Annotated in this window: 28 protein-coding genes and 2 pseudogenes; 15 read left to right on the forward strand and 15 right to left on the reverse strand. The window is 41.4% G+C overall.

Features of this window, described 5'->3' with window-relative positions; translation table 11 throughout:
• Positions 1-88: 88 nt before the first annotated feature.
• The gene (locus Q4533_RS17180) at positions 89-1,249 is read right to left on the reverse strand and encodes a TonB-dependent receptor (protein ID WP_303503494.1); all 1,161 of its coding nucleotides are present in this window, start codon (positions 1,247-1,249) and stop codon (positions 89-91) included.
• Between the two features lie 1,244 nt (positions 1,250-2,493).
• Here Q4533_RS17180 and katG point away from each other — a divergent pair.
• The gene (gene katG / locus Q4533_RS17185; RefSeq protein WP_303503495.1) at positions 2,494-4,668 is read left to right on the forward strand and encodes a catalase/peroxidase HPI; all 2,175 of its coding nucleotides are present in this window, start codon (positions 2,494-2,496) and stop codon (positions 4,666-4,668) included.
• Between the two features lie 166 nt (positions 4,669-4,834).
• Here katG and Q4533_RS17190 read toward each other — a convergent pair whose 3' ends face one another.
• Positions 4,835-5,083, reverse strand: a complete 249-nt coding sequence (locus Q4533_RS17190; RefSeq protein ID WP_076539562.1) for a DUF3297 family protein — start codon at positions 5,081-5,083, stop codon at positions 4,835-4,837.
• Between the two features lie 458 nt (positions 5,084-5,541).
• Here Q4533_RS17190 and Q4533_RS17195 point away from each other — a divergent pair, with 458 nt between their 5' ends.
• Positions 5,542-6,897, forward strand: a complete 1,356-nt coding sequence (locus Q4533_RS17195) for an NCS2 family permease (protein WP_303503497.1) — start codon at positions 5,542-5,544, stop codon at positions 6,895-6,897.
• A gap of 383 nt (positions 6,898-7,280) precedes the next feature.
• Here Q4533_RS17195 and Q4533_RS17200 read toward each other — a convergent pair whose 3' ends face one another.
• Positions 7,281-7,742: a hypothetical protein gene (locus Q4533_RS17200; RefSeq protein WP_102436795.1), complete on the reverse strand. Its 462-nt coding sequence runs from the start codon at positions 7,740-7,742 to the stop codon at positions 7,281-7,283.
• A gap of 9 nt (positions 7,743-7,751) precedes the next feature.
• Positions 7,752-8,669, reverse strand: a complete 918-nt coding sequence (locus tag Q4533_RS17205) for a C-GCAxxG-C-C family (seleno)protein (protein WP_102436797.1) — start codon at positions 8,667-8,669, stop codon at positions 7,752-7,754.
• Positions 8,670-9,370: 701 nt separating this feature from the next.
• On the opposite strand from Q4533_RS17205, the pseudogene Q4533_RS17210 reads away from it, so the two are divergent.
• The 4 genes and pseudogenes from Q4533_RS17210 to Q4533_RS17225 form a co-directional block, all read left to right on the forward strand.
• Positions 9,371-10,006: pseudogene (locus Q4533_RS17210) on the forward strand (solute carrier family 23 protein); the annotation flags it as partial.
• A gap of 392 nt (positions 10,007-10,398) precedes the next feature.
• Positions 10,399-10,875: a cytochrome b/b6 domain-containing protein gene (locus tag Q4533_RS17215; RefSeq protein WP_303503501.1), complete on the forward strand. Its 477-nt coding sequence runs from the start codon at positions 10,399-10,401 to the stop codon at positions 10,873-10,875.
• 772 nt (positions 10,876-11,647) lie between these two features.
• Entirely contained in the window at positions 11,648-13,021 is a 1,374-nt protein-coding gene (locus Q4533_RS17220) for an MATE family efflux transporter (protein WP_303503503.1), read from the forward strand.
• A gap of 199 nt (positions 13,022-13,220) precedes the next feature.
• Positions 13,221-14,366, forward strand: coding sequence for a cupin domain-containing protein (locus tag Q4533_RS17225; RefSeq protein WP_102520876.1), 1,146 nt, complete (start codon positions 13,221-13,223; stop codon positions 14,364-14,366).
• A 204-nt stretch (positions 14,367-14,570) separates the two neighbouring features.
• Here the strand turns inward: Q4533_RS17225 and Q4533_RS19705 are convergent, their stop codons facing one another.
• Together Q4533_RS19705 and Q4533_RS17230 are read right to left on the reverse strand one after the other, a co-directional pair.
• A complete protein-coding gene (locus tag Q4533_RS19705) occupies positions 14,571-14,786 on the reverse strand; it encodes an Lrp/AsnC ligand binding domain-containing protein (RefSeq protein ID WP_368389905.1) in 216 nt (71 codons plus the stop codon).
• A 20-nt stretch (positions 14,787-14,806) separates the two neighbouring features.
• On the reverse strand, positions 14,807-14,968 hold the full coding sequence (locus Q4533_RS17230; RefSeq protein ID WP_303503507.1) for an Lrp/AsnC family transcriptional regulator: 162 nt from the start codon (positions 14,966-14,968) through the stop codon (positions 14,807-14,809).
• Between the two features lie 228 nt (positions 14,969-15,196).
• Between Q4533_RS17230 and Q4533_RS17235 the strand changes: the two genes are divergently transcribed.
• Positions 15,197-15,889, forward strand: a complete 693-nt coding sequence (locus Q4533_RS17235) for a PilZ domain-containing protein (RefSeq protein WP_303503509.1) — start codon at positions 15,197-15,199, stop codon at positions 15,887-15,889.
• A 260-nt stretch (positions 15,890-16,149) separates the two neighbouring features.
• Positions 16,150-18,057, forward strand: a complete 1,908-nt coding sequence (locus Q4533_RS17240) for a methyl-accepting chemotaxis protein (RefSeq protein ID WP_303503512.1) — start codon at positions 16,150-16,152, stop codon at positions 18,055-18,057.
• A 148-nt stretch (positions 18,058-18,205) separates the two neighbouring features.
• Here the strand turns inward: Q4533_RS17240 and Q4533_RS17245 are convergent, their stop codons facing one another.
• The 3 genes from Q4533_RS17245 to Q4533_RS17255 all read right to left on the reverse strand — a co-directional run bounded on the left by Q4533_RS17245 (position 18,206) and on the right by Q4533_RS17255 (position 21,214).
• Positions 18,206-19,318 (reverse strand): NADH:flavin oxidoreductase, encoded by a 1,113-nt coding sequence (locus Q4533_RS17245; protein ID WP_303503514.1) that lies wholly within the window; start codon positions 19,316-19,318, stop codon positions 18,206-18,208.
• A gap of 379 nt (positions 19,319-19,697) precedes the next feature.
• Complete coding sequence (locus tag Q4533_RS17250; protein WP_102435664.1) at positions 19,698-20,738, reverse strand: porin; 1,041 nt, start codon at positions 20,736-20,738, stop codon at positions 19,698-19,700.
• Between the two features lie 2 nt (positions 20,739-20,740).
• A complete protein-coding gene (locus Q4533_RS17255; protein WP_241901131.1) occupies positions 20,741-21,214 on the reverse strand; it encodes a hypothetical protein in 474 nt (157 codons plus the stop codon).
• Between the two features lie 195 nt (positions 21,215-21,409).
• Between Q4533_RS17255 and Q4533_RS17260 the strand changes: the two genes are divergently transcribed.
• Positions 21,410-24,082 (forward strand): ATP-binding protein, encoded by a 2,673-nt coding sequence (locus Q4533_RS17260; RefSeq protein WP_303503516.1) that lies wholly within the window; start codon positions 21,410-21,412, stop codon positions 24,080-24,082.
• Between the two features lie 389 nt (positions 24,083-24,471).
• Here the strand turns inward: Q4533_RS17260 and Q4533_RS17265 are convergent, their stop codons facing one another.
• From Q4533_RS17265 to Q4533_RS17280, 4 genes are all read right to left on the reverse strand, one after another.
• Positions 24,472-27,615: an efflux RND transporter permease subunit gene (locus Q4533_RS17265; RefSeq protein ID WP_303410722.1), complete on the reverse strand. Its 3,144-nt coding sequence runs from the start codon at positions 27,613-27,615 to the stop codon at positions 24,472-24,474.
• The gene (locus tag Q4533_RS17270; protein WP_102435672.1) at positions 27,612-28,874 is read right to left on the reverse strand and encodes an efflux RND transporter periplasmic adaptor subunit; all 1,263 of its coding nucleotides are present in this window, start codon (positions 28,872-28,874) and stop codon (positions 27,612-27,614) included. The genes Q4533_RS17265 and Q4533_RS17270 overlap by 4 nt, the downstream gene beginning before the upstream one ends.
• Entirely contained in the window at positions 28,864-30,258 is a 1,395-nt protein-coding gene (locus Q4533_RS17275; RefSeq protein ID WP_241901130.1) for an efflux transporter outer membrane subunit, read from the reverse strand. The genes Q4533_RS17270 and Q4533_RS17275 overlap by 11 nt, the downstream gene beginning before the upstream one ends.
• 267 nt (positions 30,259-30,525) lie before the next feature.
• Positions 30,526-32,559 (reverse strand): TonB-dependent copper receptor, encoded by a 2,034-nt coding sequence (locus Q4533_RS17280; protein ID WP_303445499.1) that lies wholly within the window; start codon positions 32,557-32,559, stop codon positions 30,526-30,528.
• Positions 32,560-32,797: 238 nt separating this feature from the next.
• Here Q4533_RS17280 and Q4533_RS17285 point away from each other — a divergent pair.
• The 4 genes and pseudogenes from Q4533_RS17285 to Q4533_RS17300 all read left to right on the forward strand — a co-directional run.
• Positions 32,798-32,935: pseudogene (locus Q4533_RS17285) on the forward strand (type IV pilin protein); the annotation flags it as partial.
• Positions 32,936-33,175: 240 nt separating this feature from the next.
• The gene (locus Q4533_RS17290) at positions 33,176-34,150 is read left to right on the forward strand and encodes a methylenetetrahydrofolate reductase (protein ID WP_102520870.1); all 975 of its coding nucleotides are present in this window, start codon (positions 33,176-33,178) and stop codon (positions 34,148-34,150) included.
• Positions 34,151-34,624: 474 nt separating this feature from the next.
• Positions 34,625-35,692: a B12-binding domain-containing protein gene (locus tag Q4533_RS17295; protein WP_303503518.1), complete on the forward strand. Its 1,068-nt coding sequence runs from the start codon at positions 34,625-34,627 to the stop codon at positions 35,690-35,692.
• Positions 35,692-36,618: a GGDEF domain-containing protein gene (locus Q4533_RS17300; protein ID WP_303503520.1), complete on the forward strand. Its 927-nt coding sequence runs from the start codon at positions 35,692-35,694 to the stop codon at positions 36,616-36,618. Before Q4533_RS17295 ends, Q4533_RS17300 begins: the two co-directional genes overlap by 1 nt.
• Before the next feature lie 148 nt (positions 36,619-36,766).
• Here Q4533_RS17300 and Q4533_RS17305 read toward each other — a convergent pair whose 3' ends face one another.
• The gene (locus Q4533_RS17305; RefSeq protein WP_102476664.1) at positions 36,767-38,347 is read right to left on the reverse strand and encodes an isocitrate lyase; all 1,581 of its coding nucleotides are present in this window, start codon (positions 38,345-38,347) and stop codon (positions 36,767-36,769) included.
• A gap of 110 nt (positions 38,348-38,457) precedes the next feature.
• Between Q4533_RS17305 and Q4533_RS17310 the strand changes: the two genes are divergently transcribed.
• Both Q4533_RS17310 and Q4533_RS17315 read left to right on the forward strand, forming a co-directional pair.
• A complete protein-coding gene (locus Q4533_RS17310) occupies positions 38,458-39,408 on the forward strand; it encodes a LysR family transcriptional regulator (RefSeq protein WP_102435682.1) in 951 nt (316 codons plus the stop codon).
• A gap of 217 nt (positions 39,409-39,625) precedes the next feature.
• On the forward strand, positions 39,626-41,815 hold the full coding sequence (locus Q4533_RS17315) for a malate synthase G (RefSeq protein WP_303503524.1): 2,190 nt from the start codon (positions 39,626-39,628) through the stop codon (positions 41,813-41,815).
• 772 nt (positions 41,816-42,587) lie between these two features.
• On the opposite strand, the gene Q4533_RS17320 is transcribed toward Q4533_RS17315, so the two are convergent.
• Positions 42,588-45,320: a hypothetical protein gene (locus Q4533_RS17320; protein ID WP_303503526.1), complete on the reverse strand. Its 2,733-nt coding sequence runs from the start codon at positions 45,318-45,320 to the stop codon at positions 42,588-42,590.
• Between the last annotated feature and the right edge of the window lie 216 nt (positions 45,321-45,536).

Here is a 45,536-nt window from a genome sequence, read left to right on the forward strand (position 1 = left end):
TCATGAGTATCTGCCTATCCTTGACTCTCTATAGAGTACGTGTTGATAAGCAGTTACACAAAATTAGTTACAGTCTCCATATCATCGTTTAACTGCCAGTTATCTTCGATATACCAAGCTGTATTTTCAACGCCGAAAGTTGCTGTTTGAGTTTCATGCAAGCGTACACGAACGGCTTCAGTACCTTCAGGAAGTACAACACCATTGATCGTGTTGTTGTTACCCGCATAAGCTGTTGCATAGCGATAGTAATAAACCAATCTAATTTAGCTAAATAGTTGGGCGTTGTATTACTGTATTCGTAGCTACTATCTTTACTATAATTATCACGCTGTTTATTTTTCCCTTCGATATTAGCAAAGAAGAAAAGTGAGTCTTCAATAATCGCGCCACCACCAAACACGTTATATGCGATTTCATCCAATGAGTCATACTGATTCGATGTATCTAAAGTGTCGTATACATCTCCATTTGCATCGATATCTAATAATCTAACATCTTTGCCTGAAGCTCTAAGGGCGTCTGGAGTGTAGTAAGCTGAACCACCAAACTCCCAGTCGTTATTACCAGACTTTGTCACCACATTTATGACACCACCAAGCGAACGACCATACTCAGCACTGTAACCGCCAGTTTTTACCTGAGTTTGTGCAATAGCATCCTGCGGAACAGAGGCAAAACTTAACATTGTACGTAAATTGGTCACATCCATACCATCAATATAGTAACCATTCTCAGCAATAGAAGAGCCACCAAATGAAGGCAGGTTTCTATCAAAGGCATCCCCTCCCTGAATTGCACCAGGTGCAAGTAACGCAACAGCTACCGAGTTTCTTGCCATCGGCAATTTCGCGATTTCTTCTGAGGTAAATACCGCTGAAGACTCTACACTTGATGTATCAATAGATGTGATACGAGAACCGACAACACTCAATCTCTCTGGAGCATCAGCAAGTGATACAAAGGCACCTGTACCAATCACGACTGTGACTTCCTGCTTATTACCAAGGTTATCACTAACGACATAAGTACCAGGTGCAATACTATTCATATTGAATCGACCAGTATCATTAACTGTGATTGTGCGTGAAACACCTGTTTTAGTATTTTTATAGGTAATTTCAGTACCCGTTGTCGCTTTACCATAAATTGAACCCGCCGCACTATTTGCTGATGCAGGTGAACTTAAAGCCAATAACGCTGTTACTGAAGCAGCAACTAACGAGCGTCTAAACATCTTATCTTTCACCTTCCAATCCCTTTGATGCGCTAATTATCATTGTTAAAAAATACCCCTTTAGTAATACAAATGTATCACTAAGCAACAACTTTTTAATATCCCGCTATCATATTCGTCAACACAAAAAGTAAGGAATAATTTATAAGCAACCTATTTATAATCAAAGACATAGTTAAGTTATTTACAGAAAAAAAGCCTTGTTAAGATAACTCTGCTGTAAAGGGGGGTTAATACAGTCTTTACGCTACAAATAACTGGGGAATGCCGCTTTCACAGAATAAGATAAGGCTTTATTTTAAGAGTTTAACCCTGATTTTTTTTGCAAAAAAAGTGAATAAAAAAACATTTATCAAAATTTTTTGCTTACCTAGATAAACAAGAAAATTAAGTGGGCGAGATTTGAACCAATGATAATGCTCGAATAATATTAAATACGGTATTTTCTATATGGGAAACATTCGTTTTTCATAGAATTATGACCAATATTTGGAGTAAATGCGTCCCTTAATAGCCTAAGGCTCTCGTAGCTCATTCCATCAGGGATATAATGCTAATTAAGATAAGAAACAAAGCAGTAAAGCTTATACTGGCCAATAATCACCCCTAAGCCAATAATAAAAACGCCAGTAATGACTGGCGTTTTGTGGGGGCTATTGGCTAAAATCAGTTTTCATTCAACTTGCGTGTCAATATGGGTTAATAGCAGAGAGTGAGCCATTGCTTTACTTTAATAAACTTTGCTTAAAATTCTCCACCATAGCCATGAGCAAATCACCAAATTAATGTGCCGCCAACGGATGGCAAGGCTTCACCTCAAAGCTTAGCTGTTTTTCAGCAAACCAAGAGGTGCAAATACCTCATAATGGTGAATCCCACCAATTGGACTCACTATCAGTTTATTCGTCTAACCATCCGCAATGACACGAGCAAAGACTAAACCGAACAACAAACTGTAGATGCCCTAAAAATTGGCAACACAAAAGATAGCCATGTTTTGTTTATCCCCATTCAGATAAAAACCATCAAAACGATTGAGCTTAAAAGCGCCAAAGTCTGACTTTATGAACTAACTTGATAGATAGTCATATCGAAAAGCAGTGACTATCGCTTTCATCATACGCCAATTGTGGGAGGTAAAAAGTGGGTAGTCATTCAACCTGAACACCTAATGTACTGCGCCTTATAGCAATCATATTGTGCAAGCTATGCTGCTAAAAGCGGCTTGGGGTTCTACATACTAAGGAAGTTAAGCTATGAATAAAAACACCACAAATACTGGTGGCAAATGTCCAGTAATGCACGGTGCTACGACCGACAACAGCATGCCAAATACCAAGTGGTGGCCTAAAGCGCTTAATCTGGATATTTTGCATCAACATGATGCTAAGACCAACCCCATGGGCGATCGCTTCAATTATCAAGAGGAAATTAAAAAGCTTAATGTGGCCGAGTTAAAACTAGATATGCATGCACTGATGACAGATAGTCAGCCATGGTGGCCTGCTGACTGGGGGCACTACGGCGGCTTAATGATCCGCATGTCTTGGCATGCGGCGGGCACTTACCGCACTGCTGACGGCCGCGGCGGTGCTGGCACAGGTAATCAGCGCTTTGCCCCGCTTAACTCCTGGCCTGACAACGTCAACCTCGATAAAGCCCGTCGGCTACTGTGGCCAATTAAGAAAAAGTACGGCAACAAGCTCAGTTGGGCAGATTTAATTGCCTACGCAGGCACCATAGCCTATGAATCCATGGGGCTTAAAACCTTCGGTTTCGGCTTTGGCCGTGAAGATATATGGCATCCTGAAAAAGACATTTATTGGGGAGCTGAAAAAGATTGGCTGGCTCCAAGTGGCAGTGAAGGCAGTCGCTACTCAGGTGAGCGTAATCTCGAAAACCCACTAGCGGCAGTGATGATGGGGTTAATTTACGTCAACCCAGAAGGCGTTGATGGTAACCCTGACCCACTAAAAACCGCCCATGATATACGGGTGACCTTTAAACGTATGGCCATGGACGATGAAGAAACAGTGGCCCTTACCGCTGGCGGCCATACCGTGGGTAAAGCCCATGGTAACGGAGACGCAAGTCTACTGGGCCCAGAGCCAGAAGCCGCTGACATTGAACAACAAGGCATGGGCTGGAATAACCAAGCGAACCGCGGTATTGGTCGTGATACGGTTTCCAGTGGTATAGAAGGCGCATGGACGACTCACCCAACCCAGTGGGATAATGGCTACTTTCAACTGTTACTTAACTACGATTGGGAGCTCACAAAAAGCCCAGCAGGTGCTTGGCAGTGGCAGCCCATCAATATTAAAGAACAAGATAAACCTGTTGATGTTGAAGACCCAAGCAAACGTTACAACCCCATGATGACTGATGCTGATATGGCGATGAAAATGGATCCTGAATACCGAAAAATCTCCGAGCGTTTCTATCATAATCCTGATGAGTTTTCTGATGCTTTTGCCAGAGCTTGGTTCAAGCTGACTCACAGAGACATGGGGCCTAAAACCCGTTATGTCGGCCCTGATGTGCCAGATGAGGAGTTGATTTGGCAAGATCCTATTCCCGCAGGAAACCGCCACTACGATATTCAATTGGTAAAAGAGCAAATCAGCGCCAGCGGGTTAAGTGTTAGCGAAATGGTAACAACAGCATGGGACAGCGCCAGAACCTTTAGAGGCTCAGATATGCGCGGCGGAGCCAATGGTGCCCGTATTCGTTTAGCACCACAAAATATGTGGCAAGGCAATGAGCCGACACGCCTGTGTAAGGTATTAACTATACTTGCCCAAATCGCGACAGATACCGGCGCCAGTATCGCCGATGTGATTGTTCTAGCAGGTAATGTCGGGGTTGAACAAGCTGCCAAAGCGGCAGGTTATGAGATGATAGTGCCGTTTTTTCGCGGCCGTGGTGATGCAAGCCAAGCGATGACCGATATTGACTCCTTTGCCGATTTGGAGCCGCTTCATGATGCATTTCGTAACTGGTTAAAGAATGATTATATTGTCAGCGCCGAAGAGTTAATGCTTGATCGCAGTCAACTGATGGGGCTCACTGCCCCTGAAATGACGGTACTTGTGGGCGGTATGCGGGTGCTTGGCACTAACTACGGCAATACATTACATGGGGTATTTACCGATAATGTTGGCGTGCTCAGTAATGACTTTTTTGTCAACCTCACCGACATGAATTATAGCTGGCAACCAAAATCAGATAATCTGTTCGATATTTGTGAACGTCAAACAGGCAAACTCAAGTGGACGGCAACACGGGTAGATTTGATTTTTGGCTCAAACTCACAGCTGCGTGCCTATGCTGAAATGTATGCCCAAGATGACAATAAAAAACGATTCGTTCGCGACTTTATTACAGCGTGGGCAAAGGTGATGAACGCCGATCGTTTTGATTTAATCTAAGTCGTAAACAGGCATGAACGCAATTTAAGTCTAATGCTAACAAAGCGTCGAGATTAAAAAAACAAAAAAGCGAATCAATCGATTCGCTTTTTTATGCTTTAAGTTAACAACTCAAACTAATGCTTTTTGATCTTAACTCAAGCTACTGATTTAAAGATTAATCAGCTTACTTGTAAAAGGCTTCAATAGTGCCTTTAACTGTCATCATTAACGGTTGACCGCGACGGTCTAACGCTTTGTGAGACGGTACTTTAACCCAACCTTCACTGATGCAATATTCTTCAACGTCAAAACGCTCTTTACCGTTAACGGTAATACCAATGTCGTGATCGAAAATGGCAGCCACATGATGTGGGCTACGTGGGTTAACGGAAAGGCGATCAGGTAAAGCGAGTTTCTCAGTTGAGTCAGTCATGGTCTGCTATCTGTAGTAATAAATATATCCGCTATTGTAGGCAATAGCGCCGTTTTGCTCAAGCGCAGCAGTCATAAATATCAACTAACTAAATAGCATAGACTTTCAAATCAAAAGATTTGTTTAACTATCGATATCGCTTAGGTCAAATCATTCACGTAACTTTCACACTTGTTGCGTAAAACTGTTAGCTGTTTCAAATTTCGCTATTGGTTAATCCTGTAAACTTCGCGCCAACAAAAGCTATGTTGGTAAGAGTAAATTTTACCAGATAATGTGTATAACAAATTTGTTTACTACATTTGTTTACTACAATAATCGCAGGTCACTAACGCTTATAGCGCTAAGTGGATCTCTCACCCAATACCATAAGGTTTTGGGGCTCTACCTGCCGTAGCTATGTAGCCAATGAATACTCATTGGTTAACTGATATTTAAGAGATCAAAGGTTATCTACTATGACGTCTAAACAGACCACCAAGGCTACTGCAGCCTCTGCTCCATTTATCGATCGCTATTTCAACATTTCTGCTCGTGGAAGTACCTTAAAACAAGAAATCATTGCTGGTTTAACAACTTTTTTAGCCATGGTGTACTCGGTTATTGTGGTGCCAAATATGCTTAGCACAGCAGGCTTCGACCCTGAGGCAGTATTTATCTCCACTTGCTTAATTGCCGCTTTTGGTTCTTTACTCATGGGGTTATGGGCTAATTTACCCATGGCCATTGGTTGTGCTATCTCACTCACAGCATTTACGGCATTCAGTATGGTACTGGGTCAGGGGATATCAATTCCGGTGACATTGGGCGCTATTTTTCTTATGGGTCTCATATTTACTTTTGTGAGTGTTACAGGGATCCGTCAGTGGGTACTGACTAATTTACCTAAAGGTATTGCTCACGGTACAGGTATTGGTATTGGTTTGTTCTTACTTTTGATTGCCACCAATAGCGTGCAATTAATCGTCTCTAACAATGCTGGCTTACCGGTAAAATTAGGTGACATCAATAGCCTGCCCGTTATTGCTACCATTATTGGACTTGCGGCCACCATTGGCCTTGAACGACGCGGGATACCAGGCGGTATTTTACTGGTGATCATTGGCTTATCGCTATTTGGGTTATTGTTTGATCCCAACGTGACCTATCAAGGCTTGTTTGCCTTACCTGATTTAATGTCTGATAAATCATTAATTGGTCAGCTCGATATTATGGGCGCATTAAACCCTGTAGTACTACCCATTGTCTTGGCTTTGGTGATGACCGCTATTTTTGATGCCACAGGTACCATACGTGCCGTTGCAGGCCAAGCAGAATTACTTGATGACAAAGGTAATATTATTAGTGGAGGTAAGGCACTTACCTCAGATTCTGTAAGCAGTATTTTTGCAGGCGCCGTCGGTGGCGCCCCCGCTGCAGTGTATATTGAATCAGCTGCAGGTACAGCGGCAGGGGGTAAAACAGGACTAACCGCAACCATCGTTGGTGTATTATTTTTACTGATGATGTTTTTGGCGCCATTAAGCTATTTAGTGCCCGCTTATGCCACCGCCCCCGCGCTAATGTATGTTGGTTTGTTGATGTTAAGCAATGTCAGTAAGCTTGATTTTGACGATAAAGTTGATGCGATGGCAGGGCTAACTTGCGCGATATTTATTATTTTAAGTAGTAATATTGTCACCGGAATTATGCTTGGGTTTGTTACCTTAGTCATTGGCCGAATATGCAGCGGTGAGTGGCGTAAGCTTCGAGTGGGCGTTATCGCCATTACCCTTGGTTTAGTTATTTTCTACATGGGTGGTTGGGCTATTTAGCTACCCTTGCACTAAATAAAAAACAAAAAAGCCAAGATATTATCTTGGCTTTTTTAGTGGAGAATGTCCCGTCCAGAGATAAGTTGACACTTTGGAGACTTATTTATGAAACCTTCAAGTTCAATCAACTGTAAACGTACACAACGTGACTAAGGATACTGGACAAAACTGTAGCTTTATTTCGCCACGCAATAACCTTAATGGCCACTGTTGACTCATTTGCAAAGCCGGTTTGGCATCGTACGCTAAGGGAGCTTTCGCGCGGATTTAGCCGATTCAATAAGGTGAACCAGAAGAGTCACAACCACATCACTGTTGGCTGTGACTCTATGACTCAATGACTCAATGACTCAATGACTCAATCAAGCACTTTTAAACCCAGCTTAATATAGTCTAGGTTTTGTTTGCGATAATAAGCCGACAATAGACACAGAGACTCTGATCCTGGCATTTTTCCCATCAAACTCTGGTAGCGTTACCGTGTCAAAAGTATAATGCCCGGCAGATATTTCTTTCAGCTCACCTCGACACTCGTGCTCAGGCACTACTCCACATTGGTATAATTCAGCATAATGCCAAGGGATATCAAAAGCACTCGCGCCTGAAGTCGTCCCATCACCTAAGATCATGACTTTATAATCTCTAGCTCCAGTGACCATCTCACCCTCTTCATTTTCAAGCTGAAAAGTCGAAGTGTAATCCTGCGAGCTAAACTTAAAGTTAGTCATCTTGATGCTCGTGGCCTTATCGACATCAATACCACCAACGATCCCTTTATCACCATTGTCACTATTACAAGCCATTAAAAATAGCGACATTGCAAATACTGTCAGTCGTTTCTTCATGTTAACTCCTTAATCGTGGCAGTCTGAACAACTTAACTCTTCATGCACTGGCACTCCGCCTTTCATGTCGTGAGCAGTATGGCAAGTTTGGCATTCTAATGTTGAGTTAACATCAGTACCTAAGTAGGCATCAGGCTCGCGAGTTGTAGAGCTATGACAACCTGAACACTCAGCATTAGAAGGGGCAACCGTTTCCGCTTCTAAATTACCGTCAATAGAATCATTAAGGAAGGTCACTGTCATAAAGGCAATTTCAGCGGTAACTTGGGCGCATCGCTCAAGTTTAGCTTGATGGCTAGAGCCAAATGATGACGCTTTTGACCACAGGCTCACTGAGGTATGACACAGAATTGAACTAGCAATGGATTGACCAATATAGTCAGGATTTAAAGCTTCTCCAGCATCGTTGGTACGCGTAGGAGCGCCGATCCCTTCAAGGAACTCTTGAGTACCACGTGGCATACTGGTTTTTTCGTAATAGCGGAACACAGCTCTAATCACCGCGTTATTATTCAGATTATCCGCTTTTAATAAGTTAACTGTCATTGCTGTAGCATTAAGGCAACCACACAGAGAACCGATACCGGCAATCCCGCCGCCGCCATATGCTGCAATATTAGTTGGAATAGCACCAAAATTTTTAGCATCTTCATGACCTTGGGCAGCAAGCTCTTTAATGATGGCATCAAACACGCCGTACATACAGCCACCATGACCATAGCCAGCATACGCGCGCTTAGCTACCGCCATAGGCTCAACTTTGACATAGCTTAGACGATTTTCAGCTAAATCTGCATTGCCACCACTGCCAATACCAATGGGATCGTCACAGGTTTCTTGCGCCATAACTGACGGCATATAAGTCGCCCCAAAACCAACGGCTGACAATGTACACATTTTTTTTAAAGCACTGCGTCTATCTAACATGTTATTCCTCTCAAAGGATTTAATTCAACCCAAAATTTTCAAAGGCATGATAGGTGCTTTTAAATTTGAAATAGTCGAGCCAATCGACATATCTCTAAATAAGTAGCTTTAAAATTATAAATATTAGAAATAAATCATATAAAAAAGAAAAATACCTTGTGAGTATACTTTCCTAAATAAATGGGACTGACGCGTAAAAAATGCGGTGAAAAACTTTACCTCACAGCGATAATGCAATAGGCGTGTATCACTACGCTATCGCCAATGAAACAACTGTTAGATTAATGCACCGCAAAAGTTTCCAACCATAACTTCATGCTATAGCAAGCGTTTACAACCGACAAACTCGCAACCTCTACACTACAGTCTTCAAACATAAATCAGTAAGGTGTAAATGATAACGCCATTCATTTTTATTTAATTTATAACTCGGCGATGCTTTCATAATGTAAATTAATCGTATTTAACCAGTTAAGTAATTGCTTGGTTTAATGCAGATCTATTTTATCTCGGTCACTATCATGTCCTTAACCACATCGAAAGAACGCGACTTTGGAACGATAAATATAACCATCACGCTAAAGTAAGAGTCATTATTAGCGCCACAAGTTGTTTAGTCGCGCCAATAAAACGATAGTGGTTTGCTGCATTATAAACACCAGAAAACGCTATTGATCCCATTTTGCCGTCGTTATTTAATGTCTGATAAATCATTAATTGGTCAGCTCGATATTATGGGCGCATTAAACCCTGTAGTACTACCCATTGTCTTGGCTTTGGTGATGACCGCTATTTTTGATGCCACAGGTACCATACGTGCCGTTGCAGGCCAAGCAGAATTACTTGATGACAAAGGTAATATTATTAGTGGAGGTAAGGCACTTACCTCAGATTCTGTAAGCAGTATTTTTGCAGGCGCTGTTGGCGGCGCACCTGCAGCTGTTTATATTGAGTCTGCCGCGGGCACAGCTGCAGGAGGCAAAACAGGCCTAACCGCAACTATCGTTGGTTTATTATTTTTACTGATGATGTTTTTAGCCCCTTTAAGCTATTTAGTACCTGCATATGCCACCGCGCCCGCGCTGATGTATGTTGGCCTGTTGATGTTAAGTAATGTCAGTAAGCTTGATTTTGACGATAAAGTCGATGCTATGGCAGGGCTAACTTGCGCAATCTTTATTATTTTAAGTTGCAATATCGTCACCGGAATTATGCTGGGGTTTGTCACCTTAGTCATTGGCCGAATATGCAGCGGTGAGTGGCGTAAACTTCGAGTGGGCGTGGTAGCCATCACTCTTGGATTAGTTGTTTTCTACATGGGTGGCAGGGCGATTTAATCCCCTTGCTTACGAGTCTATTTCTTACAAAACTATTACTTACGATAGCAAGTACTTACGATAGCAAGGCCAACTATTAACGTTGGCCTTTTTTTGCTTTTTGTTAATGTTCAGCCATAAAAAAGCCTATCCACGCAAGGTGGCAGTCAATTCAATAGACCCCTCTATCACTTCTGCGCATAACATCACTGTATCACCATCAACCACAACGAAAACTCAGCTGCGAATGTAATAAACGCCAAGTGTAAACCAAAGTAAACTTAGTTGATAAAATCAATTAAATTAGGATGATTACAGAGATAGCAGCAATCTCGCTTAATGTTCGTCACTGAATATGAATTGCTAAATGGGATAATAAAATGTCATCAATGATGGTAATGGAAACTTGATAAATGAAAACTTGGAAAGACGATTTAGGTAAAACTCTCTACGTCATGGATGCACTACTGTTAATTGGATTTATATTAGTTTGCACCCCTAAAGCCACAGGGGTTTTATTGCACGAATGGTTAAGCTTATTGTTTATAGTCCCTTTGGTTATTCACCTATTACTGCACTGGGACTGGTTAAAGTCACTGCCTAAAAAGTTTGTCAGCCAATTATCTGGTGAAGCCCGTTTTAATGCTGTGTGGGATTTTATTTTCTACCTAGCAATGCTGATGGTTATTTTAAGTGGCTTTTTGGTGTCAGAAGTGATGCTACCTCAGCTAGGGATTCATTTTGACATCCTTCCGGTATGGTCAAAAATACATCACGATCTAGGCAATCTATTGATGCCAATGCTAGGGATCCACTTAGCAATGCACTGGAAATGGATTAAGGGTATGAGTAAAAAGTTTTTCAAAAAACAAACAGCAAAAAAGGCCTAAATTATGAAATACCTTAGCCACAAATGGAAAAGTCGTAGTTTTATTATTCTGTCAATTTCACTGCTATTCACCGCTTTATTGTGGACAGTATCCCTGAGTGAGTGGGCGACAACTATCAATATGGTTATTAGTGAACCCCACTCAGAACCGAATATTTCACCATTACTTATCGGTGTTATTTCACTTGTCAAAGTCACCTTGTTAACACTGATACCGGCTGTGTTGTGTTTTGGAATTATGACTTTTGTCAGTTCAATATCGCGCTTTTTAAAGTTTCGTTCCCACAACATGAAGCTAAAATCCTAAGGATTAATACCTTGCGCTGGTAATTAATTGCCACAGCCGAACTGTAACATCCTCAATCCTCAACTTACTTAAGCCATAGCTAAAGTAAGTTGTGTTGCTTTTCTCTTTATCGAATCGACCACTCAGTTACACCAGTTCCTATAACGTCCTATGCTCTTTGCTTTATCAGAGTATCAATAGCTAATCTTGTCATTTATAACCCCAAAACTAAAAGCTCCCCCATAGCAACCAAAAACGATTTAAGTTATTGTAGTACAAATAGGTATAACTCGATGATAGTCCCTGTAAACGTTAGTAGTGCAGTGTGAGCTAAGCGCCTGTCAATAAGCTTATTGGAGCGATTATTCAAGATTGAAATATGGTTATTTAGCCTATTATTCAACGTTAACGCCTTCTATAACTTGATTAAATTTACAACTTATTCTGTTTTTAACTGATTTAACTTAACCGCATTTAAGGTCTAGCCGTGCCCTCTCAGTCCTATGTAAAAAAGAACCTTTCCCTTGCTTGGCCATTAGCATTAAATGGACTGCTGATGCAGTCCATGTTGATGATAGATACCTTATTAGTATCGCCTTTAGGCGAAATCCCCTTAGCGGCTATGGGCATAGCCACTGCTATTGTTGCTGCTATTTTGGGTATTCAAATGGCATTGGCCAATGGTACCCAATTGGTGTTGAGTCGCGCCGTTGGCTCTGGCAATAAGCAAACATTATCAAAAGCATTTTGGGCTGGGATGATGATTAACTGCTCGGTGGGCTTGCTTTTTTGGATATTGCTAACCCTGTTTGATCGCCCTTTAATTGGCCTGCTGACAGACAATGTGTTGTTACAACAAGAAATTGCCAGTTACTTAGTGATTTCAAAATACATCATACTTTACACTGCACTAACCCAGGTGATGATTGCCCTGTTTAATGGCTTGGGTCGCACTAAAATTCCCTTTAAAGGGTATCTCATTGAGTTGCCCATTAACGCCGTCTTGTCCTATTTACTTATTCATGGTTATCAGTTTAGCGATACGATCGCAATTGAAGCTATGGGCGTTCAAGGCGCCGCACTAGGTAGCATTATTGCCATAAGCGTGCGGCTTATGTATCTGGGATCATATATGAAATTCAGCCCTGTAATCGAAATCACGCTGCCAGATAAAAACACCTCAATGAGCCGCAATATTCGGCTGCATTTTATTGAGATATTCCCGATTGCAGCCAACGTCACTATGCTGATGATAGGGGTGACTGTGTATCAGTTGCTGTACTCACAGCTCGACATTAATGCCTATGTCGCCATCACCTTGGTGATGCCTTGGATTAAAGCGGGAACCCAATTTATTGCGGCTTGGTCGCACTCATCAGCCATTACCATTAGCCAAGCTATTGGTTCTAATAAGATGGATGATTTGAGTAAAAACGTTGATACCAGTATCGATATTGCGGTGGTTATTTCAGTGATTTGCGCAATGCTGTTTGGTCTTATGAGCATTTTTATTGCCGATATTTACCCACATTTAGATGCAGCAACCTATCAAGCGTTAGCTGTCATTGCGCCGCTATATATCTTTTTGCCCATCGTGCGTGGTTACAACACGGTTCATGGCAATATATTACGAGCAGTGGGTAAAACTACCGCTGTATTCAAAATTAACTTTACTGGCCAATGGGTGATTTCAATCCCCTTATGTGCACTGATCATTTTAGTCTTTGATGGGTCAATTTTTTGGGCCTTTGCTATTCAGCCATTTGAAGAAGTCGTTAAAGCCCTGCCGTTTAGGCAACTCGCCAGAAAGTCGCTAAAAGAGTTCGATCATAAAAAAGCCCAAGCATTGATGTATGACTAAAACCTTTGTCTACAAAGTGCTGCTATTGTCAGTGACAAGTAGAGAATTGATACACTCAACAGGTTTAGATTTTTTCAGGCGCTATTGAGCTAGGCAGATTTATTGCCTTTACCAGCTAATCCACCATTTTATGATCTCGGCCAAATTACCAAATGCTAATACTTGCTAGTATCGCGGCAAATTTCACTGAGTAATAAATATGCAATTAGATTTAAATGGTATGACGCCACAACAGTTTCTTGAACAGTATTGGCAAAAGAAACCACTGGTGATCCGTCAAGGCTTTAAACACTTTGAAGACCTGCTTTCACCAGAAGAAATGGCAGGGCTTGCTTGCGAAGACGTGGTTGAATCGCGCCGCGTGTTTAAAGCAAACGATGAATGGCAAGCTGAGTTTGGCCCATTTGAATCCTATGAAGAGCTCGGTGAAACTGACTGGACCTTAATTGTCCAAGCCCTTAATAACTGGGTGCCAGAAGCTGAAGAACTGCTCAAATGTTTTGATTTTATCCCTCGCTGGCGCTTAGATGACGTCATGGTCAGTTATGCGACACCGGGTGGCGGAGTTGGTCCTCATATCGATCTCTATGACGTATTTATCTGCCAAGGTTCTGGCCGACGTCGTTGGAGAGTTGGCGATCTTGGGCCGCACAAAGAGTTTGCAGCTCATCCGGCATTACTGCACACCGAAGCATTCGACCCGATCATTGATGTTGAATTACTCCCTGGCGATATCTTGTATCTGCCACCAGGCTACCCTCATGATGGGGTAACCCTTGAGCCATCAATGAGCTTTTCTGTGGGTTACCGCACTGCATCGGCAAAAGATATGATCAGTTCAATGGCCGATCACATTATCGACAAAGATTTGTGCAATGAGCAAATTGCCGATCCTGACCGCGCCTTAAGCGAACACTCAGGTATTGTGAACAGCAGCGATCTTGAGCGAATTAAACAGCAACTTTTTGCCACCCTTGATGACAAGCTAGTCAGTGAATTTAGCGGTCGCTACCTGACTCAGTCTAAGTGCGAACTTGATTTACCCGAAGAGAGTTTAGGGTTTCAAAGTTTAGATGTGACTGAGCAGCTTAAGCTGCAACCTTTAGTAAAGCTTGGCGGCCTGCGCACGCTGTACTTTGAAACCAGCGTTGCTGATGGCGTGCTGTATATCAATGGCGAGCAACTGCAATTATCAGCAGATAAAGAAGCCTTAATCGCACTGCTATGTGATACCCAAGAGCTTAGTGCACAAGACCTAAGTCCATGGTTAAACGATAACGATGTGCTTGAGCAATTAACCGCTTGGGTCAATGCTGGTTACTGGTATTTTGACGACATCGACTAAATCAGATTGGCTCAGATAAGCTGCAGTTGATGACATTAAGTTAGTGATCAACTGAAGAAACAGTCTTTATCATGCAATCAACAAAAATGGTTCAGCGACATCAGTCACTGAACCATTTTTTTACTGTTAGATTTGCAATAATTTAATGCCTAGCCAAATTCAGTAACATGCTAATCGGTATTTAAGTTAATGGCGGTGGCGTTTTTACCGTACGTAATGACACGGATGTATGAAACTTGCGAATGTTAAAATCACAACGCAATGTGCTATCAATAAATTTTCATAGGCTTGTATGTCCGTAACGCAGACAATAAGCATGAAATCGTAACGGCCCGAGATTTGATAGCACTGAGTGACTTCAGGCGCTTTCATGACAGTTTGTCGAAATAATCGATAGATATCATCCCGGTCGCGATCCATTTCAATCGACACAATCAAAGTCAACTTATTGCCTGATAACTCGGGTTAATCAAACAAACATCACCAATAATGATCCCAGCCTCTCGTAAGCGTTTTATCCGCTTCAAACACGCAGGCGGCGACAGCCCCACTTCTGCAGCGAGATCGATATTCTGAATTTTATTATTCGATTGTAACTGCATCAAAATGCGCCGATCGATCCTGCTGGCTCATGGCTTACCCATAGAAGCGAGCATTGCAAAAAAGCCGGGGGTTCCCTATGGGCAACATTAGTGATCCGTATCGGTGGAAGTTTTGCCCTTGCTTGGCTATAACACCAGTTTTATCGCTATAGCGAATAGGGCCAAGAGGCTGCGGTCATTGTATGGCAACAGGAAGGTAAACAAGGTATTGGCTATCTAGCATGGTTTGTGGAGCAGCTAGAAAATCTAGCGATGACTTTTGTGGTTATCGCAGCACTCATGTTTGTGCTTAAAATATTAAAACTAACAGGTTTTGAACGCCTATTAACCATGCTTCTGAAGCCATTATTCAAATTAATCGGCATCGGCTATTTACCTCAACAATACCTGTTCATTCAATATCCTAACGCAGATAAAATCGGTAAGTTCTGTCAATTTTTTGTTAAAGATGTCCCCGTTACAGTACGAGGTTTAATCGAAGGCCATGAAGCCTCTGTGATTGCTTTTCAAGCAACCATAAAACAAACCCTCAGCACACCTGTAAAAATGTTAGTGCTGAACTTTCCTGACATTATGGTCATTCATAACCTACGTTCTGCGAAAAGAGTATTAACTGAGTTACCTTGCAAGGTTACATTTAAAGACCAACAACTTGAGGCCACCATGACTGATGTGTCGCTGTCAGACTGTCATATCAACATTATCAACGGCGGCTTAGATACATTAGCAGCATCCTCAACAATTACCGTCACAATAAATGATGACGATAATGAAGACAAAGAGGCTTGTTTAAGTGTGACTTGTAAAATTTGTAACCTAAAACCCTTTGTCAGAGGTGTTGAGTTTGGTGGGGAATTTGAAGCAGACCAAGCTTCAATCATTGAATCGATTATTCACATGGCCTTATTGTCAGAAAGATAGCTTTATAAAGGCTGACTTAACATAAATGCGCCCGCACAAAGAAAACATCTCAAGAACAACCAAGAAACAACATTACTACATGCGCGCAAATTTCGAGCAAACAAACCATTAGTCACATTAAAACAACCATTAACCTTACAGAACAACACAATAATCACTCATAATAACAACCTTCAGGCCGATATAGCTAACAATTACAATTAGGGACAACCTAAGCCACAACACGCTGTCAGTTTGCCAGGGTGTAGGAGTCAATATTCATGAGCTTTCTATCAACATTATCCATTCGCAATAAATTAATCACTGCCATGTTACTTGCGGTAATAGCATCAACCAGCATCGTGGCCTACGTCGGACAAAGCAGTGCTAAAAATGTCCTATCAACAAGGTTAGAGCAATCTGATATGCCAAACCTAGTGCAGCGTATTCGTAATGCTATTGATGGTGAAATCAACCAAATGAAGATAATGACCGAATCAATTGCGTCAAATAGCATGATAAAAATGTGGATCGATCAAGGACAAAGTGCTGAGGGTGAGCAATACCTCATCCAGTTTTTAGCACAAACTGCACGTGATAATGGCTTCAGTAAAGTCTCATTTACTGACAACAACAACCATAAACACTGGAATCAAGATGGTTTTTTACGCGAGCTAAAGCCAGATCATGATACTTGGTTTTTTAACTTCCGAGACAGTAATAAAACCGAATCCACTAGCATCTATAAAGACAGCAAGGGTTTCACTGATATCTATATCAACGCCCAACAACCTAATGGTTTTGGGGTTGCTGGAGTGTCTAAATCATTTGATGAAATGGTTGATTACCTCAACAGCTTCAAAATAGAACAATCTGGTTTTGTGTATCTCGTCGATGGTAACGGCGTCATCAAGGTGCACCCCAGCATCGATTACAAGGCTAAACAAACCATTAGTGACTTATATCCGTCAGTTAATACCCATAAGCTGATAAATAAAAGTGACTATACCTCCGTTATGGTGGATCAACAATTGATCGCATCGAGTTACATTGCCAGTTTAGACTGGTACATTGTTGCACAAGTCCCTTTAGAAGAGCTTTATGCTGGCTTAGATACGTCGCGCAATAACATTATCATCACCTTTGTCGTGATAGCCGCATTATTTACACTGATCAGTGTTTATTTAGGGAACAGCTTAGTGCGCCCGATAAATCAGCTGGCCGATACATTTAAAGAATTGGGTGAAGGCGAAGGCGACTTAACCCAACGACTTAATGAAAATGGCAACGAAGAAATGCGCCGACTAGCACAAGGCTTCAATGCTTTCATTAGTAAATTAAACAATGTTATTCAAGAGCTTGCTACCACTACTTTTGATGTTAATAGTGCATCTCAACAAGTCTATACAGATGCGCAGCACTCTAAAAAGCTCACTGATGTTCAGCGTGATGGCGCTCATCAAGTGTCGGTAGCCATTAACGAAATGGGCAGTACTATCGCAGAAATTGCCAATAATGCTTCAGTGGCCGCCCAAGCAACTACTGAAGCAACGCAAAAAGCACAACGCGCACAAACGGTAGTACAAGAGTCAAATTCAACTATTAATGACATGGCCAGCAATATGGAAGGTGTGTCGATGAGTATTGTGACTTTAGCCGAAAAAAGTAATGCCATTTCAAGCGTATTAGATGTGATCAGGGCTATTTCAGAACAAACTAACTTACTGGCCCTTAACGCAGCCATTGAGGCTGCTCGCGCAGGTGAGCAAGGTCGAGGCTTTGCGGTGGTTGCCGATGAAGTGCGTAACCTTGCTAAGCGCACTAGTGATTCTACCGATGAAATTCACCTTATGATTACTGAATTACAAAATGGCGCGAATGCTGCGGTATCATCGGTTCAAGAAGGTCGTGAGCAAGCTAAACTAGGTGTTCAAGCGTCACAAAGAACCTATCAAGCTCTTGAAGACATCGCCGAAAATGTGATGCAAATTTCAGAACTTAATATACAAATTGCCGCTGCCACAGAAGAGCAGTCTGCGGTGATCAATGAGATCAACCAGCATGTGGTAAATATTAGTGACAGCAGTGACAGCAGCGCTCAAGCCTCGAACAGTATCGAAAGCTCTAGCGAAGCATTAAAGTCAATGGCCAATGATTTAGATGGTTTGGTTAAACGCTTTAAACTTTAATCAGCAAAGATGATGGCGAGTAGTGGCAGAATGATTTAAACGCTATCACAGATAATCCTCCTAAATTTGACATTTTAAAAAGCCAAACGATTAAAAAGTTTGGCTTTTTTGTGTCAACAATATACAAGCTGTACTTAAATCAATTAAGTTAAAAACCCGCAATAGTTGCTTTTCGCTGTTTATTTACAATGCAAAAATTACCGCGCTTAGTGCGGCATTTTGAGCAGGTTTCACATAGGGCTTGAGCTCTATCACCATTTTGCCAACGCTTCACTAGATCAGGCTCTGACAATAATGGTCTTGATAGGGCAAAGTATTGAATATTGGTATTCGCGGCAATGGTTTCTATGGCATCAATGTCCGTTAGCCCGCCTACAGTAATAACTGGTATATTCACTTCACGACTTATCACATCGCCATATTGATGAAAATAACCCTGTGGCTGAATGGTATGCCCCTCAAACGACTCACCAATCATGTCATTAGCTTTACCATGAATATTGCCAGAAATGATAATGGCATCAACGCCAATGGCTGCAAGCTTTTTACAAATAACACGGGTTTCAGCAAAGGTTAAACCACCTTCAAAAAAATCACAGGCGGTTAATTTCACCAGTATCGGGTAATCATCACCCACCAGCTTTCTGGTTTCCGTATAGATTTCAACTAAAAAGCGCAGGCGGTTTTCTAGGCTGCCACCATATTGATCATCTCTTTGATTGTAATAAGGGCTTAAAAACTGATTAATTAAATAGCTGTGGGCCCCATGAATTTCAACCCCATCAAAACCTGATTGTTTTGCCCGTAAACTCGCTTTCGCAAATGCCTGCACTATGTAATCTATCTCGGCAATGGTCATGGCTTTACCTAAGGTTTTTGTGCCACGCTCGCAAACCTCACTTGGGGCAAAAATCACTCTTTCGCCCACGTTGTAAGTGGTTTTGGTGCCACCATAGGCCAGCTGCATGGCTATTTTGGCGCCATTACGGTGAACTAAATCCGTTAGCTGTTTATATTCCTCGATAAAGGAGTCGTCGTATATGCCCATCATGCCCGCATTGGGTTTTTCTTCTGCGACGATATTGGCATAACCTGTAATGATCAGGCCGACTTCACCTTGAGCAAGCTCTTTGTATATGGCGTATAACTTTTCTGTCATATGGCCATCTTCAGTTGCCATATTTTCCCAAGTCGCACTGCGGATAAAGCGGTTCTTTAACTGCATGCTGCCAATGTGGGTTTCTGTATACAAAGTGCTCAAGTTACATCCTCTAAAAAGCGTCATCGATTAAACGGCGGCATTATAAAGGGCGTTGTTCAACAATCAAACAACTACAAGTCAGAAGTTAGACCTAGCTATATAGTCCAAAAGAGGTAATTAACTAGGGCGATTGAATAAGAATATCCGCTAAGGGGGCGGCTGGTGTACTACATGAGGTTGATCTAAAGCTCTTTTTACGAAAAGCGTTATGAATGATGGCGCTTTGCCGTATTATTCAACATAGCAAACTAAATAGTCAATTAAGCCAAAGCAGCTATCTTTGCGAGCAAAACAGCTAAAAATAAGTATCGCGGTAAAGTGTTAACTATTTAAAAAGGCTAGGCAGTTAACTGCCTAGCCTCAAAACCTTTAGCTAGCATCAAAAGACAAAGTTCACCGTCAAGCTTAATAACTCAACATCGGTACTTTCACCCCAAATAATTGGTGGTGCGGCAAATTGCGCTCGGTTTATTGGATTATCCCCTAAAATGGACTGGTACTCAGCATTAAGTGAAATCGATGAAGTCACATCATAGCGAAGCCCTATAGTCACCCCTTGACTCTCTCTAAGCTCACGACTCTCGGCATAAACCACATAGGGAGTAAAATCATCGATTGCATAACCAACACTGGCGTACCAATTACTTTGCAGCTCATCATGTTCAAATTCAGCCATAAACTGCCAAGCATCTAAACTGTATTCTGCCCCCACAGTAAATACACTTAACTCATCAGCAGTAGGGGCTGGGCGTAAAGTATATTTAGACCGTAAAAATCCAGTATGGATACGATAATTAAACCCTACTAAATCGACATATATTCCGGTGGTATAGTCAGAATCAAATTGCATCAATATCGGCCCTAAATTCACCTCAGTTAAGCGGCCGAAACCATAATAAGGTGAAACGGTAAGTGATATTTCATCAGATAATTCATATTGCCAAGCCAGCGAAACACCATCGTATGAGGTGGTACCTAAAATCGAGTCGTAAATCTCACCCGGCGGCCTTGCCCACGCATAGGCTTGGCCAACAAAATAAAACTCAGAGACTAAAAACAAGGGTAAGCGCAATCGGCCAGCCCTTACTTTAAAGTCACTAAATTCATAACTTAGGTAGGCCCATTCTAACTCAGGTTCGCTCCATTTATCTTGGGTGCGCTTAACCACTTGAGCTGATGCATCAAAGCCCTCAAACACATCTAAATCAAGTTGTATTCCAAATAAAGTATCACAGTCATAACAGGTTTCATCTGTTATTTCCCGGTTAATAAATAATGGCGCTTTATTGTCTGATTTACTGATAGATGTTGAACCAAAACCACTGATGGAAAAGTTATCAGTCAGCTCTATCGCAGCTTGTGCATTGGTTGCCATGCCAAGGGTTAATAGTAAAATTATGTATTTTCGGTTTAATAACATGGCTACTCTCCTTGTGGCACTGTGATTAAGATATTAACTTCTTCAGGCACCGACTCTATCGGAGCATATGCAATACCATTAGGATTGTCGTTCAGCCATTTGAGGATCTTCTTTATATCATCACTGTCTAACTCTTCTGGTGGCGAGCCTTTGCCGGAGAAAGCCAACCCGGCCCAATAACCATTCATTTGTGAGACCGATTTACCCAGCAACATGCTATAAAACTCTTCGCGGTGCATGGAGGTTTCAGGTAGATCAACTAAGACAATTTTAAAGCTACCTCCGACTTTTTTAGACTTACCTCGATATAACATTCTCGCCTTACTTTTACTTAAAGGCGGCATGTCATCATTAAGGCTAAAAATAGCGAATTCGACCTCAGAGCTTTTGCTGGTATCAGCCTCTAAAGCCCAAGTTGATGGGGATAAAATTAATGCAGTAAGAAAGATAAGCCGCCTTGTGCACAATCTACTCAAAAAAAAATGCTTCAGGCTCAATAAAAAGGCTTTGTGGTTTAATCCATTAATCATATAAAAACCTTCATTCCTAGATAGTTTTTGTACTATGCTAAACATAGTCAGAAGTTTTACTAATCTAAACTTAGCCAAGAACCCTACGATATACAACTTTATAGCTAACTTTTTATGGCTAATTTTACTCAAGGAGCTGAGATGAATTTATTGAATCGTATTTCAATAAAAGCAAGGATGTTGGCACTAGTCTTGTTACCATTGGTTTTTGCAGGTTTTTTATCAGCGTTAGAAATCCAAAAACAAACTGATAATGTGCAAGCTTTAAACAGCCTTAACAACAAAGTGACCTTTTTAGAGTTATTTTCCCAGCTTAATCGGCAAATTACTCAAGCGCAAGACGCGCTCAGCGGCCAAGATGAGCCCTTTGTATTATCCCAATTCACATCTATTACTAAGCAACTGTCTGCGTTATTACCCACAAGCTTTAGCGCTCAACACAGTGAAGATATTCAAGCATGGTTTAACAGCACTGAAGAAGCCTTAGCTGAATCGCCAGCCCTTACCAAAGAGGATTTATTTGATTGGTCAATTTGGATGAACGAATTGCAAAACCAAGGGTTGATGACGCTAGAAAAAGATAAGCTTGATGTACCTGAAAAAATTAACCAGAACTTGACGATTTTATTTCAATTGCAATGGCTATCACTGTGGTCTGCAGAAGAAAAATGGCTAATGGATCAACTGATAACGAATCGAGGCGACGAAGATCTGCTGAGTCAATTGAATATGAGCGCTGAAAGACAACAACTGTATGTCGATCGCTTTATTAATATTAGCGCCAAGCCTGAGCAAGTAGACCTGTTATTAACTACCTTTTCAGATCAAGCATTCCAACAAAGTTATCAGCTGCGCAGCCAATTTCTGCAAGGGAATGAAATTGTTGATAATACAGATGCTAACTTGGAGGTGTTTAATCAGCGTTTGAACTTAATTCAATATGTTGTCACTACCATTTCAGAGCAATTATCCACCAATATTCACTCTGAAATAGCAAAGTCTAAGCAGCTTATTATTATGTTCTGCGTTGCATTGCTAATATCGCTCGTTACTATTGGCACCATTGGCGCAAACCTTTACCGCCGCATTCTAAAGTATCTGCATCATGTGATTAAAACCATGTCAAAAATTGAAAAAACACATGATTACTCAAATAAGATAAACGAAAGTGGTAAAGATGAATTAAGCTACTTCTCTAAAAAGCTCAATAACCTAATTCATGAACGCTTTTTAAATGATGCCAAAATCTTGCAAGCAAAATCAGATGCAGAAAGAGCTAACCAAGCCAAAAGTTCTTTTTTGGCCAATATGTCCCATGAGATTAGAACACCGTTAAATGGCATTATTGGCATGTCGGAGATAATGTCAGGCACAAGGTTAACTCCTTTGCAAAATGAGTACCTGCAAACCATAGAAACATCCTCACATACCTTATTACTATTGATTAACGATATTCTGGATCTTTCTAAAATTGAGTCGGGTAACCTGTCTATTGCTTACAACGACACCAATATTACCGAGGTCATCTATGACACCCTCACTATGGTGTTAGCTAAAGTCGTTGAAAAGCAACTCGACCTTAAAATTGAAATCCCTGAACATATGCCTCACTTAGTATCACTTGACGAACATAGAATGCGCCAAGTATTAATGAACCTTCTGTCAAATGCAGTTAAATTTACCAATAACGGCTTTATTAAAGTCGCTGTGAGCTGCGATTACGACGAAGCTAACTATGCCAATATGAAAATTAAAATATACGATAGCGGTATTGGTATTAAAGAAGAAAATCAACAACAAATCTTTTCACCTTTTATCCAAGAGGATGGCACCATCACTCGTGAATTTGGTGGTACAGGGCTTGGGCTGGCAATTTGTAAACAGCTAGTGGGGTTAATGGGCGGCGATATAAAAGTTAGCTCAGAAAAAGGTAAAGGCAGTTGTTTCAGCGTTGAACTTAAAGCCCGCATCATTACCAAAGAGCAGCCTAAAAGAGACGAGTTTAAACACCTGACTACGGCAATTATTTCCAGTAATAATGATATTATTGATGCTATTGATGCTGCCTGTAGTAAACATGAATTTAGCATAAATTACCGTTACCCATCACCGTTTGACTTGTTACAGGATAAGCAAAAGTTTGATCTGTTATTTATTGATAATGCCTCAATGAACCGAGAGGCTTTAAAAGCATTACCCGAATTACTCATGCTGCAAGATAGTTTTTCCATTGCCATTAATAGCCCTTCTGAGCAGCGAACATTAGATAACATTGACGCCTCTATCACCATACCACTGCTTGGCAGGCGCTTTAGCGATGCCATTCGTAATGGCATCGAAAGTCGTACTCTGCGCAACAAAGTCACCCCAGCTGAAAAAAAAGCCGCCAATGATGGTATTGATAAGCAAGAACAACCACGCACCATTCACGGCATGATTTTGATTGTCGAAGATAACCTCGTTAATCAAAAGGTCGCCTCAGTGCTAGTCAAGCAAGCGGGCTATAACTTCGTAATTGCTAATAATGGGCTTGAGGCGTTTGATTTTATTAGTGATGGCAAAATATTTGATGCAATCTTAATGGATTGTATGATGCCCATTATGGATGGTTTTACTGCCACCCAAAAAATCAGAGAGTGGGAGCAAATAAACCCATCTGTGCAACGGCTGCCAATCATTGCACTTACCGCCAGTGTACTGGATCAAGATATTGAGAAATGTTATGAATCAGGAATGGATGATTATTTGGCAAAACCATTTGAAAAGCATGTTCTTATCGAGAAAATAAAACAGGTCACCAAGCTTGCAGGTTAGCAGTAAGAGTATTTGCAGTAATTGAATTTAGGCTAACACCAATAAGCTGATTGTATAAATGCCTGATTGTATAAATGCCTGATTTGCTGACTGTATAAATATCTGATTATATAATTGGCTGATTACCTGATTGTATGAATGCCTGATTTGCTGATTATCTTGAGATGCAACCAAACATCGAAAAATCACTAATCGCTATCAATTACCTTCATATTAAGCGTTTCTGCTGCAATAATTTTTGTTTTTCCTTTTGTTTTTTATCTCGTGATAAATGTTTTGAACTTTTTAGGCCGACACATTTATCACGCTTAAAGCGTCGCCAGCAGGGCATTTCATTACTGGCAACGCTATATTTTGCGATTAAAATCGCAACTGAATTATAACCTGAGCTATACCTTAACCTTAGCAGCGCCAAAGCTATTTTCAAACTCTTGATCTAGACTGGCATTATCAACTTTATTGCCCTTTAAGCGCTCAACCACAAGGTAATTTACCGGAACCAAAATCAAGGTGATAAAGGTGGCAAAGATAATCCCAAAGCCCAATGATATCGCCATTGGAATTAAGAACTGCGCTTGGGTCGACTTCTCTAATAATAGCGGCATTAGGCCGATAAACGTGGTTAAACTGGTGAGCATAACCGGTCTAAAACGTTTTGCACCTGCGGTTAATACCGCCTCCGCTAATGCCATTCCATCTGCACGTTTTTTATTAATAAAGTCCACCAGCACTAAAGAGTCATTGACCACAACGCCCACTAGCGCCAACATCCCCAATATACTGAAAATGGTCAGTGGCGAGCCCATTAACCAATGACCTAGTACTGCGCCAATTAAGCCAAAGGGGATCACGCTCATCACAATTAATGGCTGAATGTAAGACTTAAACGGAATTGCGAGTAGGCTATAAATCATAAACAACACAAACACTAAGCCCCATTGCAACGACCCAAAGCTGTCTCGCTGTTCACGAGCTTCGCCTTCAAGTGAGTGCCTTACTCCAGGGTATTGCTGCACTAAACCATCAAGGTACACCTTAAGATCTGCTTGTAGCACAGTCATATTGGTATTGTCTTTATCCACGTCGGCAGTGACATTTAACACCCGATAACGATCGATGCGTTGAATACTTGATGGGCTCTTACCTGAGGTCATTTTAGCCACATGACCAAGCGGCACTTGCGCGCCCTGACTGGTGGTAATCAGGACCTTTTTAAGGTCATCTAATGACTGACGTTCATCTAGCGGCAAGCGCAGCATTACTCGCACATCATCACGGCCTCGCTGGATGCGCTGCACTTCTGAGCCAAAATAAAAGCTTCTTATTTGACTTGATACTTCCTGTCGAGTGAGCCCTAGCGCTTTACCTTGCTCGGTTAACTCAATTAGCAGCTCTTCTTTACCGTTAGATAAACTGTCGGCAATATCAAATACTGTCGGGTAAGTTTTTAAATGCTGTTTAACCTGATCGGCAATCTCACGTAAGGTATCAAGGGAGTTTGCACTGAGCTGCACATCAATAGGATCAGAGCTTCGGCCAATTTCAGCGCGGTAAGTCACTGACTCAGCCCCAGGAATTTCACCAACACTTTTACGCCATTCAGTTAATAGTTGCCTAGAGGTAATATCTGATTCACGCTTCTCTGCTGGGGTTATTTCAAAACGAACCCCACCTGCATTTGAGCTACCGCCGCGACCACCCGTTGTGGCCAAAATATTAATGATCACGCTTTCACCGGTTTCTTCATCACGATACTTTTCTTGCAGCGCCTCCGCTTTTGCAGCAATGCTAATGATATGGCCATTGGTCACTTCAAATGGGGTACCCGCTGGCATGGTCAAGTTAAGCCTGACGGTTTCACTGGGAATGCGCGGGAAGAAGGTAAACTTAGTCCACCCCGTGGCCAACAGTGCCGCTATCACTAACAACACACTGAGAAATAAGCTCAAGGTGGCGGTTTTATGCTTTAGCGCTATGCGTAAAAATGGTTGATAGAACTGAATGATTGCTCGTTCAAATCCATCAGCAAACTTTTGCTGAAAAATCTCAAACTTATTATAATTTTCCTTCTCGCTGCGCATCTTAATATATTTAAGGTGAGCGGGTAGCACAAACTTAGATTCGATTAACGAAAACAATAATACTGGGATCACCACTATCGCAATTTGACCAAATATCGCCCCGCGAGTGCCTTCGATAAACAACATAGGTAAGAAAGCGGTCACTGTGGTTAAGATGCCAAAGGTCACTGGCGCGGCCACTTCTTGGGTACCAAGAATCGCCGCTTGCTCGCCATTGGGCGCAGTCTTAAGGTGGGTGTAAATATTCTCGCCAGTAACAATGGCATCATCCACCACAATCCCCAATACCAAGATAAAACCAAACAGGCTGATGACGTTTAACGACACATCAAAAAATGGCATCACAATGAATGCGCCCATAAACGAAACTGGAATACCAATAAACACCCATATGGCAATTGATGGACGTAAAAACAATGTCAGTAATAGCAACACAAGTATGCCGCCCTGCAGCGCACTGCCTGTTAGGGTAGCAATACGGTTTTTAACGATTTCAGAATCGTCATCCCAATAGCTAAGGCCATAGCCTTCAGGCAAGGTTGCCTGACGAGAATCAATGTAGTCTTTAACCTTATCAGCCACATCAATCGCGCTTTGCTGACCAATACGATACACATCGATAAATGCCGCTTGTTGACCATTAAAGCGAGTTCTTACAGGGGTTTCTTCAAAGCCATCAACCACATTTGCAATATCGCCTAAACGAATAATGGTGCCGTCAGCGGCAGATTTAATGGCAATATTGGCAAACTCATCTTTGTAATAAGCTTGGCCTTTAGAGCGCAGTAAAATGTCGCCACCCTGAGTTTTTAAATTACCCGCAGAGATATCAGTACTAGAGGCATTAATCGCCCGTGATACTTCACTCAGAGTTAAGTTGTACTGGCGTAATTTGTTTTGCGATAAGGCTAATGACACTTCATAGTTACGCACCCCGCTTAAATCTAGTTGGGTGACACCCTCTAGGCGCAACAATTCATCGCGCACCACTTCAGCAAACTCGATGGTTTCTTTTTCGCTATATTTGCCGGTTACCGTTACTGCGATGACTTCACGCTTACGCTGGGCAAGGGCAATGACAGGTTTTTCGGCATCAACCGGAAAGGTGTTAATGGCATCGACGCGGCTTTTAATGTCCGCTAGCATTTCTCGGGGGTCGTAACCACTGTCAACTTCAATGGTGACCTGCGATGATGCCTCTGAAGAGCTAGAAGTGATTTTTTCTATACCTTCAAGGTCTTGCACCGCCTCTTCAATACGAATTGTTACCCCCTTTTCAACATCTTCAGGGGTCGCGCCACGAAGCGATACTCGAACAGAGATCCTTTCAGACTCAACTGTCGGAAACACTTCAAGTGGGATCTGCGTTGACAGTGAACCTAAACCTAATACCAGCAGCAACAACATTAATAAATTGGCCGCTACGTGATTTTTAGCAAACCAAGCAATCATGGCTGTGACTCCTCTTTACTAGCAGGTTTGGTTTTACGCTCGCCATCAGGCTTACTGCGAGACTTGCCATCGGCTCTGCCCTCACCTCTTGGGCCTCGCTGTGGTTTAACTTTATTCGTTGCGCCAACAACAGTGACAGGGGTGCCTGAACTCACTTGTCCAAGGGAGGTAATAACCAGTTCATCGCCACTTTTCAAACCTGTTCTAACTACCGAATCTTGGCTGTTTTGCCATCTAATGGTCACTTCTCTGCGTAATAACTTGCCATCATTAACCACATACACATAGCTACCTTGATAGATTGCTTTAGTCGGGATTACGATCGCTTGGCTCAGCTTTTTACCGGCAATATTGGCTGTCAGGTATTGACCAATTTTCAGTGGCATTTGCTGATTAGCTTGATAATCAAATGGATCATCAATTTGCGCCACCACATACAACTGCTGCGAGTTACTATCGATTGCACCTTCGGTGCGAATCAACTGCCCTTCCCATTTTTGCAGGCCTATTAAGTCAGACTCAAAACTCACTTTAGCCACCACAGACTTACCTTGCTCAGGTAGTTCTACCAGTGCTAAATCACTGTTATTGATTGGTAAACGTATTTCCACATAATCGGTGGCGTAAATCGTTGCCAGCTGACTATTGGTCGAAACCACCCGGCCTACATCAACATGTTTTTCTAAAATTCGCCCAGAAAAGGGGGCAACAACTTGGGTACGTTCCAAGGCCAAGTTGGCTTGTTCAAGTTTCGCTTGGTTAGATAGCATTGCCGCTCGCGCTGCAGCTAATTGCGGCTCACGCAACACCAGCGATGTCGGCTCGCGGCCATTACTCAGGCGCTGCCAATCTGCTAAGGCTTGATTAGTACGTGCTTGTTCTTCTAATAATTGTTGCCTAGCCAACATTAACCCAGCTTCAGCAATTTTAACTTCAGCTTGATAATCTCTATCATCAAGCTCAACTAACACTTCGCCAGTTTCAAAAAAACCACCTTCACGAAAGTTGGGGCTAATAGATAGAATTTGACCTGAAGCCTGCGTCACTAACGAGCTTTGGGTGCGCGGTTTTACCACCCCAAAACTGCTCACCTGAATTTGATAATCTTGTGGCTTAAGCACCTGAGTTTCAACCGACATGGCAGCTACAGCCATCGGTTTGCCACGCTTAGTGGTAGGTGGGTTTGAGGTAATCACCATAATAGTGGCAACCGCAACCGCAACAATGCTTACTGGGATCAGGTATTTCTTATTCATCATATTTTTCTTCTTCTGTCACACTGGCATCTAAATCGCCACCTAAAGCAAGGTGTAATCCGATACGGTTGGCAATGATTTGGTTTTTTAAGCTGATAACCGAACTTTGGGCCACAAAGGCACGATTTTGGGCATCCAGTACTGTGGTATAGCTGACAAGGCCGATTTGGTATTGCTCAAATGATAGGGTTTCAGCTTGGAGGGCATTGTCTTGCGCTTGTAAAGTTGAGCGATATTGCTGCTGCAAACTGGCATCAAGATCAAGGTTGTTTTCAACTAGCTCAAAGGCACTAAACAAAGTATTTAAATACTGCTGCTCTTGCTGCTTTAATTTCAGCTTTTGCTGCTCGGTTTGTGACTTTAAGCGACCGGCGTTAAAAATCGGTGCGGTAATACCGGCAAATACTGACCATGAACTGTAATCACCACTTAATAAGTTAGCAATATCATTACTGGCGGTGCCAATATCAGCCCCTAAACGTAAGGCTGGATAACGCTGCTTTTGAGTAAAGGCCACGACGGCATCTTGAGCGAGCAACTGATACCAAGCGGCTTGCAGTTGTGGTTTACGTTTAACGAGCTCGCTGGGGACGCCAATTTTAATCCCTTGTGGCAATAGCGGCAGTGTTTCATCTATCAGTAATTTACCTGCTGGATAGCCGCCTAATAAGCGCTCTAAGGTTCTAATATCTTTATTGCGCTGACTGCGCTGTGCCAACAGGTTTGAGTTTTCACTGTGAAACTCATTTTGAGTTAAATACACATCCAGCGCGGTGTTTAACCCTTGCAGGTAACCCGACTCAATGATGTCAAAATTAAGTTTGGCATTTTCGGTGCGACGCTCAAATAGCTTAACGAGCTCTGTTGAGGTCACTACCTTGTAGTAGGCAATCACCACATCAGCAACCAGTGCATCCCTTGCTTGCTGATAATTGGCCTCAGCAGTGAGTAAATTCAGTTTTGAGGCTTTAGCGCTATCGGATAACTTGCCCCAAATATCTAGCTCATAGCTAACATCAAGACTAAGACTATTGGAGCTAGACGTTGCATCACTATTTCCCCCTCTAGCACTATTAGCCGATAAGCTTAACTCTGGCCAAAAGCTGGCATCACTGACATTAAGCTGCTGCTTGTTAACCTCGACTTCAAGAGCTAACTGAATTAACTGCTGGTTGGTGTTCAGGCCAATACTGATAAGTTCTAATAACTGATCGGTAGCGATTGGTGTTACCCAACTTTGATTGTCTTTTAATGATTTGGCGTCGGTATGCCACGACGCAGGCAGCTCAGGTTTAACCAAAGACTCGTCAAGATAGGATGAACTGCTGCAGGCAGATAAAATGAATAGCGAAGTTGCAACCGCCACTAGCGTATAGCGTGTTTTCATTAACTGGAAATCCATTTTCGTTTATTATTATTTAATATGATTTAATATTATTTAGATGTTACGTGATTGATTTTAATTAGATCACTTTATAAAGAAAACTGCCAAAGGGTAACTTTGCATAGCTTTACATAGGTTATGTGAATAAAAGCAATGTATTGCAGCTAGGGACAAGTTTGTCGGCGGCTGTATCAGGCATTAAAGCAGAGGTTTCACCCAAAGTGGGCAATGATGCAGGCTTATTAAATGTAACAAGCCTGCCGGTTTTTATTAAAAATTGTAATCAAGTTTTACCCAAGCGGTTCGACCCGGCTCATTAACTTGAAATAGTGGTGAACTACCAGGAATGTCATTACCCGCTCCAGAGCGACTAACATGTTCGGCATAGGTAATATCAAATAAGTTCTCAATACCAAAACTCACTAAAATATCATCATGCTTCCAAGAGCCATTGATGGCCAATGTGCCAAAACCACTGCTTTCAGCCAGATCTTGTCCTGAGATATTACCTTGACCAATTGCGACTCTATCTTGCGCCGCAACCATCCGCCAAAATAACCCAGCGGTCCAATTTTCAGCTTCATAATTCACTGAAATACGACCCTCTAAAGGGGATATTTGCCCTAGTGGTGTATTGTCAGTGTCATTCTCACCATGGCTATAACTGACGGTGGTTTGCGCCGACCATTGATCAGTAAATGGATATAGCAGGCCTAATTCGCCGCCCCAAATCGTTGCATCAATATTGTAAGCTGCGGTCTTGGCAGTATTAGCATCAATTAAGATGTAGTCTGCCACTTTGCCGTAATAAAACGCCGTGGATATTTCAATATCGTCTTGATAAATCCAGCCAACATCAAGCTGGGTGGTTTTTTCAGCATCTAAATCAAATGCCTTAAGTGACAAATCATTATTGTCTGCCTTCATGAACTCCCAATAGTCAGGAATACGTTGGGCATGGCCGCCGCCAATATAATATTGGCTTTTATCAGTCTCAAACTCGTAGCGAACAAAGCCACTGAATAAGTCATCATCACGGCTGCCTTGCTGGGCCACATATAAACTGGTTTGCCATTGATCCATTCTTAGCCCCGTCAAGATTTTACCTTGGTTAAGCTGATAACTTGATTCAACAAATAAGCCGGTATTGATATAAGCCATGTCCTGCATAAAGGGTTTTGCTAATAAATCATCTAGGCCATTATCTTCTGCTTGATTGATGCTGCGTCCTTTGTGCTTACTGTCCATATAGTCAAGCCCGACAATGGTTTCCCATTTTTCATTGGCTGAAATATCAAACCATAAATGACCACCTGCGGTTTTTCGTCTGACATTAGTGCCTGCATTTACGCCGCGGTCAAACTGATCCATAACGTGATCGTTTTCATTACTATATAACTGAAAATCAATATTATTCAGCCAGTAAAAATCAACATCCTTTTGCAGCAGAAAGGTGACATTTTCATTATCGATCACACGAGCTTTATTGGTTCTGTCAGCGTACTCAGCCTCACCGCTTGAGCTGCCATAAGCAAGCTCAACCACGGTTGATTCGTCGGGGGTCCAACCTAAAGCAAAATTGTAATTATTACGGTCATAAAGGGATTGAATGGTGGTACCATCACCGTCTTGATAATGATCGCTTTTAGACTTATTAGCATCAAAATCAATGTAATGGGTTTCAGTACCTGCTTTTATTTCGACTAAGTAATCTTCACGGCCAAAACTGCCACCGGTTACGCTGGCGCGACCTTCAAGGCTTTTCTCACTAAAGCTATGGCGATCTTTTTCAAATAATACCGTCCCTGCGGAACCTACTGGGCCATATTTTACTGTTTGTGGGCCTTTAATCACTGTAATGGCATCATAGGCTTCTGGATAAATATAAGCTGTTGGCGGATCCATACGTCCGCCACAGGTGCCATAAACATGCTGGCCATCATCAACAATACTGATGCGTGAACCGCCCATGCCTCTTAAAGAAGGGTCGCCACCTGCGCCGCCTTTTCTGGCGATACTAAAACCGGGGATGGTTTTTAAGTAACCTGCACCGTCATAAGCGGGCAGCGGTAATCTGGGCTTTTTGGGATCGGTGACAACTTTGGCAGGATCGCGCATTAACTCCCCAGTCACCACAAGGTAGTCATCACAGCTTTTATTATCGCAGTGCTGCTTGTGTTTTTTTTCTTGGGTGGTTTCAACAGCCTGAGTGTCTGTGGGATTAGCCTCAGTGGCTTGAACGAAGGAAGTGGGTAAAAAACCTAAAGCGACAGCGATAGAAATCATCAATTTAGAGCGGTACATAAACAGTCCTATGACAAACCTATAATATTTGTGCGGACATTTATAAATTAACCAGAACAGGTTTCAACTTAAAACCAACAAACTGCGACACTATGTCACAGGCTAATTTAAGGGAGATCAAAAATACTAAACTCTTATAAATAAAAAACTTTTTATTCAAGTAGATAAGTAGGGGTAGCAGCCCATTTGAAATAACATCGCTGCCAAATAATAAACTGAATAAATGGATTTTTGAGCCATGGCGCTTAACCATAATAAGGGTTTTACCTTAATTGAGCTCGTAGTCGTTATCATTATTCTTGCCATTCTAGCGGTTACTGCCGCACCTAAATTCATCAATTTATCAACCGATGCCAGAATTGCGGCATTAAACGGCGCAGCGATAACTCAATAAAGTCACCTCCTCAGCCAAGTACATTAACCACAACTAATAGGGAAAATGTGACTCTGCTTGCTCTATATTCAAACCCACAGACAGATAAAATCATCTGAGTTAAAACTTATCGCCGACTAATTTAAGTGGTTATTAATTATTTCAAAAAATACCCTTTTTCGGGCTTAACAAGGGTCAAAATTTAAGACACAATGGAGATAACATCCATCTAGACGGCTAAACATGAAAAAATCATTAAAACAGCGTTCATCCGATCATCACCGTGGGATCTATTTTATTGGTACAACCCCACCAAAAATCGATACTGATTTTGAATCGGTCAGTATTATCGCTGATAAATTGTTAGCTCGCCTTGATGAGATAAACTTTGATGGTTTGATCATCTACGATATTCAGGATGAAACCAGCCGCATTGATACCCCAAGGCCTTTTCCCTTTAAAGCCACTCATGACTCTGGTACTTACGCTCAGCTAATCAATCAAAAGTCAGGCAAGCCAGTTATTGCTTATAAGAGCGTTGCCGGTCTTGATGAACAGGGCTTTAGTGAGTGGTTGTCCCGCGCTTGGTATCAAAATAATGTCAGAGACTTGGTATTAGTGGGATCGCCATCGACTCAGGTTGCAAGTTCATTACCATTAAATGACGCTTACCGCGTATTAGCGGCGCACTCTCAAGCGTTCTACCTTGGTGGCGTGGCCATTGCAGAGCGCCATTTAAGTAAAAAAAATGAACATATTCGCCTGTTAGGTAAATCAAACCAAGGCTGTGAATACTACATCACTCAGGCGGTGTATAACGCCCAAGCAACCATTGATATGTTAACCAGCTACGCCAAAGAATGTGCGTTAAACAATATCAAGCCTAATCGCATCATCCTGACATTTTCACCTTGCGGCAGTGCTAAAACTCTGGAATTTATCAACTGGTTAGGTGTGTCGGTACCCGAAGCTACCAGCCAGCGTATTTTGTCGGCAGAAGATCCTCTGTATGAGTCAATTAAGATTAACCACAGTAACCTGCTGCAAATTTTAGCCGCGGTTATTCCGCTTAATATCCCATTAGGGCTGAATATTGAAAGTTTAACTAACCGTAAAACTGAGATTGATGCCTCGATTTTGATGTACAAACTGCTAAAGGGCACCATGGATCAAGCCTTAGCCCAAAATCAAATTGATCAATTTGTGCTAAATAAATAGTCCTCAGCGATAAAATCTTGCCCTATGGTGTTAATAGCCGCCATAAGGCAAGCTTTCAGCGTCAAGCGCCAGTAACAAATGGCTTAGCCATAAGCGCTTATATTGACTCTAAAAAATCACATAAACCACAATTAAATATTGAAAAAAACCAATAATATCAGTTATTGTTGAATTAAATATGGGGGGATAACTGTAAATTAGCAGTAATGGTTAAAGGTCAAGTGTTAGCCTATAAGTCAGCAAGGTGCTTGCTAAGTCGAAGCATTAACCAACAGCGCTAAAGGCCCTCAGTTATCTCATCAACGCATTTCAAACAAAGGCACAGTCATCACTTAAACTTGCCTAATTTTTTACTACTTTTGCTTCAATGATAACCAGCAATGAGCTTTATTATGACTATAATAGCATTAGGTTTTGTCGACTTTTAACCTCGCGCATAAGTTCAATTTGTATCTGTTCAATTGAGGACTAACTATGGATAGCCAAAAACTCAATACACTACTTGCCACAGTGACTGACAATGCCATTAATGCATATTGTCAATTCGGTGAAGAAATGCTGGTAGAAATTAATCGCTGGATTTCAAAGCCCGAGCAAAGTCGTTTTTTAAATGGCAATTCGCTGGACTTATTAATCAATAATCACCGCAACCACCTTGGGTTTATCTCCCAGGTTATTGAATCCCGTGATGGAACCGCTTTAGTGAAAGCACTTCCCTGGGTCTATCAGGCTTATCATTCTCAAGGGGTGCCATTTCTCTACTTTAAAGAAGAACTAGAAAAATGGCAGCAATTGATTTTAAAGACAATTCCACCAATTGAGGCTGCACAATTAGTGCAAATATACGATTGGATGCTTAGGGCCCATGATGAGTGCTGTAGCCTAATAAAAGGCAACCGAGAAGAAGAGTTTATTGCAATGGATAACCCCTTTCTCCACTATATTATTACAGGTGATCACCGTAACGCCTACAGCTATGCATTCAGTAAAGTCACTACATGGGAAGACTTTGAGCGTTTTTTTAATAATGAGGCTCAGCCCGCTCTCTATCAAATAGGTTTGCTTTGGCAAAATGGTGACGTATCAGTATCCACCGAACATTTAGCCACAGCCATTACCAATCGTGTGCTCACTGGGCTGCTAATGCACCTAGACCTTCCAGAAATAACTAAACCAAAGATATTGGTAACTTGCGCGGCATCTGAACAACACCAAATTGGCTCATGGATGGTTGCCACAGCGTTAGAAGCAAATGAATGGGATACAACCTATCTTGGTGCCGACGCACCTAAAGATGCCATTCTTGATTATATTACAAATGAGTCACCTAAAGCCGTAATCATCAGCGTTACCATGCCTTACAATATCAAAAGGGCTCGAGAGATCCTCCAAGAAATCGACGCCTTATACCCACATATTAAAACCATTGTAGGCGGTCAAGCGCTGTCTTTTTTCCATGAACCGCAAGAAGTGCTTAAAGCCGATTTCATCACCAGCGATTACAAAGAAGCGATTCAAAAGCTCAACACCTGGTTAGCTTAATGAATATCCCCAGTGAACTTGCAATAGATATCGCAGAAAATTCGCACGTATTGGCTATCGCTGAGTTTGCTTACGATGGCACATTAATCAGTTACAACCGGGGCTTTCGCATACTGTTTGCTATTTTTCTATCTGAAACAAACAATTGGCATGAATTTTTTGTCGGTGCCCCTCGAGTGACACAAATAATAGACCTTGACTCAGATCCGCAACTACTTAAAACCACAAAAGGTGAAGGGCTTTTATGTTCGTTTCGTAAAATGGAGTCCTCGTTCTATTGTATTGCTGAAATGTTGGAGCTAAAAGATGAAAAGCTAATTGAAGAAATAAGCAGTCTTAGTAATCTAATGGCGCAACTCAATTTTCAGCTTCGTCGCGAAAAACGGCAACTTATTAAAGCCCAAAAAGACATAGAAAGAATTGCACGTGAAGACCCACTGACATCCTTGCTAAACCGACGAGCATTTTTTGACATCATTAATCCCAAGTTGTCGTTAGCCAAACGACAAAACATGGAGGTAACCCTGTTCTTTATTGATTTAGATTTTTTCAAATCGGTTAATGATAATTGGGGGCATAATATCGGAGATATACTACTTGTGGCGATAGCAAATATGCTTAAAAAGACCCTTAGACTTGAAGATATTATTTCTCGCTTTGGAGGAGAAGAGTTTGTCGTTGTCCTTACAGGGCAATCGTTAACCGATTCGTTCATATTGGCTAACCGTATCCTAGAAAATTGCAGAGCGCTCAAAATTGCATCAATGGACAGAGTAAATACCCTTTCAATCGGCATTGCCCAGTGGGATAAAAACGAAGATATTAACAAACTTATTAAACGAGCAGATGATGCATGTTACATGGCGAAAAACAGTGGCAGAAATAAATACATTGCCTTAAGCCCTGAAACGGCAACAAGCCATTAATCATGGCTGCCCATGTTATTTTCAGAGACAGACCCAAGTGATTTAGTTCGGGAAATTAAAATATAAAAAAAGCCTGAAGCTATACTTCAGGCTTTTTGGTGTAAACGATAGCCAGTTTAACACTTGCTATCGTTTGTAAAACGAGTCGTTAAAACTGGTTCATTGTGTTGTCTTTACCTGACGCTTTAAGCGCTTGGTCACCAGAGAAGTACTCTTTATGTGCATCACCCATATCAGAACCTGCCATGTTTTGGTGTTTAACACAGGCAATACCTTGACGGATTTCCTTACGTTGAACATTAGCAACATAACCCAACATGCCTTGGTCACCGAAGTACTCTTTAGCCAAGTTATCAGTTGATAGTGCTGCGGTATGATAAGTTGGTAGCGTGATAAGGTGATGGAAAATACCCGCTTCACGTGCAGCATCAGCTTGGAAAGTACGAATTTTTTCATCAGCTTGAATAGCAAGCTCAGTTGTATCGTAATCAACACTCATCAATTGATCACGGTTGTAAGCTGAAACATCTTGTCCTGCTGCTTGCATTGAATCAAATACTTGCTGACGGAAGTTAAGTGTCCAGTTAAACGATGGTGAGTTGTTATACACAAGCTTTGCGTTTGGTATTACTTTACGGATTTCGTTAACCATGCCGCCGATTTGAGATACATGAGGCTTTTCAGTTTCAATCCACAGTAAGTCAGCACCATTTTGCAGTGAAGTAATACAATCAAGTACACAACGCTCTTCACCCGTACCCGCACGGAACTTAAATAAGCCATTGGGTAGACGAGCAGGTTTTACCAACTTTCCACCTTGTTGGAATACCACATCGCCATTTTTAAGTGTTGCTGCATCAACCGCTTCCACTTCAAGGAAACTATTGTATTTATCACCTAAGTCACCAGCTTCATTGGTTACGGCAATTTTTTGTGTTAGACCAGCACCTAGTGAATCGGTACGGGCAACAATCACACCGTCATCAATACCCAATTCTAAAAAGGCATAACGAACCGCATTAATTTTCGCTAGAAATTCAACATGGGGCACGGTCACTTTACCGTCTTGGTGGCCACACTGTTTAACATCAGACACTTGGTTTTCTAATTGAATACAACAAGCACCGGCTTCAATCATCTGCTTTGCCATCAAGTAAGTGGCTTCTTCGTTACCAAAACCTGCGTCAATATCAGCAATAATCGGTACAACATGGGTTTCGAAGTTATTAATTTTGTCTTGAATCGCCGCTTTTTCTGACTCGCTGGCATTATCTAATTGGCTGAACAGGCCACCCAATTCACGTGCGTCAGCTTGACGCAGAAAAGTGTACAGCTCTTTAATTAACGCAGCGACAGAGGTCTTTTCATGCATAGATTGGTCAGGTAATGGGCCAAACTCACTGCGCAGTGCTGCAACCATCCAACCTGAAAGGTATAAGTAACGACGTTTGGTGGTTAAAAGATGCTTTTTAATAGAGATCATTTTTTGTTGGCCAATAAAACCATGCCAGCAACCTAGAGACTGAGTGTACTGCGATGAATCTTTATCGTAGTTATCCATGTCTTCACGCATAATCTTAGCAGTGTACTTTGCGATGTCTAACCCAGTTTGGAAACGGTTCTGTAGACGCATACGAGCGACTGATTCTGGGTTGATGGCATTCCATGCACTACCTTCTGAATTAATCAAGGTAGCAGCTTCATCGATATTACTTCTGTAGTTAGTCATGTGTATATTCCTTTAACAAATTGATTAGCGGCAAATGATTACGTTGAAAATAATAGTTAGATTTGGTTAAATAAGTCTAATTTATACTTACTATTTTCGGTATTCATCTTATGAATGTATCTCGTATCGACTTGAACCTCCTTGTTTATTTAGATGTTTTGCTACGTGAAAGAAATGTAACTAAAGCAGCTGACCAACTTGGTATTAGCCAGCCTGCAATGAGTAACGGCCTAAAACGCTTAAGAACCTTGTTTGATGATCCCTTACTTATTCGCACCAGTCAGGGCATGACGCCGACAGAACGTGCTAAAGAGTTGCAACCCATAATCAGTACCTTGATTATCGGGCTAGAAAAAGCCGTACAGCCTCGCGCCAAATTTGACCCACAAGAAAGTGACAAAGTCTTTCGAGTAATGGCTAGTGATTATGCTGAAGCGACCTTACTACCTCCGCTAATTGCAAAACTTCGGACTCAAGCACCCAACATTATTTTAGACATCATGACCCCAAGTGATGTCAGTTTCCCTGATGTAGAACAAGGAAGAGTCGATATGGTGATCAATCGATTCGACACTATTCCGCAATCATTTCACCAGAAAGTTTTGTGGAATGACGACTTCAGCTGCTTGATTAGTAAGACGAATCCAGTTTTACACAAGTTTTCTTTAGACAGTTATTTGCAAGCCAAACACGTGTGGGTGAGTAAAACCGGAATGGGCGTTGGTGTAGGGATGGATCCTGCTGATGTTCAGCGCTTAGGTTGGGTGGATGAAGCATTAACTCGAATTGGCGTAAAACGGCAAATCACGGTTTTTACTCGCCATTACCAAGCCGCGTGTTTGTTGGCTGAGCAACAGGATTTGATCGCAACCATACCAAGTAAGATGGCTCGTCATCACAACAATAATGATCGGGTGAGTATTGTTCCGCCGCCATTTATTATTCCACCCATTGCATTAACTATGGCTTGGAGCCCCTTGCTTCAACATAATCCAGCACATCAATGGATGCGCCAATTAATCACTAAAACGGCAGATGAAATAAATAGAGGCGACGTTTAATCTTGTTGTTATTTTGATTTTTAATTACTGATACGTTGCAAATTAACCAAAAAAGGGCGATTTACCATAGATTTGATGAATATTGGTGATAACAAGTATAAATTGGATAAATAAGCTTAATTTGATATAGAGTAAAGTCTTGCTGCGAATTAACGATTAATAATAGATTTGAGTGGTTTTTAAGTTCAGCGCACAGGAATTAAAGGTAGGGATAAACATGACAGCACGTATTCAAGTAGGTGGATTACAAGTAGCACAAGCATTGTGGCAACTGGTCGATAGTGACATTTGTCCAGGTACAGGCATTGATTCAGCAACTTTCTGGGCAAAATTTGAGGACATCATTACCGAATTTGCTCCCATTAATGTGGCCTTGTTAGAAAAAAGGCAGCAATTGCAGCAACAAATTGATCAATGGCATACAAAGCACCCAGCTAAAGACGTTAACCCAGACCAATACAAAGCTTTTCTATCCGAAATCGGCTACCTAGTGCCTGAGGGTGACGATTTTCAAATTAGCACTGAAAATGTCGATCATGAAATTGCAGCGCAAGCTGGGCCACAATTAGTTGTGCCAGTAAAAAATGCACGTTTTGCCCTTAACGCCGCCAATGCACGTTGGGGCAGTTTATATGATGCGCTATATGGTACTGATGCCATATCACAACAAGACGGCGCCGAGCTGACCAAACAGTACAACCCCATAAGGGGCAATAAAGTTATCGCATTTGCAAAACATCACTTAGATACCGCAGCCCCATTAGTGCAAGGCAGCCATGCTGATGTAACGCGGTATTATATTGATGCAGGCCAACTACGTATGCAGTTAACTGATGGCACAATCACAAGCTTAACCCAAGCACAAAAGTGTGTCGGTTACCAAGGTAGTGCAGATGCGCCCAGTGCGATTTTGCTGGTTAATAATGGTTTGCATATTGAGATCCAAATTGATCCAGACAGTGTTATTGGCAGCAGCGATAGTGCTGGCGTAAAAGACTTGTTAGTTGAAGCCGCTGTTACCACCATTATGGATTGCGAAGACTCTGTTGCTGCGGTTGATGCTGAAGACAAAGTTGAAGTTTATCGCAATTGGTTAGGTTTGATGCAAGGTAACTTAGCTGCCTCACTGACTAAAAATGGTAAACAAATCCTTAGAGAGCTTAATGATGATAGGGTTTATACCGCTGCTAATGTTAATGCTAGTACAGACGCTAACACCGTAACGTTACCCGGCAGAAGCTTACTCTTTGTGCGTAATGTTGGCCACTTGATGACGATTGATGCCGTACTAGATAAACATGGCAATGAAGTACCAGAAGGAATATTGGATGGCATGATCACTGTGCTTGCCGCTATGCATGACCTTAAAGGTAACAATAATGGTCGCAGTAATAGCCGCAAAGGATCAGTGAATATTGTCAAACCTAAAATGCACGGTCCAGAAGAAGTGCAATTTACTTGTGACCTCTTTACCAAGATAGAAGATGCACTCAACCTCCCCCGTAATACCATTAAAGTCGGCATTATGGATGAAGAGCGCAGAACTACACTCAACTTAAAAGAGTGTATCAGGGTCGCGCAACAGCGCGTTGTCTTTATTAATACCGGCTTTCTTGACCGTACCGGTGACGAACTCCATACCTCAATGTTAGCGGGCGCCTTTGTCCCCAAATCTGTGATGAAGCAGCAAAAATGGATTAAGGCTTATGAAGACTGGAATGTCGATATTGGACTTGAATGTGGCTTACAAGGTCGCTCTCAGATAGGTAAGGGTATGTGGCCGATGCCAGATGAAATGGCTGCTATGCTAGAACAAAAAGTGGCTCACCCAAAAGCGGGGGCAAACACGGCTTGGGTACCATCGCCCAATGGTGCCGTACTGCATTCTATCCATTATCATCAAATAAATGTGGCGGAAGTTCAGCAACAACTTAAGCATCGTAAGCGTGCTAGCATCGATGACTTGTTGACGATTCCATTGCTTGATGACACGACAACATTAACCCAGCAACAAATTACCTTTGAGCTAGAAAATAATGCTCAGGGTATACTGGGCTATGTGGTGCGCTGGATTGACCAAGGCGTCGGTTGCTCGAAAGTACCTGATATTAATAATGTAGGTTTAATGGAAGACAGAGCGACTTTGCGGATCTCGTCGCAATACTTAGCTAATTGGCTTGAACATGGCTTATGCAGTGCAGAAGAAGTGATGGCGGCACTGAAAAAAATGGCTGCAGTGGTAGATGCTCAAAATGCAGGCGATCCACTGTACATTAATATGGCCCCTAATTTTGACGGCATAGCCTTTAAAGCGGCTTGCGACCTTATATTTAAAGGTAAATCGCAACCTTCTGGTTATACAGAGCCTTTGCTACATGCATACAGGATCCAAGCTAAGGCAGGTTAATCTTTAGCGTTAATACTGGCTCTGTGTTTATGTAGTCACTCAATCAATAAGCCCTGTTCTTGCAAAGATTAGGGCTTTTTTGAATGTTCAAGTTGGGGGATGAGATTAAGCCTACGTTCACCATAACGGCACCCACTTAGTGAAAGCCTAGGGCAGTGTCAGATATTCAGCCACTTGGAGTAGGTGGCCATGTTAATTATTTAAACTCGCGATAACTGACACCAAAAAGCCTGAAGCAAACCTTCAGGCTTTTTTGTATTTAGATTTGCTGAACAAAAAGAAGTGGAACTTTACGTTTATTCCGACGGAACCACTTATTTAGGTTTATATTCAAACCTTATGGCCTTCTGTCCATTATGACGATCACATAAGGTAGCTTGTAAATAACCATTGCATTTAGTTTTATATACAGTAACCACTTAACAACTCCCGCTCAGGGTCACCACAAAAATAACCTGGATCTATAAGCTGATCCAGGAACAATTGGGGCCATGTTATTTATAAAAATGGAAACCTAACCCTAGTATTGACTCTTGGAGTGGGCGGCAATGTTATTATTGATTCTATCAGTAAAACAAATATCGATATGAATTTAGAATTGTGACAATGAAGGGGAAAGTTAACTTAGATTATAACCACCTACTGAAGTAGGTGGTTTAGGGGCTGAAAACAAAAATTACTTTCCCAGTTGTTCATCAGACAAGTTAGCGAGCCTTGATGGTTCGCTTTACTTAAAAGATGAGTGAGCTTTCGGGTTTGTAAATTATAGAGACTATAGCTCAACCATATACATAGCATTTTTTGTCGCGAAGCTAAGGCGCGGTTTTGAGCCATCTTTAGAAGGCATGTATTCAATTGAATTTGTTGTTATTGCACCTAACAACCTTGGTGTTTGCCAAATGATATCTCCTGAATTAACAGAGCGCATTGATAACGTACAATTGGGGTTATTACTTAAACCTGTTTCTCCGCTATCACAACTACTTATTAGTAAATTATCTGAATCCTGAGGTTGTAAGATATTAGTCACCTCACCATCTATGAAAAAGGAATTGATTTGAGTTAGCGAGTTATCAAGTATTAACAGTTCGGTACTATTACCATATGGTGAGCCATGGGAAGATAAACAAGCTATATTAGTCGCTTGATTAATCAGCACTATTTTACTACATAAAAGTGATGCTGTACTTGCCGGTACGAATGCTCCATCTATAAACTTGAATTGTTCTGTTGAATTGAAGAGGTGGTAGTTCGAATCACGTTTTTCTATTGCCACAACTGCAATCAAGGTTCCTTCTTTATTTCTAGAAAAGTCAGCATCTAAAATGGTGGACACTTCTGTAGGTTTATAATCCCAGAGTACAGTTTGATTTACTAAGTCTTCTACATAGAGTTGTTCACTGTTAACAACAATTAAATCATTATAACCATCGTTGTTAATATCAGCATGTTCCATTTCTACTGAGCTTACATATCTTTCAGAGTTTTGGCTAAACGACTTCTCCCAGAGTAAAACTTCGGATGCTAGCTCTTGTGCAAACAGAGTAAAACCTTCTTCATATTTAGTATTAATTATCACTTCATTAACACCGTCTAAATTGGCATCAAAAATGTCAATTGCATGGATGGAACCATTTATTCCGTTCTCTAACTTGTAAAGGTTATTTTTTTCTTTTTGACCATTTTCAGAAACACTGTATAGGTTCCAATTGTGTTGAGGAGAATAAAACAGTGCTTTAAAGCTTCCACCTTCTACGATATTCCCTGCGGTATGGTAGTTTGTACTAGCAGTAGAATAATTTAAGCCCCATACAACTTCTGGGTATGGAGTTAATTTAAATGAGCTAATTGAACTATTACCTGATCTCAAGAGCTCAACTTCACCTGAGTTTTCAGTAACTGCTGAAATAATATTGTTTGTGTGGTTCGATAACTCACTCCATTGAAGCTCTAATTTCTCACTTGAATAGGAGTTCATATTCCCGCCGTAACTTGAACATGGTCCAGTAACAATGCTTTTTAGAGGTGTTACATGCAGACTGCAGATATCTTCTTCTATGGCTAAATGAGTAATAGGTGAGCTTTCTCCATATTTTAGCATTTCAATGGATTGCTCTTGCTTGTTGTATGAAATAATTTCTTCTATTTCATTGCCATCAATATCAGCTAAAGTGAATAATGTATTTTCAGAGTCAGCATGTAACCAATTTAATTTTTTGAGTTCATTATCAAATACTAAGCCATCATCTAACAAAATATGCTTTAAATTCTTGTCGATAATACTACCGATTTGTACCTCGGATGGCTGAGAATTCAGATCATAAAGTGAGCTTATCGAGTTTGATCCTGTATCCCACACCCATAAGTCGTGATTAGGTGTGTTGCCACAATCTTTGCAAGCTATGATTAAAACTATTTCGGCATGACCATCATCATTTAAATCTGCAATTGAAAAGTCGACAAATTTCTTGTCTCTTAGGATATGAGACTCTTCAAATTTTTCTATTTCGACAATGACACTTTTTTTGTTTGTATTTGGGTCGATAGATAAAATTTGGTCACTATTCATTACCACTATATGATTAAGCCGATCACCTTCAAAATCATAGTGACTGAGCTTTAAGGCATCTAGATGATAAGGATAAGACCACTGTTGTGTATACTCTTCACCATTTTTGTCCAATAGTGCAATTTGTTTATTATTCTTAAGTATCAAGATTTGTTTTTTATTTAAAGACAAAAAATTAGCTATTGAAATATCCCTTTCTTTGCCAGAAGTTGATAATTCTGAGTAGACATTTAATGCGGCGTCAGACTTTTGTTTTATTGAGAATTGCTTAGTCACTCCGTAATTAGGAATTGTAAGTGAAAACTTGATTTCTTGTTCTGCTGAAAAGGCAATTGAATGAGCCTCCCAGTTGAGAGTGCCGTCAGCAGAAATTGTCATGCCATTGGGGCCGTAAAGCAGCTCGGGTAGTACACCTAAATCGGGAGTCGTTTCGACTTTAACCCTCATAACTTCACCATAGCTTACTATTTCAGGAAGCGAAGAAAGTGTAATTTCAGGCTCTTTAATAAATGTAACTAACGGAGCACTATGTTCAGCATCTTCATACCACTCCATTTCGAACTCATCATTAAAGTCTACAAAGACGGAAAGGCTATTTCCTGCAAGATCTTGGGTATTGCCCTCGCAATCTGGCAATAAGTTTGAATGGGTAAAATTAATTGTTAAAGGGTGTTTTGTCCCAGAGTTAACTTGAGATTGAAATTGATAAATAGCGGTTGTGACTTGTTGACTAGATATTATTTTCGACGAAAGGTCATCATTGAAAATAAATGTTTCAATACATTCAGTATCTGGAATTTTTAGTAACCATCTGCCTTGTATATGGTTAGTAATAGTCGGAATGGTTGGAGTCGCAGGAGAACTCTCAGAGTCCCCACCCCCTCCGCATGCCACAAGTAAAAATGTGACAAAAATACAGACAGTTCTGATTAACATAATAAAATCCTTTTACTTCAAGTTCATCCATTCGTCATGATGACAAATTATCAGGTGGCAATACTAGCCATTTAACAAAAAAATTACAATGTGCGGCGAAGGGTATTTAATTACAAACAAGTGGGGCCAGCATAAATGGAGAGGGTGTAACAGATTCTGTGTAACTGCAATTTAGTTAATATGCTTCACAATTCTGTCTTCGAACTCAATAATAAA

The sequence above is a fragment of the Shewanella sp. 6_MG-2023 genome, assembly GCF_030547195.1.
In the GTDB taxonomy this organism is placed as follows: Bacteria; Pseudomonadota; Gammaproteobacteria; order Enterobacterales; family Shewanellaceae; genus Shewanella.

Excerpts from the sequence above, each read along its gene's own strand:
- katG (WP_303503495.1), top strand. The coding sequence starts at position 2,494 with ATGAATAAAAACACCACAAATACTGGTGGCAAATGTCCAGTAATGCAC.
- Q4533_RS17190 (WP_076539562.1), bottom strand. The coding sequence starts at position 5,083 with ATGACTGACTCAACTGAGAAACTCGCTTTACCTGATCGCCTTTCCGTT.
- Q4533_RS17195 (WP_303503497.1), top strand. The coding sequence starts at position 5,542 with ATGACGTCTAAACAGACCACCAAGGCTACTGCAGCCTCTGCTCCATTT.
- Q4533_RS17200 (WP_102436795.1), bottom strand. The coding sequence starts at position 7,742 with ATGAAGAAACGACTGACAGTATTTGCAATGTCGCTATTTTTAATGGCT.
- Q4533_RS17205 (WP_102436797.1), bottom strand. The coding sequence starts at position 8,669 with ATGTTAGATAGACGCAGTGCTTTAAAAAAAATGTGTACATTGTCAGCC.
- Q4533_RS17215 (WP_303503501.1), top strand. The coding sequence starts at position 10,399 with ATGAAAACTTGGAAAGACGATTTAGGTAAAACTCTCTACGTCATGGAT.
- Q4533_RS17225 (WP_102520876.1), top strand. The coding sequence starts at position 13,221 with ATGCAATTAGATTTAAATGGTATGACGCCACAACAGTTTCTTGAACAG.
- Q4533_RS19705 (WP_368389905.1), bottom strand. The coding sequence starts at position 14,786 with ATGGATCGCGACCGGGATGATATCTATCGATTATTTCGACAAACTGTC.
- Q4533_RS17230 (WP_303503507.1), bottom strand. The coding sequence starts at position 14,968 with ATGCAGTTACAATCGAATAATAAAATTCAGAATATCGATCTCGCTGCA.
- Q4533_RS17240 (WP_303503512.1), top strand. The coding sequence starts at position 16,150 with ATGAGCTTTCTATCAACATTATCCATTCGCAATAAATTAATCACTGCC.
- Q4533_RS17250 (WP_102435664.1), bottom strand. The coding sequence starts at position 20,738 with ATGTTATTAAACCGAAAATACATAATTTTACTATTAACCCTTGGCATG.
- Q4533_RS17260 (WP_303503516.1), top strand. The coding sequence starts at position 21,410 with ATGAATTTATTGAATCGTATTTCAATAAAAGCAAGGATGTTGGCACTA.
- Q4533_RS17265 (WP_303410722.1), bottom strand. The coding sequence starts at position 27,615 with ATGATTGCTTGGTTTGCTAAAAATCACGTAGCGGCCAATTTATTAATG.
- Q4533_RS17270 (WP_102435672.1), bottom strand. The coding sequence starts at position 28,874 with ATGATGAATAAGAAATACCTGATCCCAGTAAGCATTGTTGCGGTTGCG.
- Q4533_RS17275 (WP_241901130.1), bottom strand. The coding sequence starts at position 30,258 with ATGAAAACACGCTATACGCTAGTGGCGGTTGCAACTTCGCTATTCATT.
- Q4533_RS17280 (WP_303445499.1), bottom strand. The coding sequence starts at position 32,559 with ATGTACCGCTCTAAATTGATGATTTCTATCGCTGTCGCTTTAGGTTTT.
- Q4533_RS17290 (WP_102520870.1), top strand. The coding sequence starts at position 33,176 with ATGAAAAAATCATTAAAACAGCGTTCATCCGATCATCACCGTGGGATC.
- Q4533_RS17295 (WP_303503518.1), top strand. The coding sequence starts at position 34,625 with ATGGATAGCCAAAAACTCAATACACTACTTGCCACAGTGACTGACAAT.
- Q4533_RS17300 (WP_303503520.1), top strand. The coding sequence starts at position 35,692 with ATGAATATCCCCAGTGAACTTGCAATAGATATCGCAGAAAATTCGCAC.
- Q4533_RS17305 (WP_102476664.1), bottom strand. The coding sequence starts at position 38,347 with ATGACTAACTACAGAAGTAATATCGATGAAGCTGCTACCTTGATTAAT.
- Q4533_RS17310 (WP_102435682.1), top strand. The coding sequence starts at position 38,458 with ATGAATGTATCTCGTATCGACTTGAACCTCCTTGTTTATTTAGATGTT.
- Q4533_RS17315 (WP_303503524.1), top strand. The coding sequence starts at position 39,626 with ATGACAGCACGTATTCAAGTAGGTGGATTACAAGTAGCACAAGCATTG.
- Q4533_RS17320 (WP_303503526.1), bottom strand. The coding sequence starts at position 45,320 with ATGTTAATCAGAACTGTCTGTATTTTTGTCACATTTTTACTTGTGGCA.